This is a genomic window from Micromonospora sp. NPDC049240, assembly GCF_040647835.1.
In the GTDB taxonomy this organism is placed as follows: domain Bacteria; phylum Actinomycetota; class Actinomycetes; order Mycobacteriales; family Micromonosporaceae; genus Micromonospora.
This window is the reverse complement of sequence record NZ_JBEZCX010000007.1, coordinates 113,468-169,783: the sequence shown is the minus strand read 5'-3', so window position 1 is coordinate 169,783 and position 56,316 is coordinate 113,468. Positions and strand designations below refer to the sequence as shown.

Annotated in this window: 52 protein-coding genes (2 of these 52 only partly in view); 20 read left to right on the top strand and 32 right to left on the bottom strand. The window is 74.0% G+C overall.

Going from position 1 to position 56,316, the window contains the following annotated elements:
- Positions 1–206, bottom strand: the 5' portion of a protein-coding gene (gene ispD / locus AB0B02_RS12665; RefSeq protein ID WP_357300192.1) for a 2-C-methyl-D-erythritol 4-phosphate cytidylyltransferase. Its footprint begins 490 nt before the window's first position; only the first 206 of its 696 coding nucleotides appear in the window; the start codon lies at positions 204–206; the stop codon falls past the left edge of the window.
- A gap of 53 nt (positions 207–259) precedes the next feature.
- Positions 260–745, bottom strand: coding sequence for a CarD family transcriptional regulator (locus tag AB0B02_RS12660; RefSeq protein ID WP_091610855.1), 486 nt, complete (start codon positions 743–745; stop codon positions 260–262).
- 330 nt (positions 746–1,075) lie between these two features.
- Between AB0B02_RS12660 and AB0B02_RS12655 the strand changes: the two genes are divergently transcribed.
- The gene (locus AB0B02_RS12655) at positions 1,076–1,756 is read left to right on the top strand and encodes a hypothetical protein (protein WP_357299859.1); all 681 of its coding nucleotides are present in this window, start codon (positions 1,076–1,078) and stop codon (positions 1,754–1,756) included.
- A gap of 15 nt (positions 1,757–1,771) precedes the next feature.
- Here the strand turns inward: AB0B02_RS12655 and AB0B02_RS12650 are convergent, their stop codons facing one another.
- From AB0B02_RS12650 to AB0B02_RS12635, 4 genes are read right to left on the bottom strand one after another with little or no spacing between them, the layout of a single operon-like run.
- The gene (locus tag AB0B02_RS12650) at positions 1,772–2,365 is read right to left on the bottom strand and encodes a hypothetical protein (protein WP_281934444.1); all 594 of its coding nucleotides are present in this window, start codon (positions 2,363–2,365) and stop codon (positions 1,772–1,774) included.
- A gap of 31 nt (positions 2,366–2,396) precedes the next feature.
- Positions 2,397–3,455 (bottom strand): type III polyketide synthase, encoded by a 1,059-nt coding sequence (locus AB0B02_RS12645; RefSeq protein WP_281934669.1) that lies wholly within the window; start codon positions 3,453–3,455, stop codon positions 2,397–2,399.
- Between the two features lie 20 nt (positions 3,456–3,475).
- A complete protein-coding gene (locus AB0B02_RS12640) occupies positions 3,476–4,642 on the bottom strand; it encodes an acyl-CoA dehydrogenase family protein (RefSeq protein WP_357299855.1) in 1,167 nt (388 codons plus the stop codon).
- A gap of 41 nt (positions 4,643–4,683) precedes the next feature.
- Complete coding sequence (locus tag AB0B02_RS12635) at positions 4,684–5,439, bottom strand: methyltransferase domain-containing protein (protein ID WP_281934443.1); 756 nt, start codon at positions 5,437–5,439, stop codon at positions 4,684–4,686.
- A gap of 45 nt (positions 5,440–5,484) precedes the next feature.
- On the opposite strand from AB0B02_RS12635, the gene AB0B02_RS12630 reads away from it, so the two are divergent.
- The 4 genes from AB0B02_RS12630 (at position 5,485) to disA (ending at position 10,115) form a co-directional block, all read left to right on the top strand.
- Positions 5,485–6,324, top strand: coding sequence for a UbiA family prenyltransferase (locus tag AB0B02_RS12630; protein WP_357299852.1), 840 nt, complete (start codon positions 5,485–5,487; stop codon positions 6,322–6,324).
- A gap of 142 nt (positions 6,325–6,466) precedes the next feature.
- Positions 6,467–7,228, top strand: a complete 762-nt coding sequence (locus AB0B02_RS12625; protein WP_357299850.1) for a hypothetical protein — start codon at positions 6,467–6,469, stop codon at positions 7,226–7,228.
- A 108-nt stretch (positions 7,229–7,336) separates the two neighbouring features.
- Complete coding sequence (gene radA, locus AB0B02_RS12620) at positions 7,337–8,785, top strand: DNA repair protein RadA (RefSeq protein WP_281934438.1); 1,449 nt, start codon at positions 7,337–7,339, stop codon at positions 8,783–8,785.
- A 142-nt stretch (positions 8,786–8,927) separates the two neighbouring features.
- A complete protein-coding gene (disA, locus tag AB0B02_RS12615; protein ID WP_281934436.1) occupies positions 8,928–10,115 on the top strand; it encodes a DNA integrity scanning diadenylate cyclase DisA in 1,188 nt (395 codons plus the stop codon).
- Between the two features lie 6 nt (positions 10,116–10,121).
- On the opposite strand, the gene AB0B02_RS12610 is transcribed toward disA, so the two are convergent.
- The 3 genes from AB0B02_RS12610 to AB0B02_RS12600 all read right to left on the bottom strand — a co-directional run bounded on the left by AB0B02_RS12610 (position 10,122) and on the right by AB0B02_RS12600 (position 12,070).
- Positions 10,122–10,892: a hypothetical protein gene (locus AB0B02_RS12610; protein WP_357299845.1), complete on the bottom strand. Its 771-nt coding sequence runs from the start codon at positions 10,890–10,892 to the stop codon at positions 10,122–10,124.
- A gap of 105 nt (positions 10,893–10,997) precedes the next feature.
- Positions 10,998–11,561, bottom strand: a complete 564-nt coding sequence (locus AB0B02_RS12605) for a peptide deformylase (protein WP_357299842.1) — start codon at positions 11,559–11,561, stop codon at positions 10,998–11,000.
- Positions 11,558–12,070 carry an ACT domain-containing protein gene (locus AB0B02_RS12600; protein ID WP_107161743.1) on the bottom strand — a complete coding sequence of 171 codons (513 nt, stop codon included), beginning with the start codon at positions 12,068–12,070 and terminating at the stop codon, positions 11,558–11,560. Before AB0B02_RS12600 ends, AB0B02_RS12605 begins: the two co-directional genes overlap by 4 nt.
- A 97-nt stretch (positions 12,071–12,167) precedes the next feature.
- Between AB0B02_RS12600 and AB0B02_RS12595 the strand changes: the two genes are divergently transcribed.
- On the top strand, positions 12,168–13,067 hold the full coding sequence (locus AB0B02_RS12595; RefSeq protein ID WP_357299838.1) for an A/G-specific adenine glycosylase: 900 nt from the start codon (positions 12,168–12,170) through the stop codon (positions 13,065–13,067).
- A gap of 93 nt (positions 13,068–13,160) precedes the next feature.
- Here AB0B02_RS12595 and AB0B02_RS12590 read toward each other — a convergent pair whose 3' ends face one another.
- The 3 genes from AB0B02_RS12590 to lysS form a co-directional block, all read right to left on the bottom strand.
- Positions 13,161–15,698: an ATP-dependent Clp protease ATP-binding subunit gene (locus AB0B02_RS12590; RefSeq protein ID WP_281934427.1), complete on the bottom strand. Its 2,538-nt coding sequence runs from the start codon at positions 15,696–15,698 to the stop codon at positions 13,161–13,163.
- A 487-nt stretch (positions 15,699–16,185) separates the two neighbouring features.
- Positions 16,186–16,536 carry an Lsr2 family protein gene (locus tag AB0B02_RS12585; protein ID WP_308447803.1) on the bottom strand — a complete coding sequence of 117 codons (351 nt, stop codon included), beginning with the start codon at positions 16,534–16,536 and terminating at the stop codon, positions 16,186–16,188.
- Positions 16,537–16,651: 115 nt separating this feature from the next.
- Positions 16,652–18,160: a lysine--tRNA ligase gene (gene lysS / locus AB0B02_RS12580; RefSeq protein ID WP_281934423.1), complete on the bottom strand. Its 1,509-nt coding sequence runs from the start codon at positions 18,158–18,160 to the stop codon at positions 16,652–16,654.
- 94 nt (positions 18,161–18,254) lie between these two features.
- On the opposite strand from lysS, the gene AB0B02_RS12575 reads away from it, so the two are divergent.
- Positions 18,255–18,995 carry a class I SAM-dependent methyltransferase gene (locus AB0B02_RS12575; protein ID WP_357299834.1) on the top strand — a complete coding sequence of 247 codons (741 nt, stop codon included), beginning with the start codon at positions 18,255–18,257 and terminating at the stop codon, positions 18,993–18,995.
- A gap of 47 nt (positions 18,996–19,042) precedes the next feature.
- Here AB0B02_RS12575 and AB0B02_RS12570 read toward each other — a convergent pair whose 3' ends face one another.
- From AB0B02_RS12570 to AB0B02_RS12540, 7 genes are all read right to left on the bottom strand, one after another.
- The gene (locus AB0B02_RS12570; protein WP_281934419.1) at positions 19,043–19,801 is read right to left on the bottom strand and encodes a type III pantothenate kinase; all 759 of its coding nucleotides are present in this window, start codon (positions 19,799–19,801) and stop codon (positions 19,043–19,045) included.
- A gap of 17 nt (positions 19,802–19,818) precedes the next feature.
- Complete coding sequence (gene nadC, locus AB0B02_RS12565; RefSeq protein WP_357299831.1) at positions 19,819–20,715, bottom strand: carboxylating nicotinate-nucleotide diphosphorylase; 897 nt, start codon at positions 20,713–20,715, stop codon at positions 19,819–19,821.
- 40 nt (positions 20,716–20,755) lie between these two features.
- Entirely contained in the window at positions 20,756–22,447 is a 1,692-nt protein-coding gene (locus AB0B02_RS12560) for an L-aspartate oxidase (RefSeq protein ID WP_357299828.1), read from the bottom strand.
- A 61-nt stretch (positions 22,448–22,508) separates the two neighbouring features.
- Positions 22,509–23,402, bottom strand: coding sequence for a septum formation family protein (locus AB0B02_RS12555; protein ID WP_281934415.1), 894 nt, complete (start codon positions 23,400–23,402; stop codon positions 22,509–22,511).
- 228 nt (positions 23,403–23,630) lie between these two features.
- The gene (gene panD, locus AB0B02_RS12550) at positions 23,631–24,059 is read right to left on the bottom strand and encodes an aspartate 1-decarboxylase (protein ID WP_281934414.1); all 429 of its coding nucleotides are present in this window, start codon (positions 24,057–24,059) and stop codon (positions 23,631–23,633) included.
- Positions 24,060–24,089: 30 nt separating this feature from the next.
- The gene (gene panC / locus AB0B02_RS12545; protein ID WP_281934412.1) at positions 24,090–24,932 is read right to left on the bottom strand and encodes a pantoate--beta-alanine ligase; all 843 of its coding nucleotides are present in this window, start codon (positions 24,930–24,932) and stop codon (positions 24,090–24,092) included.
- Positions 24,926–25,861, bottom strand: a complete 936-nt coding sequence (locus AB0B02_RS12540) for a Rossmann-like and DUF2520 domain-containing protein (RefSeq protein ID WP_281934410.1) — start codon at positions 25,859–25,861, stop codon at positions 24,926–24,928. The genes panC and AB0B02_RS12540 overlap by 7 nt, the downstream gene beginning before the upstream one ends.
- A gap of 213 nt (positions 25,862–26,074) precedes the next feature.
- Here AB0B02_RS12540 and AB0B02_RS12535 point away from each other — a divergent pair, with 213 nt between their 5' ends.
- Both AB0B02_RS12535 and AB0B02_RS12530 read left to right on the top strand, forming a co-directional pair.
- Positions 26,075–27,139, top strand: a complete 1,065-nt coding sequence (locus AB0B02_RS12535; RefSeq protein WP_357300189.1) for an SAM-dependent methyltransferase — start codon at positions 26,075–26,077, stop codon at positions 27,137–27,139.
- Positions 27,136–28,305 (top strand): NADH-quinone oxidoreductase subunit D, encoded by a 1,170-nt coding sequence (locus AB0B02_RS12530; protein ID WP_181570726.1) that lies wholly within the window; start codon positions 27,136–27,138, stop codon positions 28,303–28,305. Before AB0B02_RS12535 ends, AB0B02_RS12530 begins: the two co-directional genes overlap by 4 nt.
- A gap of 92 nt (positions 28,306–28,397) precedes the next feature.
- Here AB0B02_RS12530 and AB0B02_RS12525 read toward each other — a convergent pair whose 3' ends face one another.
- From AB0B02_RS12525 to AB0B02_RS12510, 4 genes are all read right to left on the bottom strand, one after another.
- Positions 28,398–30,539, bottom strand: a complete 2,142-nt coding sequence (locus AB0B02_RS12525; protein ID WP_357299821.1) for a hypothetical protein — start codon at positions 30,537–30,539, stop codon at positions 28,398–28,400.
- A 132-nt stretch (positions 30,540–30,671) separates the two neighbouring features.
- On the bottom strand, positions 30,672–31,676 hold the full coding sequence (locus AB0B02_RS12520) for a glycine betaine ABC transporter substrate-binding protein (RefSeq protein WP_357299817.1): 1,005 nt from the start codon (positions 31,674–31,676) through the stop codon (positions 30,672–30,674).
- Positions 31,677–31,883: 207 nt separating this feature from the next.
- Complete coding sequence (locus AB0B02_RS12515; protein WP_281934403.1) at positions 31,884–32,606, bottom strand: ABC transporter permease subunit; 723 nt, start codon at positions 32,604–32,606, stop codon at positions 31,884–31,886.
- A 55-nt stretch (positions 32,607–32,661) separates the two neighbouring features.
- Positions 32,662–33,348, bottom strand: coding sequence for an ABC transporter permease (locus tag AB0B02_RS12510; RefSeq protein ID WP_281934401.1), 687 nt, complete (start codon positions 33,346–33,348; stop codon positions 32,662–32,664).
- Between the two features lie 2 nt (positions 33,349–33,350).
- On the opposite strand from AB0B02_RS12510, the gene AB0B02_RS12505 reads away from it, so the two are divergent.
- Complete coding sequence (locus AB0B02_RS12505) at positions 33,351–34,343, top strand: ATP-binding cassette domain-containing protein (protein ID WP_357299812.1); 993 nt, start codon at positions 33,351–33,353, stop codon at positions 34,341–34,343.
- A gap of 164 nt (positions 34,344–34,507) precedes the next feature.
- Here AB0B02_RS12505 and AB0B02_RS12500 read toward each other — a convergent pair whose 3' ends face one another.
- From AB0B02_RS12500 to folP, 7 genes are all read right to left on the bottom strand, one after another.
- Positions 34,508–34,999, bottom strand: a complete 492-nt coding sequence (locus AB0B02_RS12500; protein ID WP_357299809.1) for a hypothetical protein — start codon at positions 34,997–34,999, stop codon at positions 34,508–34,510.
- Positions 35,000–35,081: 82 nt separating this feature from the next.
- On the bottom strand, positions 35,082–35,384 hold the full coding sequence (locus AB0B02_RS12495) for a hypothetical protein (protein ID WP_107159648.1): 303 nt from the start codon (positions 35,382–35,384) through the stop codon (positions 35,082–35,084).
- Between the two features lie 62 nt (positions 35,385–35,446).
- Entirely contained in the window at positions 35,447–36,679 is a 1,233-nt protein-coding gene (locus AB0B02_RS12490; RefSeq protein ID WP_357299805.1) for an ABC transporter permease, read from the bottom strand.
- A 118-nt stretch (positions 36,680–36,797) separates the two neighbouring features.
- Positions 36,798–37,286 (bottom strand): DUF3180 domain-containing protein, encoded by a 489-nt coding sequence (locus AB0B02_RS12485; protein ID WP_281934665.1) that lies wholly within the window; start codon positions 37,284–37,286, stop codon positions 36,798–36,800.
- Positions 37,287–37,324: 38 nt separating this feature from the next.
- Positions 37,325–37,852: a 2-amino-4-hydroxy-6-hydroxymethyldihydropteridine diphosphokinase gene (gene folK / locus AB0B02_RS12480; RefSeq protein ID WP_357299802.1), complete on the bottom strand. Its 528-nt coding sequence runs from the start codon at positions 37,850–37,852 to the stop codon at positions 37,325–37,327.
- The gene (folB, locus tag AB0B02_RS12475) at positions 37,849–38,208 is read right to left on the bottom strand and encodes a dihydroneopterin aldolase (protein WP_281934391.1); all 360 of its coding nucleotides are present in this window, start codon (positions 38,206–38,208) and stop codon (positions 37,849–37,851) included. Before folB ends, folK begins: the two co-directional genes overlap by 4 nt.
- Complete coding sequence (gene folP / locus AB0B02_RS12470) at positions 38,205–39,080, bottom strand: dihydropteroate synthase (protein ID WP_357299799.1); 876 nt, start codon at positions 39,078–39,080, stop codon at positions 38,205–38,207. Before folP ends, folB begins: the two co-directional genes overlap by 4 nt.
- A gap of 360 nt (positions 39,081–39,440) precedes the next feature.
- On the opposite strand from folP, the gene AB0B02_RS12465 reads away from it, so the two are divergent.
- Genes AB0B02_RS12465 through AB0B02_RS12435 form a run of 7 tightly spaced genes read left to right on the top strand, consistent with a single transcriptional unit; the run spans position 39,441 to position 47,854 of the window.
- Positions 39,441–39,755, top strand: coding sequence for a hypothetical protein (locus AB0B02_RS12465; RefSeq protein ID WP_091070155.1), 315 nt, complete (start codon positions 39,441–39,443; stop codon positions 39,753–39,755).
- Between the two features lie 14 nt (positions 39,756–39,769).
- Entirely contained in the window at positions 39,770–40,132 is a 363-nt protein-coding gene (locus tag AB0B02_RS12460; protein ID WP_089157613.1) for a hypothetical protein, read from the top strand.
- A 49-nt stretch (positions 40,133–40,181) separates the two neighbouring features.
- Positions 40,182–43,568 carry an ATP-binding protein gene (locus tag AB0B02_RS12455; RefSeq protein ID WP_281934386.1) on the top strand — a complete coding sequence of 1,129 codons (3,387 nt, stop codon included), beginning with the start codon at positions 40,182–40,184 and terminating at the stop codon, positions 43,566–43,568.
- Between the two features lies 1 nt (position 43,569).
- The gene (locus AB0B02_RS12450; protein ID WP_357299793.1) at positions 43,570–45,513 is read left to right on the top strand and encodes an MFS transporter; all 1,944 of its coding nucleotides are present in this window, start codon (positions 43,570–43,572) and stop codon (positions 45,511–45,513) included.
- 6 nt (positions 45,514–45,519) lie between these two features.
- Entirely contained in the window at positions 45,520–46,071 is a 552-nt protein-coding gene (locus tag AB0B02_RS12445; RefSeq protein ID WP_357299792.1) for a hypothetical protein, read from the top strand.
- Positions 46,068–47,243, top strand: a complete 1,176-nt coding sequence (locus AB0B02_RS12440) for a M23 family metallopeptidase (protein WP_357299790.1) — start codon at positions 46,068–46,070, stop codon at positions 47,241–47,243. Before AB0B02_RS12445 ends, AB0B02_RS12440 begins: the two co-directional genes overlap by 4 nt.
- A gap of 11 nt (positions 47,244–47,254) precedes the next feature.
- Positions 47,255–47,854 (top strand): hypothetical protein, encoded by a 600-nt coding sequence (locus tag AB0B02_RS12435; RefSeq protein ID WP_281934378.1) that lies wholly within the window; start codon positions 47,255–47,257, stop codon positions 47,852–47,854.
- A gap of 6 nt (positions 47,855–47,860) precedes the next feature.
- Here the strand turns inward: AB0B02_RS12435 and AB0B02_RS12430 are convergent, their stop codons facing one another.
- Complete coding sequence (locus AB0B02_RS12430; protein ID WP_281934664.1) at positions 47,861–48,418, bottom strand: hypothetical protein; 558 nt, start codon at positions 48,416–48,418, stop codon at positions 47,861–47,863.
- Between the two features lie 164 nt (positions 48,419–48,582).
- Entirely contained in the window at positions 48,583–52,272 is a 3,690-nt protein-coding gene (locus AB0B02_RS12425; RefSeq protein ID WP_357299787.1) for a S8 family serine peptidase, read from the bottom strand.
- Positions 52,273–52,414: 142 nt separating this feature from the next.
- On the opposite strand from AB0B02_RS12425, the gene AB0B02_RS12420 reads away from it, so the two are divergent.
- The 3 genes from AB0B02_RS12420 to AB0B02_RS12410 form a co-directional block, all read left to right on the top strand.
- Positions 52,415–53,413 carry a helix-turn-helix domain-containing protein gene (locus AB0B02_RS12420; RefSeq protein WP_357299784.1) on the top strand — a complete coding sequence of 333 codons (999 nt, stop codon included), beginning with the start codon at positions 52,415–52,417 and terminating at the stop codon, positions 53,411–53,413.
- 126 nt (positions 53,414–53,539) lie between these two features.
- Positions 53,540–56,062: an FtsK/SpoIIIE domain-containing protein gene (locus tag AB0B02_RS12415; RefSeq protein WP_357299781.1), complete on the top strand. Its 2,523-nt coding sequence runs from the start codon at positions 53,540–53,542 to the stop codon at positions 56,060–56,062.
- Positions 56,059–56,316: the 5' end (the start) of a hypothetical protein gene (locus tag AB0B02_RS12410; RefSeq protein ID WP_357299778.1), read on the top strand. The gene runs 444 nt beyond the window's last position; only the first 258 of its 702 coding nucleotides appear in the window; the start codon lies at positions 56,059–56,061; its stop codon lies off the right edge, out of view. The genes AB0B02_RS12415 and AB0B02_RS12410 overlap by 4 nt, the downstream gene beginning before the upstream one ends.

The following is a 56,316-nucleotide window of genomic DNA, read 5'->3' as shown; positions in this document are numbered from 1 at the left end:
ACCGACTCGACGTCGGCGGCCGGCGCGGCCACCACGATCGTGTGCACCGACGGCGCGGCGGCGATCCGGCGGACGGCGTGCACCAGCAGCGGCTCGCCGCCGAGCGCCCGGAGCGCCTTGGGAGCGCCGGGGCCGAGGCGTACGCCGGCACCGGCCGCAGGAACGAGGACCGCGACGTCACCGCGCGGATTGAGCTGCGCGGTCACGTCGCGGTCCTCGGTTTCGTTCATGGTGCTGCGGGTAGAGGCAGCGGTGCGGATCAGGCTTCGGTCAGCACCTTGTCGAGCAGCGACTCCGCCTCGTCCTTCGTGCTCTTCTCGGCCAGCGCGACCTCACCCACGAGGATGTCACGGGCCTTGGCGAGCATGCGCTTCTCGCCCGCCGACAGGCCCCGCTCCCGCTCCCGGCGCCACAGGTCGCGGACGACCTCGGCCACCTTCAGCGGGTTGCCGGAGGCCAGCTTCTCCAGATTTGCCTTGTAACGCCGCGACCAGTTGGTGGGCTCCTCGGTGTGCGGAGCACGGAGCACGTCGAAGACCTTGCCCAGGCCCTCTTCGCCGACCACCTCGCGCACACCCACGATCTCGGCGTTCTCGGCGGGCACCCGGACCGTCAGGTCACCCTGCGCGACCCTCAGGACGAGGTACTCCCTGGGCTCGCCCTTGATGACCCGAGTCTCGATTGCCTCGATGAGTGCGGCCCCGTGGTGGGGGTAAACAACGGTCTCGCCGACACTGAAAACCATAGGTTCGAAACCCCTTTCGCTGTGTCTAGGGTAACACGCTCAGGCACCGATGTCTCACCGCTGTCCTGATCGTTGGCGCAGCTCAGGGGCCCTGTGAGAGGTATTTCTTCGGCTTGACAGGAGGCCAAGACGATGGTTTAACCACGCTCCGTGACGAACAAATAACTACCCGGTACGGGTGACGACCGGAGCGATCAGATCTAGGGCAATGCGCTCCTTCCATGGTAGCTCCGCAACTCCACCCGCGCCCAGGTGTGGCGGTACGGCCCCCGGTGCGGGACGCTGGTGGTGGACGTGACGTCCGCTCGCCGAGACGTTCCTGGGGGTCCGATGGGCGTGCCTGACGCTGACGGCCAGGGGCCGGCGGACGGCCTGCCGGGGCTGCCACCGGAGTGGGGTCGCGTCGTCGTGCCCGACGACGCCTCGGCGCTCGCCGACGAGGCCCGGCAGATCCGCCGGGAGCTGCGCCGCGCCCCGCGCCCCGCCGGGCGTCCGGCCCGGTTCACGCTTCACCTGCTGGCGCTGCTGGCCGCAGTGCTGATCACGCTCGCCGGGCTGGCCGCCGTCACCTGGCCACGACCCCACCGCTCCCCCGGCGTGCCGACCGTGCTGCCCCGGTCCACCCCCGCGGCGATCGGCCCGCTGCCCGCGCTCGACCTGGTCGGCGCCGACAACACACCGGTGCCACTACGCAGCCTGCTCCCCGCCATGATCATCCTGGTCGACGCCTGCGCCTGCGCCGAGCAGGTCGGCACGGCGGCGGCCACCGCGCCCACCGGAGTCACCGTGGTCACCGTGACCGAGGGCCGCAGCGCCGGGCCCGCCACCGCGACCGGCGTACGCCCGCTCGGCGACCCGGCCGGCGGCCTGCGCTCCTACCTGCATCTCTCGGCCCGGCCGGGCACCGCCGCCGCGCTGCTCGTGGACCGGCGGGGCACGCTGGTCCGGATGGTGCCGGAGCTGGGGCCGGCGGCGGACTACCAGGCCGACCTGGCCCGGTTGGCCGGCTGAACCCGGCTCAGCGGCTCAGTAGAGCGCCTCCAGCCGGGCGTTCAGCTCGACCTCGCCCCGCAGCGCGGCGAACCGCACCCACACCGGCGCGCCCGTGCCGTCCAGGAACCCGACGGTCACCTGCCCGCCGCAGCTCAGCACCCGCTCGACGCCGTCGGCGCCGGCACCGACCACCCGCATCGACACGGCGCCGTCACCGGCGCAGCCCACCGACAGCCGGTACTCGTCACCCGGCGCCGGGTTCGCCTGCCGCACGACCGGCGGGCCACCCGGCGTCAGCCGCGACGTCTCCCGCCACACCACGTGGGACACGTTGCCCTGGCGCGTCCCGCCGTCGGGCTCCACGTCGACCACCACCGGCGAACGGACCTCGCCGGTGCGGGGATCGACCTCGGCCACCATCCGGGACCGGGGTGTCGGCTGCTCGGGCGGTGTCGACCCGGGCCGCGCGTCGAGATCCACCCGGGACCGGGCGAGTTCGTCGGTGGAGGGGCCGACCGTCGTGCCCAACCACGGCGCCGCCGACCGCCACCACCACGCGCCGACCGCCAACGCCAACACGGTCAGGCCCACCAGCACTGCCCGCCGGATCCGCTCCTCCGAGGCCATGCCGGCAGCGTATCGACGCCACGGCGAACCGTCAGCCCGTGCGCTCCAGCAGGGCCGCGTAGAGCGTCAGCCCCGGCCCGAACGCGAGCATCACCACCCGGCGCGGCGGCGACGGCGCACGGCTCAGCCGGTCCAGGATCAGCAGCACCGTCGGGGACGAACAGTTGCCGTGCTCGGCGAGCGTCTCCCGGGACGCCGCCAGCGCCGTCGGCGGCAGCTCCAGCTCACGCTCCACCACGTTGAGGATCCGGGGGCCACCCGGGTGCACCGCCCAGCCGTCCACCCCGGACCGGTCGTACCCGTGCCGGGCCAACAGGTCGTCCACCAGGTCACGGACGAACCGGGACAGCACCTTCGGCACCTTCGGCGACAGCCCCATCCGGAAGCCGGTGTCGGTGACGTCCCAGGTCATGTGGTCGGCGGTGGAGGTGTCGGTGACGGAGGTGACCTCGCGCAACGCGTACCCCGGGCCGCCCGGGACGACCACGGCGGCGACCGCGGCGTCCGAGAACAGCGCGTGCGAGACGATCTGCTGGGTGTCCACCCGGGCACCCGGCGGCTGGATGTGCAGGCTGGTCAGCTCCGCGCAGAGCAGCAGCGCCGGCCGCCCCCGCGCGGTGACGAAGTCGCTCGCCGCGCCGAGCCCGGGCAGCGCCGCGTAACAACCCATGTGGCCGACGAACATGCGCTGGGTGTCCGGGGCCATGCCGAGGTCACGGGCCAGCAGGATGTCCAGGCCGGGCGTCGCGTAACCGGTGCAGGAGCAGACCACGAACAGCCCGACGTCGCCGGCGTCCAGGCCGGCGGCGGTGAGCGCGCGGCTGACCGCCTCCTTCCCGAGCGGCAACGCCTCGACCTGGTAGCGGCGCATCCGACGCTCGGTCGGCCACTCCGAGACGTCCTCCAGCAGCGGATTCACCGCCGCCTGCCGCCGGGTCACCCCGGAGTTGGCGAAGATCTTCTCGGCCAGCACCCGCGTGGTGCCCGAGAAGTGCTTCTCGAAGAAACCCGTCCACAGCTCGTCCTGCGCGGCGCCCGGCGGCAGCGCCATGCCCAGACCCGCGATCACCGGTACGCCCACGTCCCCCACCTCTCGACAACTGTCTCCGCTCACCAACGAGGGACCGTGCTGTCCCGGTCCGGGTCGCCGCCGAGCGCGGCGATGCCGAGCCAGTCGGCGCACACGTCGGAGGTGGCGGGGTGCAGCGAGCCGCACCGGGCGTCCCGGTAGAGGCGCTCCAACGGATGACCGCGGCGGGTCGCCGACGTGCCGGCCGCCTCCAGCATGGACGCCGCCACCTCCGCGGCGGTGGTGCCGGCCAGCAGCTTGGCCCGCCACACCCAGCGGTTCGTCTCGGCGGAGCCGGGTTCCTCGTCGACCCGGCGGGCCGCCTCGGCGACCACCAGCTCGGCGGCGGCGGTGGCCGCGTCCGCCCGGCCCAGCCGGGCCCGGACCGCCGGCAGCCCGGCCAGGCCGCGGGTGTTCAGGTGCTCGGCGGCGGCGTCGATCGCGGCCCGGGCCACCCCGACGTAGACGGCGGCGTAGCTGGCCACCAGCCAGTGCGGCATGAGCTGGGCCACCACCAGCGCCAACCCCTCCACGCCGCCGAGCAGCCGGTCGGCCGGGACGGTCACGTCCAGGTGCAGGTCGTGCGAGGAGGTGGCGCGCATGCCGAGCGAGTCCCAGGTCGGCTCGACCGTGATCCCCTCCCCGGCCGGCACCAGGAACTGGGAGACCACCGACTGGTCGGTGGCGCTGCGCGCGGCCACCAGGTAGCCGTCCGGGTGGCCGGCGCCGGAGCAGAACGTCTTGCTGCCCTTGACGTGCCAGCCACCGTCGACCGGTTCGTAGACGGTGCTGAGCTGGGACAGCCGCGCGCCCGCGCCGCGCTCGCTCATCGCCACCGCGTACCACGCGCCGTCGGCCGCCGCGCGCAACAGCCGGTCGCGGGCGGCCAGCGCCTCCTCCGGTACGCCGAGCGCCTCGGCCAGCTCCTCGGTCACCGCGCCCAACGCCCCGGTGACCGAGGCGTGCATGTTGAACACCAGCGCGGTGGCGCCGTTGCCCCGGGCCAGCTCGGTGGCGACGGCGGCGTACTCGGCGAAGGTCGCGCCCTGCCCGCCCAGCTCACGCGGGACCATCAGGCCGAACAGGCCGGCCTGGCGAAGGTCGGCGAAGTCGTCCACCGGGAACGAGCCGTCCCGGTCGTGCCTGGCCGCCCGGGCGGCCAGTCGCGGCGCCAACCGGCGGGCCGCCTCCAGCGCGTACACGGTCATGTCGCCCCCTTCTCGGCGTCCCTTACCCCCGGTGACCTCCGCTATCCGCCCCGGCGCCCACTGCCCTGGTAGAGCACCGCCGTCGACCGCGTCGGCACGATGCGCGGCTCCGTCCGCACCGGACGGTCACCGCCCCGCCACCGGCGCAGCAACCAGGCCAGCGTGCCGCCCAGCTCCGGCCGGACCCCGCGCAGGCGCAACGACACGCCGTGCCGGGCGCACTCGGCGACCAGCGCGCGGGCGTCCACGAACAACCGGTGGTCGTGGATGCCGCGCGGCACGGTCGGCAGCCGTTCGCCCAGCTCCACCGCGACCAGCCGGGCCAGCAGCGTGTCGTTGAGCGTGTCCAGCACCAGCAGGCCGCCGGGCCGCAGCAACCGGCACGCCTCGGCCACCGCCCGCCGCCAGTCCGGCACGTGCTCCAGCAGCTCACCGGCGGAGACCACGGCGGCACAGCCGTCGGCCAGCGGCACGGCGGTGGCGTCGCCCTGGAGCACTGTCACGCCGTGCGTGGCGGCCTGGTCGAGCGCGGAGCGGGTCAGGTCCACCCCGACGTGCCGGTAGCCCTTGCCGGCCAGGTGCGGCGCCAGCAGCCCGGCCCCGCAGCCGAGGTCGACGAGCAGGTCGTCCCGGGTGGACGCCGGGGGCACCAGGGCGGCGCGGGCGCGGGCCAGCCAGTGCAGCATGGCGAAGGCGCCGTCGGCTCGCCACCACTCGCCGGCCAGGTCGTCGTACTGCCGGGGGTCGTTCCGGGACAGCGCCCGGTGCGGGCTGGACACCGGCGACGCGTCGGGCATGGACCGAGCGTGGCACGACTCCCCGGTAACGACCAGACTTCCCTTATGTCGACGCGGGTGTTAGGGCTGGTCAGAGCGAGCCATCCGGAGCCGGCCGCGGCGGTCGTCGTGGTCGCCGCGCTGCTCGCCGCCGGCGTCGGGCACTCCGCCGCCGGCGTGGCCATGGTGGCGCTGACGGTGCTGGCCAGCCAGCTCGCCGTCGGCTGGAGCAACGACCTGATCGACGCCGACCGGGACGCCGCGGTGGGGCGTACCGACAAACCGGTGACCACCGGCGCGGTCGCCCGGCCGACGCTGGCCCGGGCCACCGCGGTGGCCGCCGTCGCCACCCCGCTGCTGGCGCTGACCGGCGGCCCGGCCGCCGCGGCCTGCGCCACGCTGGGGCTGGTCTCCGCGCTGCTCTACAACAAGCCGCTGAAGTCGACGGCGGTGTCGGTGCTGCCCTACGCGGTCTCGTTCGGCGCGCTGCCCGCGTTCGTGGTGCTGGCCCGGCCCGGCTCGCCCACGCCGCCGGCCTGGCTGGTGGCCGCCGCCGCGCTGCTGGGCGCCGGGGCGCACTTCGCGAACGTGCTGCCCGACCTGGCCGACGACGCCCGCACCGGGGTGCGCGGGCTGCCCCACCGGCTGGGCCCCGCGGGCAGCCGGCTGGCCGCCGCCGGGCTGCTCCTCGCCGCCACCGTCGCGCTGGTGTTCGGTCCGCCCGGACCGCCGTCGTGGACCGGCCTGTCGGCGGTTGCCGCCGCCGTCGCGGTGCCGGCCCTCGGTTGGTACGCCGGGCGCGCCGCGACCGCCACCGGTGGCCGGCCGGTGGCCGCCTTCCGGTCGGTGCTGGTGGTGGCGCTCATCGATGTGGTGCTGCTGGTGGCGAACGGCCGGGTGGTCTGAGCCGTCGCCACCGAGGATGGCATTGCCGGGTCCGCGTGCGGGCCTCGATCAGCTCCAACTACCCTGGAGCGCGGTCTGCGCGGGTATGGCCACCCCGTGTCCGGGGGTCGACCGGGCGGGGATCGTGACGAGGAGGACCGACGTGACGCGCTCGATCAGGGGTTCCCGGCGACCGGCCCTGCTGTTGGCCGGCTCGGCGGCGGCGGCGAGCCTGCTGCTGTCCGGGTGCGGCGCCGGTCAGATCGCCGAGACCGCCAACAAGATCCCGTCGGTCCAGGGCGTCAACGTCCAGACCTCCGACAACCTCTACAAGGTGCGCGGGCTCTACGTGCAGTTCCCCGGCCCGGAGGGCTACCAGGCCGGCGCGACCGCCCCGCTGAACGTGGTGATCTACAACGACAGCGAGTCCCCGGTGACGGTGACCGTCACCACCGACAGCGCCCGGGAGATCCTGCTGACCGGCGCGGCCGGCTCCAGCGGCGCGGCCACCCCGACCGGCTCGCCGACCGAGCCGGCGTCGGCGTCGCCCACCGCCACCGACCCGAGCGCCTCCCCCAGCCAGTCGCTGGAGGCTCCCGCGTCGCCGTCCGCCTCGCCCAGCGGGTCGCCGTCGGAGAGCGCGTCGGCGCCCGCCGGCCAGCCGGCCCGGATCGAGATCCCGGCGCTCGGCTACGCGCAGCTCAACAGCGGCAACCCGCGGTTCCTCCAGCTCGTCGGCCTGAACCAGAAGCTCCTCGTCGGCCAGCAGGTCAACCTGACCTTCGACTTCGGCGGCGGCAAGGTGATCAAGACGCCGGCGCCGATCGGTGTCCCGCTGACCCCGCCGGCGCAGCCGTCCCAGATCGTCAACCCGCGCGAGCACTCCGCCGAAGAGGGTGGCACCGAGGGCGGCAGCCACGGCTGACGCCGTACCCCCCGTTCCGTCCGACACCGCCGCGGTGGCCAGCGCCACGCGGCGGTGTCGTCGTCTCGGCGGTGGGCGTTCGTCGTACCGGCCGGATAGCGTCCGGTGGTGACCACGCCCCGATCGACCCCGTCCCGCGCCGGCGCCGGCCGCGGTCGCGCCGCCGCCCGCGAACCCCGCCCGGCCTACGAGTGCGACGCCTGCGGCCACCAGCCGCCCAAGTGGATGGGCCGATGCCCCGAGTGCGGCGAGTGGGGCTCGGTGGTCGAGTCCACGGTCACCGGCCCGCTGGTCTCCGGCCGGGTGGTCAGCTCCCGGATGCCGGCCGAGCCGGCCCGGCCGATCGCCACCATCAGCGCCGCGCCGGCCCGGGCCCGGCCCACCGGCGTCAGTGAGCTCGACCGGGTGCTCGGCGGCGGGCTGGTGCCCGGCGCGGTGGTGCTGCTGGCCGGTGAGCCCGGCGTCGGCAAGTCGACGCTGCTGCTCGACGTGGCCCAGCAGTGGGCCGCCGGCGCGGGCAGCCCGTCGCTGGTGGTCAGCGGCGAGGAGTCGGTCAGCCAGGTGCGGTTGCGGGCCGAGCGGATGGGCACCCTGCACGACCAGCTCTACCTGGCCGCCGAGAGCGACCTGGCGGCGGTGCTCGGCCACCTCGACGCGGTCAAGCCGGGCCTGCTGGTGCTCGACTCGGTGCAGACCATCTCCACCACCGGCACCGAGGGCGTGCCCGGTGGCGTGACGCAGGTGCGCGCGGTCACCGCGGCGGTGGTCGCGGTGGCCAAGGAACGCGGCATCGCCACCGTCCTGGTCGGGCACGTCACCAAGGACGGCCAGGTGGCCGGCCCCCGGGTGCTGGAGCACCTGGTGGACGTGGTGCTCCACTTCGAGGGCGACAAGCACTCCTCGCTGCGCATGGTGCGCGGCGTGAAGAACCGGTTCGGGGCCGCCGACGAGGTGGGCTGCTTCGAGATGCACGAGGGCGGCATCAGCAGCCTGGCCGACCCGTCCGGCCTGTTCCTGACCCGCTATTCCGAGCCGGTGCCGGGCACCTGCGTCACGGTGGCCATGGAGGGCCGGCGGGCGCTGGTCACCGAGGTGCAGGCGCTGATCGGGGCCACGGTCGCCGGTTCACCGCGACGCACCGTCTCCGGTCTCGACGGCGCCCGGCTGGCCATGGTCCTGGCCGTGCTCCAGCGGCGCACCGAGCGGTTGACGCTGCACGACCGCGAGGTCTTCGCCGCCACCGTCGGCGGCATCCGGGTGGTCGAGCCGGCCGCCGACCTGGCGGTGGCGCTCGCGGTGGCCTCCGGCGGGCTCAACCTCGCGCTCAACCCGCACCTGGTCGCCATCGGCGAGGTCGGCCTCACCGGTGAGGTGCGCCGGGTCGGCGCGGTGTCCCGGCGGCTGGCCGAGGCGGCCCGGCTCGGCTTCCGGCTGGCCCTGGTGCCGCCCGGTGCCGGCCCCGGCAGCGGCGGCGTCGCCCCCGAGCAGATGCGGGTGATCGAGGTCACGGACGTGCGCGCGGCGCTCCAGGCCGCCGCCCGAGCATCCGCGGAGTGACCGTGGGTAGTCACGTGCCGGGCGCGGGCGGACGATTCCGGACAGGTCGCGCCGCCCCGGGGCGGCCCGTCGCGCCCGACATCACGACACATCACAGTAACCACGAGAGCACCCACCGCACCGCAGTCCGTAGACTGTGCCCGTGCCGATCGACCGCGATGCCACCAAGCCCGCAACGGCGACGCCGCAGGCCCGCACCGGCGCCGTGAGCGGCAACCCCACCCGCGCCATCAGCGTGAGCGTCGCCGGCAGCGTCGGCGGGGCCGGCGCCGACCCGCTGCGGGCCAATCTCGCCCTGATGGCACCGGGCACCGCGCTCCGCGACGGCCTGGAGCGGATCCTGCGCGGTCGCACCGGCGCGCTGATCGTCCTCGGCTACGACAAGGTGGTCGAGCAGATCTGCACCGGCGGCTTCCCGATGGACGTCGAGTTCTCCGCCACCCGGGTCCGCGAGCTGTGCAAGATGGACGGCGCGGTGGTGCTCTCCAGCGACGGCACCCGCATCGTCCAGGCCGGCGTGCACCTGATGCCCGACCCGTCCATCCCCACCGAGGAGTCCGGCACCCGGCACCGCACCGCCGAGCGGGTGGCCCGGCAGACCGGCTACCCGGTCATCTCGGTCAGCCAGTCGATGCGGATCATCAGCCTCTACGTCAACGGCCAGCGGCACGTGCTCGACGACTCCGCGGCGATCCTGTCCCGGGCCAACCAGGCCCTGGCCACGCTGGAGCGCTACAAGCTGCGGCTGGACGAGGTCTCCGGCACGCTCTCCGCGCTGGAGATCGAGGACCTGGTCACCGTCCGCGACGCGGTCGCCGTGGTGCAGCGGCTGGAGATGGTCCGGCGGATCGCCGACGAGATCGCCGGCTACGTGGTGGAGCTGGGCACCGACGGCCGGCTGCTGGCGCTCCAGCTCGACGAGCTGATGGCCGGCGTGGACGCCGACCGCACCCTGGTCATCCGCGACTACCTGCCGGTCGGCCGCAAGTCGCGCACGCTCGACGAGGCGCTCGTCGAGCTGGACCTGCTCAGCGCCACCGAGCTGATCGACCTGGTGGCGGTGGCCAAGGCGATCGGCTACCCGTCCGCCTCGGACGCGCTCGACGCGGCGGTCAGCCCGCGCGGGTTCCGCCTGCTGGCCAAGGTGCCCCGGCTGCCCGTGGCCGTGGTCGACCGGCTGGTGGTGCACTTCGGCAGCCTCCAGCGGCTGCTCGGTGCGACAGTGGAGGATCTCCAGGCGGTCGATGGGGTGGGCGACGCCCGCGCCCGGGGCGTCCGCGAGGGCCTGTCCCGGCTCGCCGAGGCGTCCATCCTGGAGCGGTACGTCTGACCCGGCTCAGCCGGTGACGGTCAGCTTCACCGGCTCGCTGATCTTGGTGCCGACCCGGGCGAAGACCTGGTACGTGCCGATCGGGGCGTACGGGCCGGCGGCCAGCCCGTCGGCGCAGCGGGTGGTGTCCCGCCCGTTCCAGCCCAACTCGTAGGCGCGCTCGAAGTCCGGCGTGAACGACTGCACGTCCGAGCCCTTGCCGGTGCCGCAGGTGTCCGACGACCAGATCTTCTCCGCGCCCGCCTTGACGTAGAGCTCCTGGAGGTCGGCGCCGACGTCCCGGCTGCACGTGCGGTTCGAGACGTTCTTGACCTTGAGGCGCAGCGTGACCACCGTGCCCCGCTGGGCGGCGGCCGGCACCGCGACCGGCGTCACCTGAAGCTCGGCGTCGGTGCAGGCGCCATCGGCGGAGACCGGCTCGCCGGACGCGCCGCCGTCGCCCGGGCCCGAGCCGCCGCCGGTGTTCGTACCGCCCCCGGTGTTCGTGCCCCCGCTGCTGCTCGTGCCGCCACCGTCGGCGCCGGCGTCACCACCGGAGACGTCGGGCGCCGGCGACGGACTGGCCGTCTGCGGGGTCAGCACCGAGCCGGACGGGCCCGGGGCCGCCCCGGCGGAGCCGCCCGGCGACGGGTCACCCCCGCCCGGCCCGCCGGCGTTACGGTCCGTGCCGGTGCAGGAGTAGAGCAGGACAATCAGGAAGAGCAGGCCCGCGCCGAGCACGACGGCACGACGCCGCCAGTACACGGTGGGGGGCAGGGGGCCGACCGTCAGACGCATGATGCGCCTACCGTAGCCGCGCGACGCTCGGTGTGCCGGTCCGACGCGCCGGTGACCGCGCGTCACCCCGATCCGGGCGTCCACTGTGGAACGCCACGGGGTCGGTCAGAGATAGACCTGCCGCTGGTAGACGGCGTGCGCCCCGGCCACCCGGTCGAGGAAGAGCAACCCGGCGCAGTGGTCGATCTCGTGCTGGAGCGCACGCGCCTCGAAACCGTCGGTCACCAGCCGTACCGGCTCCCCGCTCCCCGGCAGCGCCCCCTCCACCACCAGCCGACTGGCCCGCTTCACGTCGCCGGTCAGGTCGGGCACCGACATGCAGCCCTCGCGGCCGGCCTTCCACCGGCTCGCCTCCACCACCCGGGCGTTGCACAGCACGAACGTGCCGTGCACGGTGACCGCCTTCGGATGCCCCGTCACGTCCACCGCGAACACCTGGGCGTTCACCCCGATCTGCGGCGCCGCCAGGCCCACACAGCCCGGCGACACGCGCATGGTGGCCACCAGGTCGGCGGCCAGCCGCACCACCTCGTCCGAGGTGGGGTCGACCTCCGGACCGGGCCGGCTCAGCACCGGCTCCGGGGCGGCGACCACGGGACGGACCTCGCCCGGAACGCCCAGCTTCTCCGGTGTCCAGCCACCCAGGCCGGCGTACCCGTCGCCGGTCACAGCAGGTCCGAGTCCGCCGGGCGGAGGCTGACGCCGACACCCAGCTCGGCCGCCGCCCGGGTGAGCCGGCCGGCCACCTCGTCCGAGCTGCCCGGCGGCAACTCCACCTCGGCGACCACCACGTAGAGCGAGCCGGTCAGCCGGGTGCTCAGGTCGGTCACGTTGCCGCCCGCGTCGGCCAGCACCCGGGTCATCGCCGCGACGATGCCCATCCGGTCCGCGCCGTGCACCGCCAGCACGTACGGCTCACCGACCGGCACGCTGGCGCTGTCCGGGGCGACCGCGCGTACGGTGGCCAGCAGGTACCCGTCGGCGGCGAGCGGGGCCAGCGCGGCCTCGACGTCGGCGGCGGCCGGGCCCACGCAGATCAGCGTCATCGCGAAGTGGCCGCGCAACCGGGTCATCGTCGAGTCGGTGAGGTTCGCGCCGAGCCGGGCGAGGGCCTCCGCGACGTCGGCGACGATGCCCGGCCGGTCCCGGCCGATGACGGTGATCGCGAGCTCGTTCATTCGGACATTCTGCCGCGCTGCCGAAGTGCCCCCCGCGCCGGCCCACCCGGCCCGCCCAACCAGCGGGATCCCCACCCGTGACATCATCGGCACCGCCATGACTGAGCCCACCTTCGCCACCCAGGTCAGCCGGTGGTACGAGCGCAACGCCCGCGACCTGCCCTGGCGCAAGCCCGGCATCGGCGCCTGGGCGATCCTGGTCAGCGAGGTCATGCTCCAGCAGACGCCGGTGGTCAGGGTGGTGCCCGCGTGGGAGGCGTGGCTGGCCCGCTGGCCGGAGCCGCGCGCGCTGGCCGAGGACACCCCGGCCGAGGCGATCCGGATGTGGGGCCGGCTCGGTTACCCCCGCCGGGCGGTACGCCTGCGCGAGTGCGCGGTGGCCGTCGTGGAGCGGCACGGCGGCGTGGTGCCCGACCGGCTGGACCAGTTGCTGGCGCTGCCCGGCGTCGGCACGTACACGGCCCGGGCGGTGGCCGCGTTCGCGTACGGGCAGCGGCACCCGGTGGTCGACACCAACGTCCGGCGGGTGGTGTGCCGGGCGGTCGCCGGTGAGCCGGACGCCGGCCCGACCACCCGACCCGCCGACCTGGTCGCCACCGAGGAGCTGCTGCCGATCGAGCCGGCCGCGGCGGCCCTGGCCAGCGCCGCCTTCATGGAACTCGGGGCGGTCGTCTGCACCGCCCGGTCGCCCCGTTGCGCGGTGTGTCCGGTTGAGTCGAGCTGCGCCTGGCGGGCCTCCGGGCAGGCCGCCCCGGACGGGCCGACCCGCCGTCCGCAGCGCTACGCCGGCACCGACCGGCAGGTACGCGGCCTGCTCCTGGCGGTGCTCCGGGAGACCACCGGGCCGGTGCCGCACCAGCGGCTGGACCAGGTCTGGCACGACGACGTGCAGCGGGCCCGGGCGCTGGCCGGGCTGGTCACCGACGGACTGGTGGAGCCGGTGGGCCCGGCGTCCTTCCGACTGGCCGGCGACGGCCCCCCGATCCCGCTGCCCTGACGCACCGCGCACCACCCGTCCCCGGGCGGAGAAAGGCGACGGCCCCGGTGGCTCTCGCCGACCGGGGCCGTCGCCCTGGAACAGTTGCCCGCCTTACGCGGCGGCGTCGTCCGCGCCGGTGGAGGCGGCGCCGAGATCCGCCGGGACCGCGTCCGGCACGGCGTCCGGCCGGTCCGCACCCCGGAAGACGAGCTTGGACTTGTCGATGTTCTCCGGGTCGCCCTCGCAGTCCACCACCACGATCTGACCCGGGGTCAGCTCGTTGAAGAGGATCCGCTCGGACAGGTTGTCCTCGATGTCACGCTGGATCGTGCGACGCAGCGGCCGTGCGCCCAGCACCGGGTCGAAGCCCTTCTTCGCCAGGTACTTCTTGGCGTTGTCGGTCAGCTCCAGACCCATGTCCTTGTTGCGCAGCTGGCCCTCGATCCGCTGGATCATGATGTCCACGATCGAGAGGATCTCGATCTCGCGCAGCTGGTGGAAGACGATGGTGTCGTCGATCCGGTTCAGGAACTCGGGCCGGAAGTGCTGCTTGAGCTCGTCGTTGACCTTCTGCTTCATCCGGTCGTAGTTCGACTCGGAGTCCTCCGAGGCCTGGAAGCCCAGGGAGACCGCCTTGGCGACGTCCCGCGTGCCGAGGTTGGTGGTCAGGATGATGACCGTGTTCTTGAAGTCCACGATCCGGCCCTGGCCGTCGGTGAGACGCCCGTCCTCCAGGATCTGGAGGAGCGTGTTGAACACGTCCGGGTGGGCCTTCTCGATCTCGTCGAAGAGGACCACGGAGAACGGCCGGCGGCGCACCTTCTCGGTGAGCTGGCCGCCCTCGTCGTAGCCGACGTAGCCGGGAGGGGCACCCACCAGCCGGGAGACCGTGTAGCGGTCGTGGAACTCGGACATGTCCAGCTGGATGAGGGCGTCCTCGCTGCCGAAGAGGAACTCGGCGAGCGCCTTGGACAGCTCGGTCTTACCGACACCGGACGGGCCGGCGAAGATGAACGAGCCGGACGGGCGCTTCGGGTCCTTCAGGCCGGCCCGGGTCCGCCGGATCGCCTTCGAGACCGCCTTGACCGCGTCCTCCTGGCCGATGACGCGCTTGTGCAGCTCGTCCTCCATGCGCAGCAGACGCGAGGTCTCCTCCTCGGTCAGCTTGTAGACCGGGATGCCGGTCCAGTTGCCGAGCACCTCGGCGATCTGCTCGTCGTCGACCTCGCTGACGACGTCCAGGTCACCGGCCTTCCACTCCTTCTCCCGCTGGGCCTTCTGGCCGAGGAGCTGCTTCTCCTTGTCGCGGAGCTGAGCGGCCCGCTCGAAGTCCTGCGCGTCGATCGCGGACTCCTTGTCGCGGCGCACCTGGGCGATGCGCTCGTCGAAGTCACGCAGGTCCGGCGGCGCGGTCATCCGGCGGATGCGCATCCGGGCGCCGGCCTCGTCGATCAGGTCGATCGCCTTGTCCGGCAGGAAGCGGTCGGAAATGTACCTGTCGGCCAGCGTCGCGGCAGCCACGAGCGCGGCGTCGGTGATGCTCACCCGGTGGTGCGCCTCGTAGCGGTCCCGCAGGCCCTTGAGGATCTCGATGGTGTGGGCCAGCGACGGCTCACCCACCTGGATCGGCTGGAAACGGCGCTCGAGCGCGGCGTCCTTCTCCAGGTGCTTGCGGTACTCGTCGAGCGTGGTGGCGCCGATGGTCTGCAGCTCGCCGCGGGCCAGCATCGGCTTGAGGATGCTGGCGGCGTCGATCGCGCCCTCGGCGGCGCCGGCGCCGACCAGGGTGTGGATCTCGTCGATGAACAGGATGATGTCGCCGCGGGTGCGGATCTCCTTGAGCACCTTCTTGAGGCGCTCCTCGAAGTCACCGCGGTAACGCGAACCGGCCACCAGGGCACCGAGGTCGAGCGTGTAGAGCTGCTTGTCCTTCAGCGTCTCGGGCACCTCGCCCTTGATGATCTTCTGGGACAGGCCCTCCACCACGGCGGTCTTGCCGACGCCGGGCTCGCCGATCAGCACCGGGTTGTTCTTGGTGCGGCGGGACAGCACCTGCATGACCCGCTCGATCTCCTTCTCGCGCCCGATGACCGGGTCGAGCTTGCCCTCGCGGGCGGCCTGGGTCAGGTTGCGGCCGAACTGGTCCAGCACGAGGCTGGTCGACGGCGCGGCCTCGCCCGGCGCGGCGCCCGCCGCGGCCGGCTCCTTGCCCTGGTAGCCGGAGAGCAGCTGGATCACCTGCTGGCGGACCCGGTTGAGGTCGGCGCCGAGCTTGACCAGCACCTGGGCGGCCACGCCCTCGCCCTCGCGGATCAGGCCGAGCAGGATGTGCTCGGTGCCGATGTAGTTGTGGCCGAGCTGCAGCGCCTCGCGCAGCGACAGCTCCAGCACCTTCTTGGCCCGCGGCGTGAACGGGATGTGCCCGCTCGGCGCCTGCTGGCCCTGGCCGATGATCTCCTCGACCTGCTGGCGGACGCCCTCGAGGGAGATGCCGAGGCTCTCCAGGGCCTTTGCCGCGACACCCTCACCCTCGTGGATCAGGCCCAGCAGGATGTGCTCCGTACCGATGTAGTTGTGGTTGAGCATCCGGGCCTCTTCTTGGGCCAGGACGACAACCCGTCGCGCTCGGTCGGTGAACCGCTCGAACATGCCCTCGTGCTCCTCACATGCCGTGCGCCTTGATGGTCAGATCTCGGCGGGGCCGGTGCGCGGACGTCCGGGACGGGCGTCCGTGCCTCCTTACTCTATCGCCGCGGACCGTCTCCGCTGAGGTCGTGTGACCCCGCCGATGACCGTTCCGACGTCGTTTCTGCCAACCGTCCACGCTCAGGAGGTGTTCCGGGACCCCCGCCTGTACGCGCAGAGCGAAATTCGACCGTCGGCGGAAGGCCCGGTCGAGGGGGCTCGGGCGGCATCGAGGCGCCCGCCACGGTCGTCCACAGCCTGTGGACGGAATCTCCACCGCCTGTGGACAACTCCTCCGGACGCCGGATTCTTCCCGGGTCGGCGGCCCGTCCCGACCGCCACCGGGCCCCTGACCGGGAAAGAGACATCGGCGACGAAGAGGGCGAAACGCCGACGCCGGCCCGGAGTCGTCCTCCCGGCCGGCGTCGGTCGCCGTCGCGTGCGGTCGGTGTCAGCGCCCCGCCTTGGCGTGGAACTCGTCCACGATCTCCTGCGGGATCCGGCCCCGGTCGGAGATGTCCTTGCCGTTGTTCTTGGCCCACTCCCGGATTGCCTTGTTCTGCTCGCGGTCCGCGGTCGCGCCGCCCCGGCCGCGTGCGGCCCGGCCACCCACGACCACTCCCCCGCGACCGACCTTCGTTCCGTGCGCGATGTACTGCGCGAATGCATCGCGCAATTTTTCAGCGTTGGAAGCCGAGAGGTCGATCTCGTACTGCACGCCGTCCAGCGCGAACTTGACAGTCTCGTCAGCGTCCCCGCCGTCCAGGTCATCGACCAGCTTGTGAATGATCTGCTTGGCCACGTCCCACATTCCTTTCGAGCAGGGTTGCGCTCCTGCATTACTCAGAGCACGATAACCTGCCCGATGCTTGCTCCGTCAATAGGATGGCGTAACAAGCCGGAGAAGCTTTGCGGCCCTACTCGGGCCGGACCAAGGGGAACAGGATGGTTTCCCGAATTCCCAGGCCGGTCAGCGCCATCAGGAGCCGGTCGATTCCCATTCCCATGCCGCCGGCCGGCGGCATTCCGTACTCCATCGCCCGGAGAAAGTCCTCATCGAGTCGCATGGCCTCGTCGTCGCCACGCGCCGCGAGCTGCGCCTGGGCCACCAGCCGCTCCCGCTGCACGACCGGGTCCACCAGCTCGGAGTACGCGGTGCCCAGCTCGAAGCCGAGCACGTAGAGGTCCCACTTCTCGGCCAGGCCGGGCTCGCTCCGGTGCGCCCGGGTCAGCGGGCTGGTCTCCTCCGGGTAGTCGCGGACGAACGTGGGCGCCCGCAGGGACGGCACCACCAGTTCCTCGAACAACTCCTCGGCCAGCTTGCCGGGACCCCACTTCGGGTCGACCGAGAGGCCGATCTTGTCCGCGTACTCGACCAGGCGTGACCTTTCGGTGCGGACGGTGACTTCCTCACCGAGCGCTTCGGAAAGAACACCGAACAGCGTCACCGACCGCCACTCGCCGCCCAGGTCGAACTCGCTGCCGTCGGCGTGGGTCACCACGGTCGAGCCGGCGACCGCGACGGCGGCCTGCTGCACCAGATTCCGGGTCAACGCGGCCATGGTGTCGTAGTCGCCGTAGGCCTGGTACGCCTCCAGCATCGCGAACTCGGGCGAGTGCGAGGAGTCGATGCCCTCATTACGGAAGTTGCGGTTGATCTCGAAGACGCGGTCGACGCCACCCACGACCGCCCGCTTGAGAAACAGTTCCGGTGCGATTCGCAGATACAGATCGGTGTCGAGCGCATTGCTGTGGGTCACGAATGGCCGGGCGGTCGCGCCACCGTGCAGCAGTTGCAGCATCGGCGTCTCGACCTCGATGAACTCCTGCCCGTGCAGGGTGTCCCGCAGGCTGCGGACCGCGGCGGCCCGGGTCCGCACCATCTGCCGGGCCTGCGGACGGACCACCAGGTCGACGTAGCGCTGGCGGACCCGGGACTCCTCACTCAGCGGCTTGTGCGCCACCGGCAGCGGGCGCAGCGCCTTGGCGGTGACCACCCACTCGTCGGCCAGCACCGACAGCTCGCCGCGCCGGCTGGTGATCACCTCGCCGGTCACGCCGACGTGGTCACCGAGGTCCACCAGGCGCTTCCAGTCCGCCAACCGCTCCGGGCCGACCCGGTCCAGCGAGAGCATCGCCTGGAGCTCCGTGCCGTCGCCGTCACGCAGCGTGGCGAAGCACAGCTTGCCAGTGTTCCGAATGAAGATCACCCGGCCGGTGACCGAGGCCCGGTCCCCGGTGGCGGTGTCGGTGGGCAGGTCGGCGTAGCGCTCCCGGAGCAGCGCCAGCGTGGTGGTCCGGGGGAAGCCGACCGGGTACGGCTCGACGCCCTCGGCGAGCATCCGGTCCCGCTTCTCCCGGCGGACCTTCATCTGCTCGGGAAGGTCGTCGGCGGGATCTGTTGGCAGGGCGTTCTGCTCGGTCACGGCACGCTTCCTCAGGCCTTGGGGAACATCGGCGGGGTCAGCCCATGAGCGTACTCAAGCGCCGTTCCGGCCGTTACGGGATAACCTGCCGGCCATGACCGACCCCACTGCGGCGCTCTCGTTCGGCGCCGCCGCAGCCGAGTACGACCGGTTCCGGCCCCGCTATCCCGAGGCGGCGCTGCGCTGGGCGTTGGACGGGTCACCGGCCCCGGCCCGGGTGGTCGACCTCGGTGCCGGCACCGGCATCCTCACCCGTGGCGTGACCGCGCTCGGGCATCACGTCGTACCCGTGGAACCCGATCCGGGGATGCGGACGCAACTGGCCGCCGCCACGCCGGGCACGACGGCGCTCGCCGGCAGCGCGGAGTCGGTGCCGCTGCCGGACGGCGACGCGGACGCCGTGCTGGCCGGGCAGGCCTACCACTGGTTCGACCGGGACCGCGCGCACACCGAGGTGGCCCGGGTGCTGCGCCCCGGCGGCACGTTCGCGCCGGTGTGGAACGTGCGTGACGAACGGGTCGGCTGGGTGGCCGAGCTGACCCGGATCGCCCATCTCGACCACAACGCCGGTGACGTGACCGGCCGGTACGCCGACTTCGGCCCCGCCTTCACCCCGGTCGAGGTGGGCGAGTTCGACCACGCCACCACGCTCACGCCGGGCGACCTGGTGGCGATGCTGCACACCCGCTCCTACTGGCTGACCGCCACCCCGGCCGAGCGGGCCCGGGTCGACGGCGGGCTGGCCGAGCTGCTCGCCACCCACCCCGAGCTGGCCGGCCGGGCCACCGTGGAGCTGCCCTACCGCACGATCGTGCTCCGGGCGCGGCGGCGTTAGGAGGGGGCCCCTCCTCTACCGGAGGCGTTAAGAAGGGGCCCTTCCTTTCAGAGGTTGCGGTCGTAGACCATTCGCAAGCCGATCAGCGTGATCATCGGCTCGTGGTGGGTGATGGTGCGGCACTCGCCCACCACCAGCGAGGCCAGGCCGCCGGTGGCGATCACCGCCCGCACCTCGCCCAGCTCCTCGGACATCCGCTCGACGATCCGGTCCACCTGGCCGGCGAAGCCGAAGTAGAGACCGGACTGGAGGCACTCGACCGTGTTCTTGCCGATCACCGAGCGCGGCCGGGTGGCCTCCACCTTGCGTAGCTGCGCGGCGCGGGCGGCCAGCGCGTCGAAGGAGATCTCGATGCCGGGCGCGAACGCCCCGCCGAGGAACTCGCCCCGATCGCTGATCACGTCGAAGTTGGTGGTGGTGCCGAAGTCGACCACGATCGACGGCCCGCCGTAGAGCGTGTACGCGGCAAGCGTGTTGACCACCCGGTCCGCGCCCACCTCCTTCGGGTTGTCGATGGCGAGCTGCACGCCGGTGCGGACCCCGGGCTCGACGATCACGCTGGGCAGGTCGGCGTAGTAGCGGCCCAGCATGGTGCGCAGCGACCGCAACGCGGCCGGCACGGTCGAGCAGGCGGCCACTCCGGTGATCTCCACGGCGTCACCGGCCAGCAGCCCGCGGAACATCAGACCCAGCTCGTCCGCAGTGGAGCGGGCGTCGGTCTTGATCCGCCACGAGTGCACCAGCTTGTCGCCCTCGAAGGTCGCCAGCACGGTGTTGGTGTTTCCGATGTCGATGCAGAGCAGCACAGCGGCAGCCTAGACGGTCACCTGGCGCGCAGGTCGAGGGCGATGTCGAGGATCGGCGACGAGTGGGTCAACGCGCCGACGGAGAGGAAGTCCACGCCGGTCGCCCCGTACTCGGCCGCCACCGGCAGGGTCAGCCCGCCGGTCGCCTCCAGCTCCGCCCGGTCGCCCACCGTGGCCACCACCTCGCGCAACTGCGCCGGGGTCATGTTGTCCAGCAGCAGGAAGCCGGCCCCGGCCTCGACCGCCTCCACCGCCTCGGCCGGCGTGTCCACCTCCACCTGCACCGGAACGTCGGGGAACGTCTCCCGCACCCGGCGGAACGCGGCTGCGATCCCGCCGGCCGCCACCTTGTGGTTGTCCTTGATCATGGCGACGTCGTGCAGGCCCATCCGCTTGTTGGTGCCGCCGCCGGCCCGGACCGCGTACTTCTCCAACGCGCGCAGCCCCGGCGTGGTCTTGCGGGTGTCCAGCACCATCGCCTTCGTGCCGGCCAGCGCGTCCGCCCAGGCCCGGGTGTGGGTCGCCACCCCGGACATCCGGGAGAGCAGGTTGAGCGCCGTCCGCTCGGCGGTCAGCAGCAGCCGGGTCGGCCCGGTCACGGTCGCCAGCACGTCGCCGCGCGCCACCCGCTGCCCGTCGTGGGCCACCAGCGACACCTCGACCGTACGCCCGGCGCCGGTCACGTCGCCGACCAGCTCGAACACGGCGGCGGCCACCGGCAGCCCGGCGACCACGCCGTCCGCGCGCGCCACCAGGTCGGCGGTGTCCTGCTGCTCGGCCGGGACGGTGGCGACGCTCGTCACGTCGAGGAAGTCCGGGCCCAGGTCCTCGGTCAGCGCGTCGACGACGACCCGCCGGACCCGCTCCGGATCCAGGCCACCCTCGCGCAGCGCCCGCACCGTCGACTCGATCATGAATTCTTCTCCTCGTTCACCACGTTCGCGACTGCGGGGCTCACCGGACCGGATCCTCCCAACGCTCGGCGAGCAGCCCGTCCGGGCCCACCTCGGCCACCAGGTGCCCCAGCCACCGGTCGTCGGCGACCGGGAAGTCCTCCCGCCAGTGGCAGCCCCGCGTCTCCTGCCGGGCGTACCCGGCGGCGACGAGCGTCGACGCCACCGTGAGCAGGTTCGTCGCCTCCCAGTCCGCGGTACGCGGCACGCCCGCCCCCTCGCCCAGCGCGCGCAGCGTGGCGGCGGTGGCGGCCAGCGTCTCCGCGGAGCGGAGCACACCCGCGCCGCGGGTCATCGCCCGTTGCAGCTCCGGCGTGCCCGCGGCCGGCACCAGCCGGCCCGGCCCGCCCACCCAGGCGCCGGTCTCCGCCGGGCGGGCCTGCTCGGGCAGCCCGGCGGCGATGTCCTCGGCGATCCGGCGGGAGAAGACCAGCCCCTCCAGCAGCGAGTTGCTGGCCAGCCGGTTGGCGCCGTGCACACCGGTGCAGGCCACCTCGCCGCACGCGTACAGGCCGGGGATCGAGGTACGGCCGTGCAGGTCGGTCCGGACGCCGCCGGAGGCGTAGTGGGCGGCCGGCGCGACCGGGATCAGGTCGGTCGCCGGGTCCACGCCGATGGCCAGGCAGGACGCCACGATGGTGGGGAACCGCCGGGCCAGGAAGTCACCGCCCAGGTGCCGCGCGTCCAGGAACACGTGGTCAGCTCCGCTGGCGAGCAGCACCCGGTGGATGCCCTTGGCCACCACGTCACGGGGGGCCAGCTCGGCCAGCTCGTGCTGGCCGACCATGAACCGCTTGCCGTCGCCGTCGACCAGGTGGGCGCCCTCGCCGCGCAGCGCCTCGGAGACCAGCGGCTGCTGTGCGAGACCGGCGCCCGGTCCGCCCGCCGGCACGATCAGCGCGGTCGGGTGGAACTGGACGAACTCCAGGTCGGTGACGGCCGCGCCGGCGCGCAGCGCCAGCGCCACCCCGTCGCCGGTGGAGACCGCCGGGTTGGTGGTGGCGGCGAAGATCTGCCCCATCCCGCCGGTGGCCAGCACCACCGCGCGGCCGAGGATCGCGCCGACGCCGTCCTCGCTGCCCTCGCCGAGCACGTGCAGCGTGACCCCGCAGGCCGGCCCGAGCCCGCCGGGGCCGTCGCCCGGCGCGCGCAGCAGGTCCAGCACCAGGGCGTGCTCCACCAGCCGGATCCACGGGTCGCGGCGCACCGCGGCGTGCAGCGCCCGCTGCACCTCCGCGCCGGTGGCGTCGCCGCCGGCGTGCACGATCCGGTCGGCCCGGTGACCGCCCTCCCGGGTGAGCATCAGTGAGCCGTCCGGGTTGCGGTCGAACTCCGCCCCGATCCGCATCAGCTCGCGCAGCCGGGTCGGGCCCTCCTCCACCAGGGCCCGTACCGACGCCGGGTCGCAGAGGCCGACGCCGGCCACCTCGGTGTCGTGGGCGTGCGCGGCCGGGCTGTCCGCCGGGTCGAGCACCGCGGCGATGCCGCCCTGCGCCCAGCGGGTGGAGCCCTCGTCGATGTCGACCTTGGTGACGACCGTGACGTGCAGGCCGGCCTCACGCAGGTGCAGCGCGGCGGTCAGCCCGGCGACCCCGGAGCCGACCACGATCACGTCGGTGGTCTCCACCCAACCGGGTGCGGGCGCGGCGAGCAGCCGGGGCAGTGCCGGCAGGTCGACCGTGGGAAGGTCCATGAGCACAGTCAACCCGAAGCATCCTCGTCCCGGGCGTCGGGGGCGGGACGAGTGGTTCCGGCTACCTCGTCCGGACCGGCATCCCGGCCGGGCCGGCGTCCTTCAACGAGACGCTCACCTTGCGGTCGCTGAGCCACAGGTAGCAGCGGACCCCACGGTCGCCGACCGCCCAGCGGCCGGGGCCGGGCGGCCGGACCACCGCGTAGCTGCGGTACCGCAACACCGGGTCGGCGGGCACGCCGGTCCAGCGCGCGATGGCGGCGTAGCAGCCGGCGTAGAGCGGGGCCCAGTCCGCCGGCTTCTTCGGGTACGGCCGGTCCGGCGCCGCCCACACGCCGACGAACTCGGCGTCGTGCGCGGTCGCGCAGTCGACCGCGGTGAGCGTCTGCACCCGCCGCCGGTCCTGGCCGGCGCGCTGGCAGCCGAGGCGCAGCCGGGAGGGCTGCTTGAGCGCGTCGCGCAGGCTGCCCGTCCGGGTCACCACGGTGGCCGCCGCCTCGGTCGTGTTCAGCTCGGTCAGGTCGCACCGGAACCAGCGGGAACCGGCCGTCCACCCGGTGCCGGTGGGCATCGCCACGGCCAGCCGGAGCCGACCGGCACGCCAGTCGTCGCCGACGTAGCCCCGGGCCCGGGTGTCGCACTCGGCGAACGCGGTACGCAGTTCCGGCGAGGTGAGCGCCGGCGGAGCGGCCCGGTCGACGGTGAACGCGCCGACGTGCACCGTCTCCACCCGATGCGGCACGTCGCAGCCGACCGGCGCGTACCCGGCCAGGCCCACGGTCGGGGTGAAGTCGGCGACCTGGCAGACGCCGGCCACCGGCGTGAACGGCCCGGCGGGGCCCAGCGCCGGCCAGTCGTCGGCGAGGTCCCCGTCCAGCCCACCGGACGAGGCACACCCCACCAGCAGCACGCCCGCGATCACCGCGGCGACGAGGCTGCGCATCGCACGGCCCATCGCGCCTCCCCCAGCCCGACGACCGTCGATTCCGACGGCCCGCCCAGGGTAGCCGAAAATGACCTTCCGGTAACAGACCGCGCTGACCCGCTCCACCACCCCGCTCGGCCGCCCCGCTCGCCGATCTTGCGGTTGTTGCCCCGACAAATGATGCAAAGGGGGCAGACGCGGGGCACCAACTGCAAGATCGCGGAGAGGGGCGGGGACGGGAGGGGCGGGTCGGGGCGGTCAGGGCAGGAGGGCGGCGAGGGGGTTGGGGATGGGGGTGCCGGCGGTGCCGGGGGCGGCGGTGGTGGGGTCGGCCGTCAGGTCGACGATGCGGTTGTCGACGTCGACGTGCACCACCCGGGGCTGCCAGGTGCGGGCCTCGGCGTCGTCCATCTGCCCGTACGAGATGAGGATGACCAGGTCACCGGGGTGCACCAGATGCGCGGCGGCACCGTTGATGCCGATCACGCCGCTGCCCCGGCGACCCGGGATCACGTACGTCTCCAGCCGCGCCCCGTTGGTGATGTCGACGATCGCGACCTGCTCGCCGGGGAGCAGGTCCGCGGCGTCCAGCAGATCCTCGTCCACCGTCACCGAGCCGACGTAGTGCAGGTCGGCCTGGGTCACCGTGGCCCGGTGAATCTTCGACTTGAGCATGGTCCGGAGCATCGGGTTGCCTTTCCGCAGTTCGTGGAGGGGTCAGGGACGCGGCACGAGGTGGATCGCCGTGTTGTCGATCAGGCGGGTGGCGCCCACCCAGGCGGCGATCAGCAGCCGGGCCGCGCCGGAGACCGGGCCGGGCTCCAGGTCGGTGTCGGTGAGCACCAGGTAGTCGAGACGGGCCTCCGGCGCGTCGAACGCCCGGTGGGCGGCGGCCAGCACCGCGCCCGCGTCGTCACCCCGCTCCGCCGCCGCCGCACCGGCGCGCAGCGCGGCGGAGAGGCTCAGCGCGGCCCGCCGCTCCGACGCGGAGAGGTAACGGTTGCGGCTGGACAGCGCCAGGCCGTCCGGCTCGCGTACGGTCGGCACGCCGACGATCTCGGTCGGCACGTCGAGGTCGCGGACCATCCGGCGGACCAGGGTGAGCTGCTGGTAGTCCTTCTCGCCGAAGAAGGCCAGGTCCGGGCGGGTGAGCTGGAGCAGCTTCAGGACCACGGTGAGCACGCCGTGGAAGAAGCCGGGCCGGCTCAGGCCCTCCAGGTCCGCGCCGAGCGGACCCGGGTCGAGCCGCACCGTCGGCTGTCCCTCCGGATACATCTCGTTCACCGTGGGCGCGAAGACCAGGTCCACCCCGGCCCGGCGGCAGATCTCCAGGTCCGCGTCGAGCGTGCGCGGATAGCGGTCGAAGTCCTCGTTCGGGCCGAACTGGAGCGGATTCACGAAGATCGTCACCAGCACGTGGTCGGCCCGCTCCCGGGCGGCCCGCAGCAGCGTCTCGTGCCCCGCGTGCAGCGCGCCCATGGTCATCACCACGCCGACGCTGCCGGCCAGCCCGTTCCGGGCCGCCGCCAACTCCTTACGCGTGTGCACCACGTTCACCACGAGGAGGCCACCTCCATCCCGTCCAGCACGTCCCGCAGCGGCGCCGCGTCCGCCGGGTGCAGGCGACCCGCCGCGACGGCGCGGTCCGCCGTCCGTCGGGCCAACGCCAGGTAGGCCGGCACCGATTCCGGCGCGGTCGCGGCCAGCCGGTCCAGGTGCCGGCGTACGGTGCCCGCGTCGCCCCGGGAGACCGGGCCGGTCAGCGCGTCGTCGCCGAGCCGCAACGCGTTCTCCAGGGCGGCCCGCAACAGCGGGGCCAGCACCTTCTCCGGCCGGTCCACCCCGGCGTCGCGCAGCCGGTCGGCCGCGTCGTTGACCACTGTCACCAGGTGGTTCGCGCCGTGCGCGAGCGCCGCGTGGTAGAGCGGCCGGTCGGCCTCGCCCACCCACTCCGGCACCCCGCCCAGGTCGGCCACCAGCCGGGCCGCGAACGGGCGCAACTCGGCCGGGGCGGTCACCCCGTAGGAGCTGCCGGCCAGGCGGGACAGGTCGTCCGGCGTACCGGTGAAGGTCATCGCCGGGTGCAGCGCGAGCGGCCGGGCGCCGGCCGCGGCGGCCGGGGCCAGCACGGCCAGCCCGTGCGCGCCGGAGGTGTGCGCCACGACCTGCCCCGGGCGCAGCGCGCCGGTGGCGGCCAGGTCGGCGACCACAGCGGCCAGGGCGTCGTCGGGGACCGCCACGAGCAGGAGGTCGGTGGCGGCGCGGGCCACGGCGGGCGCGGCGCGGTGCGGGGTCTGCGGCAGCAGCAGCGCCAACCGGGCCCGCGAGGCGCCGGACGCGCCGGACGCGGCGACCACCCGGTGACCGGCGGCGGCGAGCGCCGCGCCGAGCACGGCGCCGACCCGGCCGGCGCCGAGCACACCGACGGTGAGGGTACGGGGAAAGGCGAGCGGGGCGCGGTGGACCCGCGGGCGCAGCGGTGCGCTCATGGCAGCGATCCAGTCCTCGAAGGGGGTACCGGTCGATGGCAAGTATGCGCCGTGGTCACGGAGTCGGAACAAGAAGGTGTGAAAACCTTCACCGGTGCGGTATGGGCTGGCGCGCACCGTTGCGGCCCGCCTCCTGTCCGGTCACCGTAGGGTCGGCACGGTGACGTCCCTTGAACGAGGAATGCATTGACGGCGCTGCGTTGGCGCGACGCGATGGAGACCGCGCTCTACGGCCCGGACGGCTTCTTCGTCTCCGGTCCGGGGCCGGCCGCCCACTTCCGCACCAGCGTGCACGCGTCCCCGGTGTTCGCGTCCTGCCTGCGGCACGTCCTCACCGCGCTCGACCTCGCGCTCGACCATCCCGCCCGGCTGGACGTGGTCGATGTGGGCGCCGGGCGGGCCGAGTTGCTCCGCGCGCTGCTCGGCGCCGTCGTGGCGACGCCCACCGAGCCGTCGCTGGCGGAGCGGATCCGGCTCGTCGCGGTGGAGAGGGCCGCCCGCCCGGCCGACCTGCCCGCCGAGATCGAATGGCGGCCCGACCTTCCGCCGGAGATCACCGGCCTGCTGCTGGCCACCGAGTGGCTCGACAACGTCCCCCTGGATGTCGCCACCCACACCCCCCACGGCTGGCGTCACGTCCTGGTCGACCCCGCCACCGGCGAGGAGACCGTCGGTCCGGCCCTCCCCCGAGCCGACGAAACCTGGCTGACCCACTGGTGGCCCCGCACCCCAACCCTCACCCCGTTGATCAAGGAGTTTGCGTCGGGCGGAGGCCCCGACCAGGACGCAAACTTCTTGGTCGACGAGGGCAGGTGGGGGCGGGTGGAGATCGGGCGGGGGCGGGACGAGGTGTGGGCGGAGGCCGTCGGACGGGTGCGGCGGGGGGCGGCGCTGGCCGTCGACTACGGGCACCTGCGGGACTCCCGTCCCGTCGACGGGACGTTGACCGGGTACCGGAACGGGCGGCAGGTGCCGCCGGTGCCGGACGGGTCGTGCGACGTGACCGCGCACGTCGCCATCGACTCGGTCGCCTCCGCCGGTGAGCGGGTCGCGCGGTGCGCGTACACCCTGGTGTCGCAGCGGGCGGCGCTGCGGGCGCTCGGGGCCGACGGCGGGCGACCCCCGCTGAGCCTGGCCTCCCGGGACCCGGCCGGGTACCTGCGCGCGCTGGCCGCGGCGTCGGCGGTGGCCGAGCTGACCGACCCGACCGGCCTCGGCGGGCACTGGTGGCTGTGGCAGCCGGTCGGCGTCGACCTCGATCCGCTTCTGGCACGATGACGGGCATGACCACGGACGCCGGCGACCTCCGCGAACTGACCGTCGGGACCGGCGCCGGCGGTGAGCAGCTCGGCACGGACATGGTGCTCAACATCGGGCCGCAGCACCCGTCGACGCACGGCGTGCTCCGGCTGCGCCTGGTGCTCGACGGCGAGCGGGTGGTCGCCGCCGAGCCGATCGTCGGCTACATGCACCGGGGCGCGGAGAAACTCTTCGAGGTACGCGACTACCGGCAGATCATCGTGCTCGCCAACCGGCACGACTGGCTCTCCGCGTTCTCCAACGAGCTGGGCGTGGTGCTCGCGGTGGAACGGCTGATGGGCATGGAGGTGCCGGAGCGCGCCACCTGGCTGCGGATGGCGCTGGCCGAGCTGAACCGGGTGCTCAACCACCTGATGTTCCTCGGCTCGTACCCGCTGGAGATCGGCGCGATCACGCCGATGTTCTACGCGTTCCGGGAACGGGAGACCATCCAGGCGGTGATGGAGGAGGTCTCCGGCGGCCGGATCCACTACATGTTCAACCGGGTCGGCGGCCTCAAGGAGGAAGTGCCGGCCGGCTGGACCGGCCGCGCCCGCGCCGCCATCGGCGAGGTCCGCCGCCGGATGCCGGACCTGGACAACCTGATCCGGCGCAACGAGATCTTCCTGGCCCGTACCGTCGGCGTCGGCGTGCTCTCGGCGGCCGACGCCGCCGCGTTCGGCGCGTCCGGGCCGGTCGGCCGGGCCTCCGGCCTCGACCTCGACCTGCGCCGCGACGAGCCCTACCTGGCGTACGACCAGCTCGACGTGCCGGTGGTGACGAAGACCGCCGGGGACTGCCACGCCCGCTTCGAGGTGCTACTCGACCAGGTGTACGCGTCGCTCGACCTCGCCGAGCAGTGCCTGGACCGGGTGGACCGGATCAGCGGGCCGGTGAACACCCGACTGCCCAAGGTCGTCAAGGCGCCCGAGGGGCACACGTACGCCTGGACCGAGAACCCGCTCGGCATCAACGGGTACTACCTGGTGTCGCGGGGCGAGAAGACGCCGTGGCGGCTCAAGCTGCGCACCGCCTCGTACGCGAACGTGCAGGCGCTGTCGACGCTGCTGCCCGGTTGTCTGGTGCCGGACCTGATCGCCATCCTCGGCTCGATGTTCTTCGTGGTGGGCGACATCGACAAGTGATCTGCGGCGCGGCGACGCCGCCCGCGTCGGCGCTGTCGGTGTCGGCGCTGTCGGTGTCGGCGCTGTCGGTGTCGGCGCGCGGCGCGGCGCGGTCAGCGCCAGCGGTCGGCGGTGTCCCGGGGCGGGGGGCCGTAACCGTCCGGCTCCGGGCGACGCCACTCCGGCTCGGGCTGCCGTTCCGGCCCGGGCTGCTGCCACTCCGGCTGGGGCTGCCACTCGGGCTGGGGCTGCCGCCACTCCGGTTGGCCGCTGCGTTGGGTCGGCGGTCGCCACGCGTCCGGCATCGGCACCCCACCGGCCGGCAGCACCGGCTGGCCCTCCCCCGACCAGCCGCCGCCCGGCGACGACTCCCGCTCGTGCCGCGGCGCCCCGACATCGGGGTACGCCGGCTCGCGGTCGTGGCGGGTCGGGCCGGTGCCGTCGTGGCCGGGTGGCGTGGGCGTGCCGCGGACGGAGGCCCACCGGTCCTCGATCCGGTACCCGGTGCCGCCGCCGTCGGCGTGCACCGCGGCCCGCCGCTCCCCGACCCGGACCTCCCGTCCCCGACCGTCGTCGCGGACCTCGGCCCAGCGGTTGCCGGCACGCAACTCGGACCAGTGGCCGCCGTCCGGCTCGCCGACCGCCGCCCGGCCGTACGGTTCGGGCGACGCCGTCCGCTCGGGCGTTCCGGTCGGCGGCCAACCGGCCTCCGCGGGCGACGGGCGACCGGCCCGGTCGTCAGCCGACCCGGACCGGGAGCGCTGCTCGTCCGCCGGCCGGCCCGACCGCGAGCCGGTCGACCACCCGTCCTCGGCCGGCCGCGCCGGCCAGCCCCGCGCACTGCCCGCGGCACGGCCGACGCCGGCCCAGGGATGCTCCCGCCCGTCACCGGTGCCGGTGCCGGTGCCGGTGCCGGTGCCGAATTGTCCGTCGCCCGGTGGGTCCGACCGGAAGCCGCCAGCCCGTTCGCTCTCGTCCCGCGAACCGGGCCACGCCCCGCCGTCCCGCGCGCCGTCGTCTCGTGCACCTGGCCACGCGCCGCCGTCGTCCCGGGCAGGGGGCCAGGCACCGCCGCGATCCCGCGAACCCGGCAGCCACGCGCCGCTGTCCGGTCCGCCGTCGTCCCGACTGTCTGGCCACGCCCGCTCCGGGCCGGACGACGGGGGCCAGGCGTCCTGCCCGGTGCCCGCCCAAGCGGCGCGCGCGTGGCCGTCCCCAGCCGGCTCACGGTGGCCGGCACCGCGCCGGCCGACCGGTTCCGCGCCCCTCGTCCGGTCCTCCGCCGACGGGGACCAGCGGCCGGCGTACCCCCCGTACCGGGTACCGGCCGGGTCGCCGCCGCCGTCCACGACGGTGTGCCGCGTGGTGACGTGCACGGTCTCGGTGTGGTGGACCACCCCGACCGGACGGGATTCCGGTCGGGCAACCGGTCCGGGTACCCGCGCCACGCCGTACCCACCGCCGGCGGCCCGTTCCGCGTCCCGCCCGGTGGGCGGCGGCTCCGTGCCGTAGCTGCCGAACTCCGAGCGCTCCGCGCGCGGCCGGGCCGGGCCCGCGGCGTGGCCGCCGGACTCCGCGTGTTCACCGGCCGGGCGGTCGCGATCGACGCCGGGCGGCCCGGGTCGCGCCCGACCCGCCACGGCGTACGCGTCGGACACGGACCGCTCGGCCCGGTCGTCGACGTGGCTGCCGGCGGCGTCCGGACGGCCGGCCCACGGCGGGTCGACCTGCTGGTCGGTGCCGAAGCGGCCCCCCGTCGCCGGGTTCGGCTCGTCCTCGTCGGGGCCGGCCGGATGCGCCCGTCCCGCGTCGTACGCGCCGGCGACCGGGACCCGGGCCCGCCCGCCCGGGCGTTCCTCGGCGGGTGGGGCGGCCAGGCCCGCAGCCGCCGCGTCGAGCCGTCGACGCACCGCGCCGGCTGCTTCCTCCGCCCGTCGCGCCTGGTCGAGCGCCTGGTTCCCGCGTTGGGCGGCGGCCACGATCTCGGCCCGCAACTCCCGGCGGAGCTGCTCCAACTCCTCGCGCAAGCCCTCGGACACGGCCCCGTCGCCGCTGTTGTCGGCCCGCAGCGCGATGGAGAGGCCGATCAGCACGACGGCGAGGATCGCGAGCACGGCACCGAACCGGAGTGTGCCGTTGCCGTCGGCGACCAGCAGGATCAACGCCGCCAGGGGGGCCAACCCCACACCGATCCAGAACAGGATCGTCAGCGGCGTGGGGGTGCGCTTGTCGGCGGGGGTGACCGAGGCGGGCATGGGTGAGCAGACTACCGAGAGTTCCATCGGAGTGGAACGGGTCGGCACAGTCGGATGCCCGCACCGTCGGCCGGGTCGCCGGTTCCGCCGCGCCGCCGGCCGGCCACACCGGCCGGCGGCAACGGCGAGCGGTCAGCTGGTGGCGAGCGCGGCGTCGGACGAGAAGACCAGACCGACGCTTGCGGAACCGGTCTTCAGCGCGTTCTTGGTCTGCGGGCCGCCCGCGTCCAGCGAGCTGAACGAGCCGGCCTTGAAGTCGTAGACCTCGACGAGCCCGGCCTGGCACTTCGGCCGCTGCGGGCACTCCGGCGGGCCGGCCAGCACGGTGGCCTGACCGGAGCACTTCGCGGCCAGGTCGGAGAGCGTGGAGACGCCGTACTTGTCGGCGAAGGCCTTGGTGACCGCGAAGGCGTTCTGGTCCTGCGCCTGGGAGGGCTGGCCGAACACCAGGCCGGACTTGTCGCCCTCGGTCTTGAGCGCGGCGACCGTCTTCTCCAGCTCGGGCGAGGAGATCGGCTGGGCGTCCTTGCCGTTGGCCTTCGTGTTGAGGAACTCCGCCATGGTGGCGGCGTACTCCGGGACGACCTGGATCTGGCCCTTCTCCAGGGCCGGCTCGTAGAGCTCCCGGTTGCCGATGGTCTGCACCTTGACCTGGTATCCGGCCGCGGTGAGCGCGATCTTGTAGAGCTCGGCGACGGTCTGGCTCTCGCTGAAGTTGCCGGCGCCGACCGTGACCTGGCCGCCCGGCCCCTTCTCGATCCCGTCGGTCACGCCGTTGGCGCCGGCGAACTCCTGCGCCGCCACCTGGGGCGTCTTCCGGTCGTCGTCGACCGCCCGGTTGAGCTGGATCAGCTTCGGGGTGTCGAGCTTCGCGGAGACCTTGTCCAGCGCGGCGACCAACTGCGGGGTGGCCGCCTTCTTGTTGATCGCGGGAAGGACGTTGTCGGTGTTCTGGAGCTTCTTGTCGTCGGTGAGGACGACGAGCTGGTCACCCGCCACCGGGGCGCAACCGGCGCCCGAGGCGCCCGCCTCGGGCGCGTCGGTGCCGGACGAGCCGGCGTCGCCGCAGCCGGTGAGAAGACCCGCCGCGACGAGGGCGCCGAAGGCCCCCGCGACCAGCCGTGAACGTGCGCGCATCAGCGCCCGCCTTCCGTGTCCCGGCGCGACCCTCCGGGCCGGCCGCGTGTCCGACGGGCGATCCGAACGCCGCCCGCGACTTCACCCAACATCTTCCGGAACCGACCGACAAACCCGAAGGCGTTTTCGTCATCCGATCGTCACCGGACCGTCGACATCACGGTGACCGGTGTCTCACGGCCGCGTCGGCGAGGGCCGGCGGACGGGTCAGCCGCCGGCCGTGGCCGCCGCCGCGCGGCGGTTCGCCCGCCGCCGGACCCGCCGCAGCGGGCGCGGCGTGACCAACCGCTCCACCACCGCGAGCACGCCCTCGACCAGCAGCGCCAGGCCGGCCACCAGGACGCCGCCGGCGATGATCTGGCCGCCGCCGGCGGCGATGTCGAGGCCGAAGCCGGCGCGGATGATCTGGCCCAGCCCGCCGCCGTTGACGAAGGACGCCAGCGCGGCGGTGGCCACCACCTGCACGGCCGCGGTCCGGAACCCGGCCGCCAGGTAGGGCACCGCGAGCGGCAGCTCCACCCGGCGCAGCACCTGCCCGCCGGAGAGCCCCATGCCGCGCGCGGCGTCCCGGGCCTCCGCGTCGGCCTGCCGAACCCCGGTGTACGCGTTCGCCAGCAGCGGTGGCACCGCGAAGACGGCGAGCGCCACCACCACGGAGGCGCGGCCGAAGCCGAGGAAGGTCAACGGCAGGATGGTCAGCAGCGCCAGCGTGGGGATCGCCAGCGTGACGTTGGAGACCAGCAGCACCACGCCGCCGCCCCGACCGCTGTGCCCGAGCCAGAGGCCGATCGGCCAGGCCACCAGGCAGCCGAGCAGCACCGCCAGCGCGGACATGCTCAGGTGCTCGCCCAGCCGGTCCAGCACGCCGCCGGGGTTGGTCCAGTTCAGCGGGTCGTTCAGCCAGGTCACCGCCGCCTCGACCGGGTTCACCGGGCTGACCTTCCGTTCGCGACTGCGGGGCTCCGCTGCGCTGCACTCCTCACGCTCACGAGTTTCTCCCGCGCAGCCAGGGGGTGAGCAGCCGGCCCACGCCGGCCAGGACCAGGTCGAGCACCAGCGCCAGCAGCACGCAGAGCACCGTGCCGGTCATGATCTGCGCCTTGTAGAAGTTGTTCTGGAACCCGGCGAAAATGAGCTGGCCGAGCCCGCCCCGGCCCACCACCACCCCGACCGTGACCAGCGCGACCGTGGAGACGGTCGCCAGGCGTACGCCGGTGAGGATGCCGGGCAGCGCCAGCGGTAGCTCGATCCGGAACAGCCGACCCCAGCGGCCGTACCCCATGCCCTCGGCGGCCTCCCGCACCTCGGGTGGCACCTGGTTCAGGCCGGCCAGCGTGTTGCGCACGATCACCAGCAGCGCGTACAACGCCACCACGGTGAGCACGGTCACCGCGCCGATGCCGAGGTAGGGGGCGAGGAACGCGAACAGCGCCAGCGACGGGATCGTGTAGAGCACCCCGGTCAGCGCCAGGATGGACGCGGCCAACGACCGGAACCAGTACGCTGCCACCGCGAGCGGCAGCGCCACCAGCGCGGCGATCACCACGGCCCGGGCGGTCAGCCAGGTGTGCTCGCGCAACGCGGCGAGGATGCTGTCAGAGTTGTCCCGCACGTACCGCCAGGAGAACCACGGATTACCCGGGGCGGCCCGGTAGCTCAGGTGGAGGAACACACGTGGACGTTACCCCGGAGACCCCCGCCGGTCACGGCGCCGCCTCGATCACGCTGGAGCGCATCCGCAAGCGCTACCCGGACGGCACCGAGGCGGTCCGCGAGCTGAGCCTGGAGGTGAAGGCCGGCGAGCTGGTGGTGCTGATCGGCCCGTCCGGCTGCGGCAAGTCCACCGTGCTGCGGATGATCAACCGGCTGATCGAGCCGACCGACGGTCGGATCCTGCTCGGCGACGACGACGTCACCCGGGTCGACCCGGTGACGCTGCGCCGCCGGATCGGCTACGTGATCCAGAACGTCGGCCTCTTCCCGCACCAGACCGTGGCCGCCAACGTGGCCACCGTGCCGGGGCTGCTGGGCTGGTCCCGGGACCGGACCCGGGCCCGGGTCGGTGAGCTGCTGGAGCTGGTAGGGCTCGACCCGACGCAGTTCGGCAAGCGCTACCCGCACGAACTCTCCGGTGGCCAGCGGCAACGGGTCGGGGTGGCGCGCGCGCTCGCCGCCGACCCGGTGGTGCTGCTGATGGACGAGCCGTTCTCGGCCGTCGACCCGATCGTCCGGACCCGGTTGCAGGAGGAGTTCCTCCGGTTGCAGGCCGAGGTCCGCAAGACCATCGTGCTGGTCACCCACGACCTCGACGAGGCGGTCCGGCTGGGCGACCGGATCGCGGTGCTGTCCGAGGGCGGGGTGTTGGAGCAGTACGACCGGCCGGCCGCGCTGCTCGGCTCGCCCGCCTCGGCGTTCGTCCGCGAGTTCGTCGGCGCCGACCGGGGCATCCGGCAGCTCGCGGTCACCCCGGTGACCCGCGCGGTGCTCGACCCGCTCCCGGCCGGCGACACCGACGGGCTGCCCACGGTGGCGCTGGGCAGCTCAGCCTACGACGCGCTCGGCACGCTGCTCACCGCCGGCGCCGACCGGGCCGTGGTCACCGAGGACGGCCGTCCACTGGGGCTGCTCGCCCGCACCCGGGTACTGACCCTGGGCGCGGTCGACTGAGCCGGCCCGGCCGCACCCTCGCCCTGGCCAGGCCGACGATCCCGGGTGCGGTCAGGCCCGGCCGCCTCGGCCGACTCGACCTGGCCAGGCCGACGATCCCGGGTGTGGTCAGGCCCGGCCGCCTCGGCCGACTCGACCTGGCCAGGCCGACGATCCCTGGTGCGTCAGGCCCGGCCGCCCAGGCTGGCCAGGCCGACGATCCAGCCGGCGAAGAAGCCGTACGCGGCGCCGGTGCTCGCGGCCTGGAACGCGGCGTAGAGCGTGCCGTGCGGCCCGAGCAGTGTGGCGAACAACGCGCTGAGCCCGGCGGCCAGGGCGTACGCGCCCCAACCGGAGAGGAACTGGCTGCCCGAGGCCGCCACCCGGTCAACCTGCGGACCGGGCAGCAGGTAGAGCAGCGCCGCGGCCAGCACGATCAACAGGATCGCCCGCAGGTTGGTGGCGAGCACTCCCTCGTCCGCGTGCCACCGCCAGGCCGGCCAGGCCAACAGCCGCAGGAACCAGCCACCGGCGCCGGTCGGGTCGGTGTGCTGCTGCGCCCAGCCGACGTACATCGGGCTGCCACCGACCGCGACGAGCAGGAACGCGGCGAGCGTGCCGGTGCCGGCGGCCGTGCCGTACCGGCTGACGGTGCGGGGGCGGTTGGTGAGGGCCATGGCACGGCCAGTTCCCGGGGCACCGCGGCGGGCAAACCTGCCCGGTCGCCGGACCGCCGCCGGCCGGCGTACGGCCATCGGGTCAGTGCTTCATCAGGTAGTCGATGAAGGCGGCCCGCAGCAGCGGCGCGGACTCCTCGTACCCGTGCCCGGTCAGCTCGCGCCACAGCGCGTTGGCCTCGTCGATGGTCGGCCCGACCGAGTTGGGCGCGCCGTCCAGGGCCGCGGCCTCGTCGGCGTTCGGCAGGTGCCGCAGCACCGACCAGAAGAACCTGACGTCGCGACGCTCCCGGGCCAGGTGGAACGCCTGCTCGCGCAGCTCCTCGGTGGAGAGCTTGTCGAGCTCGTCGAAGGTACGGCCGCCGGGGGCAGGAGTCTCCGTCATGCCGCCGAGCCTAACCGGCGAGATCAGCTCCGGCCCGCCGGACGCGACGCCACCGGCCGACGTCAGCGGCCGTCGGTGTCCCAGCGTCGCGGCTCGTTCTCCCAGCGCGGCGCCTCCCAGGCGTCGACCGGGGTGTCGGTGTCCCGTACCGGCAGCACCGACGGCCAGGTGTCGGTCGGCTCGGGCCTCGGCGGCATCACCCAACCGCCGCTGATCGTGCCGTCGCCGGGCGGCCGGAGCGGCGCGGGCGCGCCCGCGGCGGGCCCGGCCGGGCGGGGCCTGCCGAACGTCTCCACCAGGCGGGTGACCACCAGCCCGCCGCCGAGGACGGCGCCGCCCACCGCCCACCGGCTGACCGTCCAGCCGTGCGCGTCGGCCCAGATCTGGAACACCACCACCAGGCAGACCGCCAGCAGGGCGCCGAAGATGCCGCCGCGCCGGCCGTACGCGCTGGTGCCGCCGAGCAGCACGGTGCCGACCGCCAGCACGGACCAGTCCAGCCCGGTGCCCGGCGGGACCGGGCCGTGCCCGTTCGCGGCGATCAGCACGCCGCCGAGCATGGCCAGCACGGTGGAGCCGACGAGCGCCAGCGCGGTCACCGTGGCGGCCACCGCGCCCCGCCGACGCGCCGGGTCGGCAACCGGACGGAACCGGCCGAGCAGCCGGCGTACCGGTTTGATCGCGCCGAACAGACCGCCGAGGACGGCCACCGCGGCGAAGCCGACGAAGAGGTAGAGCGCGGTGCGGCGGGGGTCGTAGTCGCCCTGGACCGCGACCGGGGCGGTCCGGCGCTCCAGCCAGACGATCACGCCGGCCGCGCCGGCCAGGCTCGCCGCCCAGCCGGGCACGTGCAGCACCACGACGGCCAGGGCGAGCGCCAGCCCACCGACAGCCGCGACCGCCAGCGCCGGCAGCAGCGCGTCGCGGAGGCCCCGGTCGCCCTGCTCGGCGAAGTGCAACGCGGCGGCCAGCGCGACCGGGCCGACCGCGAGGTTCACCGCGGCGGCCCGCAGGCTCAGTCCGGCGGCCAACGTGAGCAGGCCCAGCCCGGCCACGTCGACGAGCAGCATCTTCAGCGCGCCGCCGCGCAGCGCGTCCGAATCCTCGCGCCAGAGCAGCCAGGTCACCGTGATCAGGGCGGCCAGCAGCAGGAACTCCCAGACCACGTGCACCGCGATCCGGTCCCGGCCGGGCTCGCCGTGGGAGGGGTCGTCGAAGACGTTCTCCAGCACCGCGGCGGGCACGCCGGACGGCGTGTCCGGTGGCAGTGTCCGGCCCGACTCGTCGTACCCCATTGGCCCGTGCCTCCCAGGTGGCCGCGTCCGGCCCACTCCGCGGGCGGACCGGCGGCGGCCGTCGCTCTCCGGTCGCCAGGGACGGTACCTGCGGGCGGTGACGGGGGAAACCCTGTGCTCAGCGGCGCCCGCGTGGCGTCTCCCGATCGCCCGGTTCCCGGTCCTCGTCGTCCTCCTGCTCGGGCACCCGGCAGGAGCGCTCCAGCCAGAGCGCGGCGGCGACCAGGGCCAGCGCGGCGACCAGGCCGGCCACCGCGGCCGGACGGTCGCCGACGGCGGCGTTGGTCCGCTCCACGAAGAGCCAGCCGACCAGCCCGGCGTAGAAGCCGGCGAAGATGGCCCCGGCCAGCGCGGACGCCTTGGCGAGCACCACGAACCGGGCGACCAGGAGCGGGTTCACCGGCTCCCGGCCGGGCCGGCGCTCGACCCGGGCGCGGGTGTTGGCCGCCGCGTAGCCCTCCAGCACGGCCAGCCCGGCCAGCGTGATCACCGGCAGCCACGGCAGGTCGGGGGCGAAGTCGTAGTAGAAACCGCTGATCAGCAGCCAGGCCACCGCGGCGGCGGCCAGACCGGCCACCACCAGCGTGGAGACCCGGGTCGGCCCCATCCGGAAGCGGTCGGGGTCCTGCGGTGGCCGGGCCGTACTCATGCGTCCGACTCTAGCGTCAGATCGGGCCGTGGGCTCAGTTCCAGGGCGTCGGCGGCCAGCGGCTCGGCGTTGAGCAGGTCGGTCAGCCAGCCGTGCCCGGGCAGCCGGCCGTGCGGCTCGATGTCGATCCACGGCCGCAGCACGAACGCGCGCAGGTGCGCCCGGGGGTGCGGCAGGGTCAGCTCGGGATCGTCGCTGAGCACCGGCTGCCCGGCGGCGTCCCAGACCGCGACGACGTCCACGTCGAGCGTGCGCGGCCCGTACCGGCGAGCCGGGTCGCGGGTCCGGCCGGCCGCCGCCTCCGCGGCCCGGGCCCGCGCCAGCCAGTCCGCCGGTGCCGCCGCCGGGTCCGCGACCATCACCGCCGCGTTCAGGTACGCGGGCTGGTCGGCGTCCCCCCACGGTGGAGTCTCGTAGACGCCGGAGACCAGCAGCACGTCGCCGCCGAGCGTGGCCACCGCGCCGCGCAGGTGGTCGAGGCGGTCGCCGAGGTTGCTGCCGATCGACAGCACGGCCCGACTCATCGGGTACGCCGCATGGTGACGGCCACGTCGTGGAAGGCGTGCGGGATCGGGGCCTCCGGCTTGTGCACGGTCACCGTCGCGGCGACGACAAGCGGTTCGGCCAGGCAGACCGCGAGCAGCCGGTCGGCGAGCGTCTCGATCAGGTTCACCGGCTCGCCGGTGAGCACCGCGACCAGCCGCTCGGCCAGCTCGCCGTAGTGCACGGTGTCGGTCACCTCGTCCGACCGGGCGGCCGGGGCCAGGTCGAGTTCGAGCACCGCGTCGACCACGAACTCCTGCCCCTGCGCCCGCTCGAAGTCGTAGACCCCGTGCCGCCCGTGGGCCCGCAGGCCGGTCAGCTCGATCCGGTCGGTCATCGGTGTCCCTCCCCGGCCGTGCCGGCGCTCGTGGCGGCCAGTCGGGGACGGCCGGTGGCCCGCCAGACCGCGAGCGCGTCGACGGTGCCGCGGACGTCGTGCACGCGTACCCCCCAGGCGCCGGCGGCGACGGCGAGCACGCTGGTCGCGATGGTCGCGGCCGCCCGCCCGGCGGTGGGGCGCGGCTCGCCGGCCCGGTCGGCGAGCAGCCGGCCCAGGTAGGACTTGCGGCTGGCCCCGAAGAGCAGCGGGAAGCCGAGGTCGACCAGCTCGGGCAGTCGGGCGCTGAGTTCCCAGTTGTGCGCGGCGGTCTTCGCGAAGCCGAGCCCGGGGTCGACGATGATCCGGTCGGCGGCGACGCCGGCGGCGAGCGCCGCGTCGACCCGCTGGCCCAGCTCGGCCCGGACGTCGGCCACCACGTCGGTGTAGGTGGCCAGGTCGCGCATGCCGCGCGAGTGGCCCCGCCAGTGCATGAGCACCCAGGGGCAGCCGGCGTCCCGGACCACCCGGGCCATGTCCGGGTCGGCGAGCCCGCCGGAGACGTCGTTCACCACGTCCGCGCCGGCCGCGAGCACCGCCTCGGCGACGCGGGCCCGGCTGGTGTCGATGCTGACCGGGATGCCGGCGGCGCTCAGTTCGCGGATCACCGGCAGCACCCGGGCGGTCTCGGTCTCCGCGTCGACCCGGTCGGCGCCGGGCCGGGTGGACTCGCCGCCGACGTCGACCAGGTCCGCGCCGGCCTCGCGGAGTCGCACCCCGTGTGCGACGGCGGCGTCCAGATCGGCGTATCTGCCGCCGTCGGAGAAGGAGTCGGGGGTGACGTTGAGGACGCCCATCACCACCGGGGCGTCCGCTCGTACCAGATCGGTCACGGACCCGACAGTACCGTTCGCCAGCAGGGCTTCCGGCGACCGGGCGCGACCCGGGTACGACGCCCCTGACGTGCACATTGGAACAGGTGTACGATCGGTCGTCCGGGTCGAAGCGGGTCCACTCTTCGCGGCTTGTCGCAAAGGTGGCCGGCCCGTACGCTTTGGAATTGCCCAGCATCGAGATGGCGAAGCCCGGAGGGGAGGGCCGAAGCGGGAAGAATCCGCCCAAAGCTCACCACTCTTCGTGGTGGGTGACGGACGCAGCGTCGACGGCGCTGTTCCCGTCGAGCACCATCCCGCCAGGCTTGCCTAACTGCACCATCGCGGCGCCGCCGGCCGCGACCTTTGGGGAGGTTTCCAGTGATCGCCATCGAGCTCATGGCAACGGCGTCCACCGCCGTCGACCACGCGCTCCACACCCTGGCGTCGACTCCACTCGCCGAGCCGGCTCCGAAGGGCATCGACACCGACAACGTCGTCACGTTCTTCGCCAGCAAGGTCGCGCCGATCCTGCTCGCCGTGCTCGGCGTGATCTTCATCGGCCGGGCCAGCCGAGGTGAGATCTCCAAGGTGCTGACCAGCTCCGCCATCGCCATCATCGGGCTGGCCTTCATCGCCGGCGCGGCCACACTCTTCTTCGTCGGCGACTACCTGATCAACCTCATCTTCGAGTAGGGCGTTGGGCGACGATGCGGCTGCGCACCGACGACGACATCTACCGGGCTCGCCTCGTCTACCTGGGGCCGCCCGGCTACACCCTGCCCGTCCATCTGCCGTACGCCCAGTACGGCCTGTTCATGCTGCTCGTACCCCTCTACGTGTTCATCCACTGGTTGTTCACGCTCCAGGTCGAGCTCTTCCCCGCCTGGGAGATCTCGCTCGCCATCGTGACGACCTCGTTCATCTTCCGGTACGTCGACCCGGACCGGCCGGCGCGCATGGTCATCCGGACCGCGCTGACCGACTGGCGACGCACCCGGGAGCCGGCCGCCGAGCTGCGGGACCCGCGCCTCGTCGCGAGCCGGATCAGGATCCGGGAGGAACTGGCATGACCGGGCGCAGGCCGACGACGCAGACGAACGACGCGGGTGAGGCGGTCGCATGAGTCGCTCCTCCACGCCGGGTTCCCCGGCCGGACGCCCGGCCGACACGCCTGGTAACCGTGCGCGATCGTTCGACTACCCACCGGACGAGGATCTGGACGAGGTCGTGCTGGACCCGGCGCTCGTCACCAGCCCCGGCCACGGCCGCGTCGGCGTGTTCCAGCCGCCACGCCCGCTCGGCTCGCGCGGTGGTGACGGCGCGCGCGAGCCGGTCCGCCCCGACGGCGACATCGACTCGCCGTTCCTCGACCTGTTCGGCGGCGCGCAGCCCCGAATCCGCCGCCCCGCCGCCGCCACCCCGCCGGCCCTGCCGGTCGAGCCGGTGGTTGCCCCACCCCGACGCGGCGTCGGCGGCGTCGGGCGCGACGCGCTGCCGATCCCGCACCAGCCCGCCGCGCCGGCCGAACCCGCGCCGCCGGCCCGGCCCGAACCGCCGGTCCGGGAGCCCGCCCCCGGCGTACGCGCGGTGGAGCGACAGCGGCCGGAGCACGCGCTCGCCGCGCCCGCCGAGCCGCCCGCGCTCGACCCGCCGCCGGCGACCCGCAGCCGGGTCCCGCTCCAGGCGGGCGACCGGCTCGCGCTCCGCCCCACCGCCGCGCCGGAGCCGGCAGCCGAACCCGTGCTCCCGCCGCCCGCGCACGCCGAGCTCGGAGCCGCCGCGCACCGCACCGACCCGCGGGAGGTGGCACCCGACCTGCTGGACCGGCCGGCGCCGTCCCGGGAGGTCGGCCGGCCCGCGCACCGGGAGGTGACGCCGCCCCGGCAACGCTCGGCCGACCGCCGGAACAAGCCGTCCAAGCCGGTCCGGGTCCGCGCCCCGAAGATCAAGTTCGGCGACCGGGACCCGGCCGTCGAGTTGGCCATCACCGAGATCGCCGGCCACCTCACCTTCACCCCCAACACGGTCACCGCCTGGTACTGGCTGCCCGAGGTGCGCTGGGCGTTCCGCCCCGACGCGGAGCGCGAGGCGCTCCTCTCGGCCATCTCCGAGCAGTACGCCGGCCTGGCCGGATTCCGGCTGCACCTGCGCCGCACCACTCGGCCCTTCCCGGCCGACGAGTGGGCGCGCACCATCGACGCGCACACCGCCACCCCGCTGCCCGACGTGGCCGGCACTGCCGGCTGGGCCGACCACCTGGTCGCCGCCCAGCGGCACCTCATGTCCGTCAACCACGCCGAGGGCCAGACCTACCTCGGGGTCACCTTCGCCCGCCGGTCGCTCGGCGACTCGCTCACCGAACGCCTGCTGCGCACGTTCGGCCGGGGCACCGCCGACGGCGAACGGCGCCGACTGGGCCGCACCGTCGAGCAGTTCGACGAGGTGCTCGGCGCGTTCGGTATGCGCGGCCGCCGGGTCACCGCGCCCGAGCTGGAATGGCTGCTCTACCGCTCGGTGGCGCTCTGCATGGCGCCGCCCGGCGTGCTCTCCCCGATCACCAACGGCCGGTGGGAACGCGGCGACCTGCTGGCCCTCACCGAGCAGGTCGAGCGCTACCGCACCCCGTACGGCTCCACCGTGAAGCTGGTCAACCGGATGACCGGCGAGGAACGGCACGTGGCCGTGCTCGCGGTCGGCCGGATGGAACCGCTGGAGATCCCCGAGCGGCACGAGCCCTGGCTGCACTTCCACGAACGACTGCCGTGGCCGATGGAACTCTCCACCCGGGTCGACCTCCTCGGCCCCAACGACTCCTTCCGGAACCTCGAACACCGGCTCCGGATGATCCGCTCCCAGCAGCTCGACTACGCCGAGCACGGCATCGACGCCCCGCCCGAGCTGGAGCGGCTGGCCAAACGGGCCCTCGTGATCGGCGACGAGATGACCACCGGGCTGCCTGTCGACTCGGCCCGGGCGCACGGCTGGCACCGGATCGCGGTCGGCGGTCGCACCCGGGAGGAATGCCTGGAGCGGGCCCGCCGTCTCATCCAGCTCTACTCCCGCGAGCTGCGCATCTCGCTCCAGCACCCGAAGAACCAGGACTGGCTGGCCCGCGAGTTCATCCCCGGCGAGCCCATCGCCAACACCGGATACGTCCGACGGATGCCGGTCCAACTGCTCGCCGCCGCGCTGCCCCAGGCCGCGTCCACGGTCGGCGACCGGCGCGGCGACCTGATCGGCCGGACCGCCGGCACCTGCCGTCGCCCGGTCTTCCTCGACCTGCACTTCCCGATGGAGGTACGCGAACGCTCCGGGCTCGCCGTCTTCGTCGCCGAACCGGGCGGTGGCAAGTCCACGCTGCTCGGCGCGCTCGGCTACCTGGCCGCGCGGCGCGGCGTGCAGGTGACGCTGCTCGACCCGTCCGGCCCGCTGGCCCGGCTCTGCGCCATGCCCGAGCTGGCGCCCTACTCGCGGGTGCTCAACCTGACCGGCTCGGAACAGGGCACCCTGGCCCCGTACGCGCTGATCCCCACGCCGCTGCGCAGCGAGTTCGGCACCGGGGCGGCCGGCGACCGGGAGTTCGAGATCGCCGTCTCCAACGCCCGCGCCGAACGCCGGATGCTGGTGCAGGACATCTGCATGATGCTGGTGCCACCGCAGGTGGCCCGGGAGGCGTCCACCGCCACCCTGTTCCGGCACGCCGTACGCCAGGTGCCGGCCGAAGAGACCTCCACCCTGGACGACGTGGTCGCCTGCCTCCAGGGGCTCGACGACGACGCCGGCCGTGAACTGGCGAACCTGCTGCTCGACACCGCCGAGATGCCGCTGGCGATGCTCTTCTTCGGCCGCCCGCCGGAAGGACTGCTCGGCGCCGACGCCGCGCTCACCGTGATCACCATGGCCGGCCTCCGGCTGCCCGACCTCAAGATCGAGCGGGAGTACTGGTCGGCCGAGGAGGCCCTGGCCCTACCGATGCTGCACACCGCGCACCGGCTGGCGGTCCGCCGCTGCTACGGCGGGTCGATGGGTTCCCGGAAGCTCGTCGGACTGGACGAGGCGCACTTCATGGAGGGCTGGCGCTCCGGACGGTCGTTCCTCGTCCGGCTCGCCCGCGACTCCCGGAAGTGGAACCTCGCCGCGCTGGTCGCCTCGCAGAATCCGAAGGACATCCTCGGCCTCGACGTGCAGAACCTCGTCTCCACCGTCTTCGTCGGCCGCATCGCCGAGGACAGCGAGATCGCCTCCGAGGCGCTGCGGCTGCTCCGGGTGCCGGTCGACGACGGCTACGAGGCCACCCTCGCCTCGCTCTCCCAGGCCGACAGCGGTTCCGCCAACCGGCTCGGGTTCCGTGAGTTCGTCATGCGCGACGTCGACGGACGCGTGCAGAAGGTCCGGGTCGACGTGTCGTACGTCGACGGGCTGCTGAAGCACCTGGACACCACCCCTGCCGCGGTCGCCCAGGCCGCCGGCCAACTGCCGACCGTGCTGGCTGATCTGGAGGCGTGACATGGCGAGGGCCCGGGCACGGATCACGGCGCTCCTCATCGCCCTCGGCGTACTCGCCGGGGCCACCATCTCCTGGCCGCTGATCGGGGGCACACCCGCGTACGGGGCCGGCCCGGTCGCCCAGGCGCGGGCCGAACTGTGCAGCACCAAGGAGTGGCAGGCCGACTTCCGGGCCTGCGTGGGCAAGCTCAAGGCGGTCAGCGAGGACCAGGTCGAGTGCCGTAACGCGCCGGTGCCCGGCGCGCCGGACTCCGGCCTTGCCGGCTGGTTCGCGGCCCGCCCCGACTCCGCCAAGCAGCCCGGCCCCAAGGGTCTCTACAGCGACTACGGGTACGCCGGCTACAGCTACACCACGTACGACGTGGACGGCGGCTGCGCCTCGTCCGTGCTCCACCCGGACTACCGCTTCACCACGATGGTGGCGAACGGCGAGTTCATGTTCGCCAACGCGGTGATCGGCGCGTCGAACGCGTTGCGGGAGCGCGCGTGGGACCCACGGACCATGTGGCGCTGGGCGGACCCGCTGGTGGAGCAGGCCACCAAGGCCGTCTACCAGAAGGTGTTCAGCGTCTTCGGCATCATCACCATCTGCGTGGTCGGCCTCTACCTGCTCTGGCGCTCCCGCCAGTCGGACATGAGCAACGCGATGACCACTGCCGGCTGGGCGATCCTGGTGATGGTGGCGGTGACCGCACTGGCCGCCTGGCCGGTGAAGTCCGCGAACATCGCCGACAGCACGCTGATCACCACCCTCGGCGTGGTGCACGACGCGGTCGGTCCATCCACCAAGGACGTCCCGCCGGACAAGTGCGTACTTCCCAACCCGGATGCCTGCGTGGACAAGCGCCCGCCGGCCGTACGGGCCAGCGACACCGCGACCGAGACCATGCTCTACCGCAACTGGCTGCGCGGTGTGCTCGGCTCCGCGGACAGCGAAACCGCCAAGAAGTACGGCCAGGCACTCTACGACGCGAAGTCGCTGACCTGGGACGAAGCCGCATCGATCCGAAGCAATCCGGCGACGCGGGACGTAGTGATCAAGGCCAAGCAACAGCAGTGGGCCCGGGTCGCCGAGCAGATCAAGTCGGAGGACCCGGAGGCGTACGAGTACCTCCAGGGCACCAAGGACATGGATCGGATCGGTGCCGGCTTCATCGCGGTGCTGGCCTCGCTGCTGTTCGCCATGTTCGACCTCACCGCGTCCGTGCTGGTGCTGCTCGGCTTCCTGATCTTCCGGTGGGCGGTGATCGCCGCGCCCATTCTCGGCACGGTCGGGTTGATGCGCCCGGCCAGCGCCGGGCTCCGCCGGCTGGCGAACGCCGTGGTGGCCGCCGTGTTCAACATCGCCATCTTCGGCACCGGCGCGGCCATCTATCTCTTCGCCGTCGACCTGATCATGAACACGGCCACCCTGCCGGGTTGGCTCCAGGTGGTCCTGGTCTGGCTCTGCGGGGTGGTGGGCTGGCTGTTGCTGCGGCCGTACCGGCGGATCACCCAGCTCGGCGGCAAGGACAGCAGCGAGGCGGTCAGCTCGGCCGGCTCGTGGCACCGCCGGTTCTTCCGGGACATGCGGGTCGCCGCCCGGCTGGACGTCGCCGAGCCCGGCGGCACCAACGAGCCGGCGTTCAGCCGGCGTCGCGGCGTCGTCGCCGACCAGCGCAGCCTCCGACCGGAGGCCCGGCACGAGGATCCGGCGCACGCCGCCACACCCGTCGAGCGGGAGCGGCCGGACGGACGGGAACGGCCGGACGAGGCGCCCGCGCCCGAGCGCACCGGTGGACGGCCCACCACTGCTCCCCGGCCGCGCCGCGCACCGTCCACCTGGACCGAGCCGGACGTGCCCGAGGAGGTTCCCTCCTACGCCGTCTACCGACCCGACTCGGCGGACCGGGCGACCGCACCGGCCACCCGGCCGGCGCCGCGGATCCGCTCCGAGGCCAGGTGACCTCCGATGCGACGGACGCTGGAGTTCCTCTTCACCCGGGTCCTCCGGTCCCGGCTCGGCATCGCGCTGGTGATCGCCGTTCTCGTCTTCGGGGTGATCGGCACGGCCCGGCTGGTCTCCGGAGCCGGCGATGGCGGCGTCGGCGTGGCCGTCCGTCCCACCCAGCCGATCAGCACCGTGGATCCCGAGGCCGGTGAGGACGGGGTGCTGTCCAGCCCGCCGGCGGCGGTCGCCCCGAAGACCCGCCCCGGTGAGCCCACCCCCGAGCAGGTGGCCGGACGCTTCACCACCGCCTGGCTGGCCGGTCCGGGCAGCACCGGCGACGCCTGGCAGGCTCGGCTGCGTCCGCTCTCCACGCCCGCGCTGGTGGAGAAGATGACCGGGGCCGACCCGGAGACCGTGCCGGCCCGGCGGACCACCGGCCCGCCGACTCTCCGCCCCCGCACCGAGACCTTCGTGGAGGCACTGATCCCGCTGGACGACGGCACGCTCCGGCTCGAACTGGTCGCTCCGGACGGGCCATGGTTGGTGGACGCGGTCGACTGGGAGCGGTCGTGAGCGCCGGCGCGGCCGCCGTCGGGCAGGTCCGCCGCAAGGTTAGGGGCGGCGTGCTGGCCACCGCGGTCACCGGCGTACTCGCCCTGCTCTGCTGCGTGGGTGGCGCCGCCGCCTTCTTCCTCACCGAACTGGGCGGCGATCGGGAGGACCCGAAGCTCGCCGGCCTGACCTGCGACCCCACCTATCAGGTGACCCTGACCGGGGACATGCCGCGCTTCGCCGAGTACGGCGACGGCCAGCTGCGCAACGCCGCCGCCATCATCAAGACAGGCCAGGACATGAAGGTGCCGGCCCGGGGGTGGGTGATCGCGTTGGCCACCGCGATGCAGGAGTCGGCCCTGCGCAACCTGGCCAACAGCCGCGTGCCGGCGTCGCTGGCGCTGCCGCACGAGGGGGTCGGCGCCGACCACGACTCGGTGGGCCTGTTTCAGCAGCGGCCGGGCTGGGGCAGCGTCGAACAGCGGATGACGCCGTCGTACGCGGCGCGCAAGTTCTACCAGAAGATGGTGAAGGTGCCGAACTGGCAGCAACGGCCGCTGTCCGTGGTGGCGCAGCGGGTTCAGGTCAGCGCGTTCCCGGATGCCTATGCCAAGCACGAGGAACTGGCGGGGCGGATCGTCGACGCGCTCGCCGGCGGGGCGGCCCGGACCGTGGAGATCGCCGGCAAGGCGGTCTGTGACGCCGCCGCCGGGGCCCGGATCGCCGCCTCCGGCTGGACCGCGCCGCTGCCCGGCGGGGTGGTCTCCGGTTTCCGGACCGACGCCCGCCCGAGCCACGACGGCGTGGACCTGGCCGCGGACAAGCGCACCGAGATCCACGCCGCGTCGGCCGGTCGCGTGCTGGTCGCCAGGTGCGACCCCGACCACTCCGGCCGGCGGGACTGCGACCGGGACGGCTGGCCGGACAAGGGTGGCTGCGGGTGGTTCGTCGACATCCTGCATGCCGGCGGCTTTATCACCCGCTACTGCCACATGATCGAACGACCCCGGGTACGTCCGGGTCAGGAGGTCGCGGCCGGTGAGGTGATCGGGCTCTCCGGCACCAGCGGCAACTCCTCCGGCCCGCACCTGCACTTCGAGGTGCACCACGACAGCGACCGGTCCAGCCGCGGTGCGGAGAACCCGGTGCCGTTCATGCGCGAGCGCGGTGCGCCCCTCACCGGGACCGGATGAGTTCGCCGCCCATGAGCAATCCGCTGCCCGACCCGTTCGCGGACCGCCCCGACTGGGCCCCGCTGCCACCCCGCCCGATCGAGATCGTGCCCGCCACCGGCGGGACCGAGCTGCGCGGCCGCCGGGTGCTGGTCGGCCTGCCCGGCCTCGGCTGGCGCGGTGACCTGCGCGCCGACGAGCGGGTGGTGCAGGGCAGCCGCACCTACGTGCCGGTCATCCCGGAACACGAGTGGTACCGGGCCGAATCCGAGCAGGTGGAGGTGTTCGCGCCGCTGGTGCCGGTGGAACGCGTCTGGGTGGAGACGGTCGGCGGACGGAGACCGCCGGCTGGTCCGGCCGAGTCGGGCATCCGGCTGGTCTCGCTGGACGCGCCCACCCGCCGACCACCCACCCCGGTCTTCGAGACCGACGCGGTGACCGGACGGCGCGTGGTCCACGTCGACGACGGCACGGAGCGGCGTGACCTGCGGGCCGTCACCGAGACCTACTCAGGCGCGGACGGCGACATCTGCGTCCGGGTGGCACCCGAGCTGGAGTGGTACCGCTGGGCCTGGCGCGGACAGGCGCCGACCACCCTGGAGGTACCGGTCCACCTGCTCTGGCTGGAGTAGCCGGGCTCAACTGCCGCGCTGGGCCGCACAGACGCCCCAGCCGTCTTCCCGCCTTGTCTCGAACCGCCAGCCCTGCCGGTCGGTCTGCGAGATGCCGTCGACGGAAGCGGAGATGATGAGCTCGACCGCGACCATCGCGACATCGCCCGACTCCCGGGTGGTCAACGGGCCCCAACTCACCGAGATCGTCGTGCCGAACCGCCGTTCCCGGGCGACGAGGTCGTCCCGCAGTGACCGCAGGCCCTCCAGGTCGGTCCGGCCGTCGCAGGTGAACTGCTTCGCCTTGGTGTCGTTGCGGTCCTCCAAGAGCGCCTGGACGTAGTTGGCCACCACCACGTCCGGGGCGCTGCGGTCCGGGGCGGTTGCCCGGTCGTACAGCACGAAGCCGACCACCGCGCCGCCCGCGCAGAGCAACGCCACCACTCCCGCGACGACCGCGAGCACGGTGCGCAGCGGGCGCTTGGGGCGGGCCGGTGCCGGCGCGGGCGCCGGGGGCGCCAACTGCTCCGGCGGGGTCCGCTGCGCCGGTACTCGGGAGACCTGGGAACCGGCGGGGGGCTGCACTGATTCCACCTCCTGAGGTTATCGGCTGCGGGCCGCGTACCCAATGCCTCAGAACTGGCGGATCGTGGCGAACCGCCGGGCGGACGCCGCCCGGCGCGGACCTGGTGGGGTCCGTGCCGGACGGTCGTGTCATGCCCGCGGGGGTCCGGCGGGACGGTGTCGCGTCAGGAGAGCCGGTACGCCCGGACAACCTCCTGCTCCACCGTGTTGCCGGCGTCGTCGGAGGCGGTGGCCTTCAGCGAGACGAATCCGCTGGTGCGCGGGTACCGGAGGGTGGCGTTCCAGGTGCCCGCTCCGGCCGCCGTCAGCCTGACCGGCTGCCAGGTCGCGCCGTCGTCGTAGGAGACGCTGAGAGTGGCACCGGCGATCTTCCCGGCACCCACGACCCCGGCCACGTGCGAGGCGGCCAGGCTGATCTTCTGGTGGCTGCCGGCCCGCACCGACCCGGTCAGGTCGGTGTCGACCCCGTAGTCGAGCTGGACCAGCGGCAGCAGCACCCGGTCGTCGGCCTGGGTGGCCCGGAAGCCCCAGACGCTGCGGGTTCGGGTGGAGGTGACCCAGGGGTCGGCGGGCCGGGTGGTCTCCTGCTCGAACCGGTAGTCGGCGCTGCCGGAGGCCACCGGCGCCGCCACCTGGACGGCCTGCGCGGGCTGCTCCCGACCGATCAGCTTGCCGTTCTGGTAGAGCCGGGACCGGACGGTGCTGACTCCGTCGTCGATCGAGCCGGTGATGTCGGTGTCGCCACCGGCCGGCGGGACGTTGACGGCGAAGACGTTGCCGTTGCGGTACGGGTACCAGAAACCGGGGCCGAGCCGCGGGCGGGTGACCGGGGCGAACCACTTCCGCGCCACGTGCTGACCGGGCCGGTAGGTGACCTGGTTGTAGCGCTGCTCCCAGCCGGGCATCAGGAGAGCCTTCTGGTACCAGCTGGTGCCTTCCTGCGTGGACAGGTAGTCGACCCGGGTGGACGGGGCCGCCACCGGCTGGTCGACGCCGAGGCACGGCGGCCAGTGGTAGGAGCGGCAGTCGGCCCGCTGTTCGAAGGCGATCGCCGGGGTGCCGGCGTGGAAGTTCTGGTCCACCCGGGCCAGTTCCTTGGCGGCCGGCGCGTACGTCGGGTCGGTCGGCACCTCGCCCGGCCAGGCCCGGACCACGTCGTAGACGTACGGGCTGAATGCGACGGCGACGCCGCGCAGGCGCAGGGTGCCGGCCTGGGCCGCCGCGCGCACGCGCTCACCCTCGGCCCGGGTCAGCGACACCACCGGCAGGTTCGTCCCGCCGGCTGCGGCGTAGTACGCGCCGGGCCGGTCGTTGACCACGACCAGCAGGGCGGCTCCGGCCGCGTTCGCGGCGGCGGCCCGCTGGGCGGGGGACACGGCGTCGTCCCGGGTCACCAGCACGGCCTTGCCCTTGGCGTCGAGGCCCTGGTAGTCGGTGCCGTTGCCGGCGTACACGGCGGCGAGGTCGACCTTGCCGTCGAGCCGGGTCGAGCCGGCCTGGTAGCGCGGGTCCAGCTGGACGGCGGCCGGGGTGTGTCCGGCCAACTTCAGGTGGTCGACCTCGCGGCTCCACCGGACGGCGAACTCGAAGGTGCCGCCACTGATCTTCCCGGTCGGTGCGACGTAGACGTCATCGATGGCGGACGGCACGGCGTAGGTGTTGGTGAAGGCACCGTACTGACCACCGATGCCGGAGTCGCGGAAGTACTGCACCCGGCGGTAGGCGTCCTCGCTCGGTCGGGGCGTGGTGGCGGCCACCTTGTGCGCCTGCCGGGCGTCCAGGTCCACGGTCCGGTCGGCGTCGAGCTTCAGGCTCGGAGTGCCCAGCAGGGCCATGCCGGCGGAGTCGGGCCCGCCGTCGCCGGAGACCGGCAGCCAACTCGTCACGTTGTACTCGCCGGGCGGCAGGCGCAGTGCCGTGGCGGTCCCGGTGGCCGGGTCCAGGGCGATCGTGCGGATGGCCTGGTCGCCGTACCGGTAGACGGTCACGTAGCCGCCGGCCGGCTTGCCGTCGCGACCCTCGGCGGTGATCGTGAGCTGGTACCGCTCGTCCTCCTTGACCAGGCCGAGCGCGGTGTGCGCGCGGACGGTGCCGGTGGTGTCGGTGGCGACCACGGCACCGGCGTACTTGCCGGTGGCCGGGGCGTCGTCCGCGTCGGCGGTGACGGTCGCGGTGGCGGTGCCCCCGGCCGGCAGGGTGACCCGCGCCGGGGAGACCGCGGCGAGCGCGGCGGGCTTCCCGTCCGGCCCGGTCATGGTCGCCGCGAGGTCGAGGGTGACCGCCTCGGTGCCGCTGTTGGCGTACGTGAGGGTGCGGCTGACGGGCTGGTCGCCGTCGTGCGGCCAGTCGTAGAAGCCGAGGTCGGCGGCGCCGGTGGCCTGCACGTCGCCGAGGGCGGCCGGCACGTCCAGCCGACCGGCGCCCACCTGGTACGGGGTGGTGCCGGCGAGCTGCTTCGACGCCGACATGAGGCTGTCCTTGATGCGGGCGGCCGGCCAGTCCGGGTGCTTCGCGGCGACGATGGCGGCGGCTCCGGCCACGTGCGGGGTGGCCATCGAGGTGCCGCTCATCTTCACGTAGCTGCCGGTGCCGGAGCTCTGCGCGGCGCGGGCGGCGAGGATCTGCACGCCGGGTGCGGAGAGGTCCGGCTTGAGCCCGTTGTCACCGAACCGGGGGCCCTGGCTGGAGAACGCGGCGCGGACGTCCCTGCCATCCACGGCGGCGACGGTGAGCGCGGCGTCGGCGGCGCCGGGGCTGCCGATGGTCGACTCGCCGTAGGTGTTGCCGGCGGCGATGACGAAGAGCGCGCCGGTCTGGGCGGTGAGCCGTTCGACGGCCTGTGCCATCGGGTCGGTGCCGTCGCTCGGCTCCTGCGAGCCGAGGCTCATGTTGACCACCTTGGCGTGCTGGGCGGCCCACTCCATCCCGGCGATGATCCACGAGTCCAGGCCGGAGCCGGAGTCGTCGAGCACCTTGCCGATCACCAGGTCGGCGCCGGGCGCGACGCCCTTCTCGACGCCCCCGGAGGCGGCGCCGCTGCCGGCCACCGTGGAGGCGACGTGGGTGCCGTGCCCGCGGCGGTCGCCGGTGTCGGAACCGGGCACGAAGGAGACCGCGTCCTTGACCTTCCCGGCGAGGTCGGGGTGGGTGGCGTCGACGCCGGTGTCGAGCACGGCGACGGTGGTGCCCTTGCCGTCGTACCCCGTGGACCAGGCCCGCGGCGCGCCCACCTGGGCGACGCTGTCGGCCAGGTCGACGTGGACCCGGCCGTCGAGCCAGAGCTTGCCGACGCCGCCGGCGAAGCGGCCGGACGTACCGGTCGGGGCGAGGGATCGCCAGAACGGCTGCGCGTCCTTCTTGGCGGTGCTGATCGCCAGGCCGTCGATGCTGGTCAGGTCGCGTACCTTGCGGGCCTTCGCCGGGGTGGTGCGGGCGGACCGGGCGGTCGCGGTGCCGGTGTAGGTGGCGATCAGGGGCAGCTCGGCGGCGTGCGCGTCGTCGAAGCCGTCCTCGATCAGCTCGGTGACGTTGAACAGGTCCCGGTCGAGCCGGTTGGCCGCGAGGTACGGCAGCGCCTCGTCGGGGATGACGTACAGATCGTCGCCGATCGTCTGGGTGTGCACCCCGCCGACCGAGCCGTGGCTCTGGTCGACGGTGACCACGTCCGGTCCACCGCTCTGGTGGGTGACCCGGACGACGTCACCGGTGACCAGGGTGAGGGTGTCGGTGGCCTCGGCGGTGCCCGGGAGGGTCGGCGCCGAGGGCTGGCTGCCGGCGGCGGCCGGGGTTCCGGGCGCGGCGGCGAGCGCCGCCGCGACGGTGACGGCGAGCAGGCGACGGGTACTTCGTGGCATCGAATGACCTCTCGGTGAAGACCTGGGACGGCCTGACGATCCGCCGTCGACGGTGGCCCGGGCAACGGATCGACCACGGCGGCTTCCCTCCATGACGCAAAGCCGCCACACTTGATCACCGGTGAGGCGGCGGAGGCGTGACATGGTGCTGGACGTGCTGGGGTTGAGCAGCGAGGAGTCGACGGCGTACCGGGCGTTGGTGTCCATGCCCTCGGCCGGGCCGGGGGATTTGGCCCCCCGGGTCGGCGGTGACCGGGACGAGGCGGCCCGGCTCCTCGGCGTGCTGGAACGCAAGGGTCTGGCCGCGCGCAGCGTCGGTGACATCGCCCGGTTCGTGGCCTCTCCGCCGGGCACCGCGTTCGGCGCGTTGCTGTTGCAGCGGCAGAACGAGCTGCGCCTGGCCGAGCTGGAGCTGGGTTCGCTGGCCGAGCTGTACCGGGCAGCGAGCGCCGGGCGCGGCGTCGCCGAGGTGGTCGACGTGATCATCGGGGTCCCGGCCCTGCGGCAGCGGCTGGAGCAGCTTCAACTCGGCGCCAAGTCTGAGGTGATGACCTTCGTCAAGGCACCGGTGGCGATCATCAGCGGCGCGGAGAACACCGCCGAGGACGACGCGGTGGCCCGGGGCGTGCGCTACCGGGTCCTGCTGGAGCGGGCGATGCTCGACGAGGACGTCGACATCGACGGGATCGTGGCGGCCCGCAACGCCGGGGAGGAGATCCGGATCGCGGACAGCCTGCCGCTGAAGCTGTTCGTCGTGGACCGCGAGATCGCCCTCCTGCCGCTGATCAGATCATCCGACGTGGCCACCACCGGGGCGCTGCTGGTGCACCAGAGCGGCCTGCTGGACGCCCTCATCGCGCTCTTCGAGCTGGAGTGGGCGACGGCCATGGAGGTCACCGCCTCGGCCGACGGCTTCGCCGGCTCGGGGGTGGACGACCTGGACGTGCAGATCCTGACCCTGCTGCTCACCGGCCTGACCGACCAGGCGGTGGCCAGTCACCTGCGGACCTCGCTGCGGACCGTGCAGCGGCGGGTCCGTCGGCTGATGGACCTCGCCCGGGTGCAGACCCGGATGCAGCTCGGCTACCAGGCGTCCCGACTGGGCTGGCTCCCGGGTGAGTCGGGGCACCGCCGAGGGTAAGGACAGACGCACCGCCGGGGTAAAGACCGGCGCAGCGCCGACGGACATCCCGGAGGACGGGTCCCGGCTGGGATACCGTCACAGCTCGGGGAGCAGGGGTCGGCCTCGGGAAGAGAGGTGGACGCGATGGCGAGTCCTAAGGCGCGAGCCGGCCGGGCCGCCGTCCTGCACCGGCGGGCGGAGGCTGCCGCGACCGCCGCCGCCGGCATCCTCGACGAGATCCGTCCCGCCCCCGCCGACCACCATCGGCAGTACGAGCTGGCCGAGCGGCTGCGTACCGCGGCGGCGCTCGCCGCGCCCGGCTGGGCCGGCACGGCGCTGGAGGAACTGGCCGTGGCGACGCCGCCCGGTGACCACCCGCCGCCGCTGGTCCGGGTGGGCACCGCCGCGCCGCTGGACGATGCCCGGTTCCCCGCGCTGGTGCCCCTGCTCGACAGCGGCCATCTGGCCGTCGACGCCGACGCGCGCGACCCGCGGGTCGCCGGGCTGCTCCGGGCACTCCTGCTGCGGATCTTCGCCGCCACCCCGGCCGGCGCGCTGCTGGCCCGGGCCGTCGACGGCACCGACCCGGCCGGCACCTTCGCGGGCTTCGTGGCGCTGGCCGATGCCGGTCTGCTGCCGCCGCCCGCCACCGACGTCGCGGGGCTGCGGGCGGTGCTCGCCGAGGCCGAGCAGTGGGTGGCCGCCGGCACCGCCCGGCAAGGCGGACACGACCGTACGTTGCTGGTCGTGCTGGCCGCCCTGCCGGACGGTGCCACGCCCTCCGACCTGACCCGAATCGAGGAACTCGCCGCCCGGGGGCACCGGACGGGGCTGCACCTGGTGGTGGCCGGCTGGTCCGGCCGACCGCCGCTGCCGCAGGCCACCACGATCACCGTCCGCACCGCGTACGCGCTTGTCGGCGACCCGCCGGCGGCCGGCTTCAGCGGCCCGGGCGTCGAGGCGCCCGGCGGGTTGAACTCGCCGGTGTTCCTGGACGACGATCCGCCGGCCGAGTTGGTCGCGGAGGTGTGCCGGCGGCTGGCCCGGCAGATCGAGGACGGTTCGCGGCTGGCCCTGGCCGATCTGCTGCCGGCCGACGGGTTCTGGGCCGACGGTTCGGCCGACGGCCTCAGCACCACGGTCGGTGACGCGGCCGGGCGCCCGGTGAGTCTCGGGTTCACCGAGCTGACCCCGCACTGGCTGGTGAGCGGTCGGTCGCAGGCCGGGCGTTCGGCTTTCCTCACCGACACGCTGTTCGGGCTGGCCGCCCGGTACGGCCCGGACGAGCTGGAGTTCTACCTGGCCGACCTGGGCGACGGGGAGTCCTTCGTGGAGTTCCTCCAGACCGAGCGGGACCGTTCCTGGGTGCCGCAGGTCCGCGCCGCCGGGATGGCCGCCGACCGGGAGTACGTCGCGGACCTGTTCGGTGAGCTGGAGGCGGAGGCGCGCCGCCGTGAGGAGGCGTCCCGGCGGGCCGGCGGGCAGCGGTACGCCGAGCTGCGCCAGCACCAACCGCTGCCCCGGATCGTCTGTGTGATCGACAACTTCCCGCTGGTGCTGTGCGACCGGGACCGGCTCGCCACCGACCTGCTGGCCCGGCTGGACGCGTTGGCCCGGGTCGCCCGCGCGTACGGGATCCATCTGGTCCTGGCCGGCGAGGGTGACCTGGGCATCGGTGGTCCACGCGATCCGCTGCTCGGCCAGTTCCCGGTGCGGGTGGCGCTGCCCGGCGGCTCGGCGGTGCTGGAGCCGGCGAACGACTCGGCGGCCGGCCTGCCGGTGGGCAGCGCGGTGGTGAACACGGCCGGGGGCCTCGGTGGCCCGCGTGGCGCGACCCGCGGCCACGAGCGGATGATCCGCTTCCCGGACCCGTACGGGGATCCGGACGTCCTCGCCGACCTGCGACGGCGGCTGTGGTCGGCGCGGCCGGAGACGGCGGTTCCGCCGGTGGTGTTCGCCGGCTACGCCCGCCCACTGCTCGCCAACGATCCGCGGCACCGGGCCGCGCTGGCCGGGCGGGTGCATGCGCCGGCCGCGCTGCTGGGCCGCGCGGTGGACGTGCGGCGCACCACGGTGGCGGTGCCGCTCGGGCCGGTCGCGGGCCGGAACCTGGCGGTGCTGGGTGGGGACGAGGAGGCCGAGCGGCTGCTGGTCACCGCCGTGCGCAGCGCGGCGGCGGCGCATCCGGACGCCGGGCGGTTCGTGCTGGCGCCGCTGGCGAACGGGTCGGCCGAGCCGGCCGGCGTGCTGGCGGCCGAGCTGGCCGGGCGGCACCGGGTGGAGACGGTCGACGCCGGCGGGTTGCGCGCGGCCATCGAGGCGGACGAGCCGGGTTACCTGGTGGTGTTCGGGCTGGACGTGCCGGACGCCGCCGAGTTGCCGCCGGAGCTGCTGGGGTCGTTGCTGTTGGAGGGTCCGCCGGCCGGCCGGCACCTGCTCGGCTGGTGGCGTACCCCGGCGCCGCTGGCCGGGCTGCTCGGGCCCGGGGGCGAGGTGGACAAGCTCACCGCCGTGGCGGTCACCGACGTGCCGGGTGGACGGCTGGAGCGACTCTTCGACCGGCCGGTGTGGTGGCATCCGAGGCCCGGTCGCGCGGTGCTGTGGGACGGCCCGGAGGAGCAGGGCACGGTCTTCGTGCCGTTCGGCACCGGGGAGGCGGCCCGATGAGCGGGACTCCGACGGCGGTTCCCGGGCCGCGCGTGGGTGATCCGACGGTGACGGTGGACCCGGCCGAGTCGGCCTGGGCGGAGTACGTCGCGGCGGCGCGGCAGCTCGACGGCGTACGCCGGGCGGCGGCGACCGCCGCCGGGGAGCAGGCGCGGTCGGTGACGGCGGCCCGCGAGGAGCTGACCGGGGTACGCGAGCGGCTGGCCGCGCAGCAGTCCCGGCTGCGGGAGCTGGGCGTACCGGCGATCTCGCTG

Excerpts from the sequence above, each read along its gene's own strand:
- AB0B02_RS12660 (WP_091610855.1), bottom strand. The coding sequence starts at position 745 with ATGGTTTTCAGTGTCGGCGAGACCGTTGTTTACCCCCACCACGGGGCC.
- AB0B02_RS12655 (WP_357299859.1), top strand. The coding sequence starts at position 1,076 with ATGGGCGTGCCTGACGCTGACGGCCAGGGGCCGGCGGACGGCCTGCCG.
- AB0B02_RS12650 (WP_281934444.1), bottom strand. The coding sequence starts at position 2,365 with ATGGCCTCGGAGGAGCGGATCCGGCGGGCAGTGCTGGTGGGCCTGACC.
- AB0B02_RS12640 (WP_357299855.1), bottom strand. The coding sequence starts at position 4,642 with ATGACCGTGTACGCGCTGGAGGCGGCCCGCCGGTTGGCGCCGCGACTG.
- AB0B02_RS12635 (WP_281934443.1), bottom strand. The coding sequence starts at position 5,439 with ATGCCCGACGCGTCGCCGGTGTCCAGCCCGCACCGGGCGCTGTCCCGG.
- AB0B02_RS12630 (WP_357299852.1), top strand. The coding sequence starts at position 5,485 with ATGTCGACGCGGGTGTTAGGGCTGGTCAGAGCGAGCCATCCGGAGCCG.
- AB0B02_RS12610 (WP_357299845.1), bottom strand. The coding sequence starts at position 10,892 with ATGCGTCTGACGGTCGGCCCCCTGCCCCCCACCGTGTACTGGCGGCGT.
- AB0B02_RS12600 (WP_107161743.1), bottom strand. The coding sequence starts at position 12,070 with ATGAACGAGCTCGCGATCACCGTCATCGGCCGGGACCGGCCGGGCATC.
- AB0B02_RS12595 (WP_357299838.1), top strand. The coding sequence starts at position 12,168 with ATGACTGAGCCCACCTTCGCCACCCAGGTCAGCCGGTGGTACGAGCGC.
- AB0B02_RS12590 (WP_281934427.1), bottom strand. The coding sequence starts at position 15,698 with ATGTTCGAGCGGTTCACCGACCGAGCGCGACGGGTTGTCGTCCTGGCC.
- AB0B02_RS12575 (WP_357299834.1), top strand. The coding sequence starts at position 18,255 with ATGACCGACCCCACTGCGGCGCTCTCGTTCGGCGCCGCCGCAGCCGAG.
- nadC (WP_357299831.1), bottom strand. The coding sequence starts at position 20,715 with ATGATCGAGTCGACGGTGCGGGCGCTGCGCGAGGGTGGCCTGGATCCG.
- AB0B02_RS12560 (WP_357299828.1), bottom strand. The coding sequence starts at position 22,447 with ATGGACCTTCCCACGGTCGACCTGCCGGCACTGCCCCGGCTGCTCGCC.
- AB0B02_RS12555 (WP_281934415.1), bottom strand. The coding sequence starts at position 23,402 with ATGGGCCGTGCGATGCGCAGCCTCGTCGCCGCGGTGATCGCGGGCGTG.
- panD (WP_281934414.1), bottom strand. The coding sequence starts at position 24,059 with ATGCTCCGGACCATGCTCAAGTCGAAGATTCACCGGGCCACGGTGACC.
- AB0B02_RS12540 (WP_281934410.1), bottom strand. The coding sequence starts at position 25,861 with ATGAGCGCACCGCTGCGCCCGCGGGTCCACCGCGCCCCGCTCGCCTTT.
- AB0B02_RS12535 (WP_357300189.1), top strand. The coding sequence starts at position 26,075 with ATGGAGACCGCGCTCTACGGCCCGGACGGCTTCTTCGTCTCCGGTCCG.
- AB0B02_RS12530 (WP_181570726.1), top strand. The coding sequence starts at position 27,136 with ATGACGGGCATGACCACGGACGCCGGCGACCTCCGCGAACTGACCGTC.
- AB0B02_RS12525 (WP_357299821.1), bottom strand. The coding sequence starts at position 30,539 with ATGCCCGCCTCGGTCACCCCCGCCGACAAGCGCACCCCCACGCCGCTG.
- AB0B02_RS12520 (WP_357299817.1), bottom strand. The coding sequence starts at position 31,676 with ATGCGCGCACGTTCACGGCTGGTCGCGGGGGCCTTCGGCGCCCTCGTC.
- AB0B02_RS12500 (WP_357299809.1), bottom strand. The coding sequence starts at position 34,999 with ATGGCCCTCACCAACCGCCCCCGCACCGTCAGCCGGTACGGCACGGCC.
- AB0B02_RS12495 (WP_107159648.1), bottom strand. The coding sequence starts at position 35,384 with ATGACGGAGACTCCTGCCCCCGGCGGCCGTACCTTCGACGAGCTCGAC.
- AB0B02_RS12490 (WP_357299805.1), bottom strand. The coding sequence starts at position 36,679 with ATGGGGTACGACGAGTCGGGCCGGACACTGCCACCGGACACGCCGTCC.
- AB0B02_RS12485 (WP_281934665.1), bottom strand. The coding sequence starts at position 37,286 with ATGGGGCCGACCCGGGTCTCCACGCTGGTGGTGGCCGGTCTGGCCGCC.
- folK (WP_357299802.1), bottom strand. The coding sequence starts at position 37,852 with ATGAGTCGGGCCGTGCTGTCGATCGGCAGCAACCTCGGCGACCGCCTC.
- folB (WP_281934391.1), bottom strand. The coding sequence starts at position 38,208 with ATGACCGACCGGATCGAGCTGACCGGCCTGCGGGCCCACGGGCGGCAC.
- AB0B02_RS12460 (WP_089157613.1), top strand. The coding sequence starts at position 39,770 with ATGCGGCTGCGCACCGACGACGACATCTACCGGGCTCGCCTCGTCTAC.
- AB0B02_RS12455 (WP_281934386.1), top strand. The coding sequence starts at position 40,182 with ATGAGTCGCTCCTCCACGCCGGGTTCCCCGGCCGGACGCCCGGCCGAC.
- AB0B02_RS12450 (WP_357299793.1), top strand. The coding sequence starts at position 43,570 with ATGGCGAGGGCCCGGGCACGGATCACGGCGCTCCTCATCGCCCTCGGC.
- AB0B02_RS12445 (WP_357299792.1), top strand. The coding sequence starts at position 45,520 with ATGCGACGGACGCTGGAGTTCCTCTTCACCCGGGTCCTCCGGTCCCGG.
- AB0B02_RS12435 (WP_281934378.1), top strand. The coding sequence starts at position 47,255 with ATGAGCAATCCGCTGCCCGACCCGTTCGCGGACCGCCCCGACTGGGCC.
- AB0B02_RS12425 (WP_357299787.1), bottom strand. The coding sequence starts at position 52,272 with ATGCCACGAAGTACCCGTCGCCTGCTCGCCGTCACCGTCGCGGCGGCG.
- AB0B02_RS12420 (WP_357299784.1), top strand. The coding sequence starts at position 52,415 with ATGGTGCTGGACGTGCTGGGGTTGAGCAGCGAGGAGTCGACGGCGTAC.
- AB0B02_RS12415 (WP_357299781.1), top strand. The coding sequence starts at position 53,540 with ATGGCGAGTCCTAAGGCGCGAGCCGGCCGGGCCGCCGTCCTGCACCGG.